Annotated in this window: 60 protein-coding genes, 2 tRNA genes and 2 pseudogenes (2 of these 64 only partly in view); 37 read left to right on the forward strand and 27 right to left on the reverse strand. The window is 30.7% G+C overall.

Annotation, left to right across the window (positions count from 1 at the left end; genetic code table 11):
- From FBF06_RS07195 to FBF06_RS07250, 12 genes are all read right to left on the reverse strand, one after another.
- Positions 1–6: the 5' end (the start) of an N-acetylmuramoyl-L-alanine amidase gene (locus FBF06_RS07195; RefSeq protein WP_168977602.1), read on the reverse strand. The gene continues 1,974 nt to the left of window position 1, outside the view; 6 of the gene's 1,980 nt are visible here — the first part of the coding sequence; the start codon lies at positions 4–6; its stop codon lies beyond the left edge, outside the window.
- On the reverse strand, positions 6–1,097 hold the full coding sequence (locus FBF06_RS07200; RefSeq protein ID WP_002857924.1) for a nitronate monooxygenase family protein: 1,092 nt from the start codon (positions 1,095–1,097) through the stop codon (positions 6–8). The genes FBF06_RS07195 and FBF06_RS07200 overlap by 1 nt, the downstream gene beginning before the upstream one ends.
- Positions 1,094–2,299, reverse strand: a complete 1,206-nt coding sequence (gene tyrS, locus FBF06_RS07205; RefSeq protein WP_052795931.1) for a tyrosine--tRNA ligase — start codon at positions 2,297–2,299, stop codon at positions 1,094–1,096. The genes FBF06_RS07200 and tyrS overlap by 4 nt, the downstream gene beginning before the upstream one ends.
- Positions 2,300–2,310: 11 nt before the next feature.
- Entirely contained in the window at positions 2,311–4,506 is a 2,196-nt protein-coding gene (locus FBF06_RS07210) for a bifunctional (p)ppGpp synthetase/guanosine-3',5'-bis(diphosphate) 3'-pyrophosphohydrolase (RefSeq protein WP_002867343.1), read from the reverse strand.
- Positions 4,490–4,714 (reverse strand): DNA-directed RNA polymerase subunit omega, encoded by a 225-nt coding sequence (locus tag FBF06_RS07215; RefSeq protein ID WP_002853464.1) that lies wholly within the window; start codon positions 4,712–4,714, stop codon positions 4,490–4,492. Before FBF06_RS07215 ends, FBF06_RS07210 begins: the two co-directional genes overlap by 17 nt.
- A gap of 10 nt (positions 4,715–4,724) precedes the next feature.
- Positions 4,725–5,444 carry a UMP kinase gene (gene pyrH / locus FBF06_RS07220; protein WP_002854049.1) on the reverse strand — a complete coding sequence of 240 codons (720 nt, stop codon included), beginning with the start codon at positions 5,442–5,444 and terminating at the stop codon, positions 4,725–4,727.
- A 51-nt stretch (positions 5,445–5,495) separates the two neighbouring features.
- A complete protein-coding gene (locus FBF06_RS07225; protein ID WP_002867342.1) occupies positions 5,496–6,689 on the reverse strand; it encodes a M23 family metallopeptidase in 1,194 nt (397 codons plus the stop codon).
- Complete coding sequence (locus tag FBF06_RS07230; protein WP_070317213.1) at positions 6,686–7,492, reverse strand: FtsX-like permease family protein; 807 nt, start codon at positions 7,490–7,492, stop codon at positions 6,686–6,688. Before FBF06_RS07230 ends, FBF06_RS07225 begins: the two co-directional genes overlap by 4 nt.
- A complete protein-coding gene (locus FBF06_RS07235) occupies positions 7,479–8,144 on the reverse strand; it encodes an ABC transporter ATP-binding protein (RefSeq protein WP_002853534.1) in 666 nt (221 codons plus the stop codon). The genes FBF06_RS07230 and FBF06_RS07235 overlap by 14 nt, the downstream gene beginning before the upstream one ends.
- Before the next feature lie 69 nt (positions 8,145–8,213).
- Positions 8,214–9,392 (reverse strand): tRNA (guanosine(46)-N7)-methyltransferase TrmB, encoded by a 1,179-nt coding sequence (trmB, locus tag FBF06_RS07240; RefSeq protein ID WP_070314112.1) that lies wholly within the window; start codon positions 9,390–9,392, stop codon positions 8,214–8,216.
- On the reverse strand, positions 9,392–10,627 hold the full coding sequence (locus FBF06_RS07245; RefSeq protein WP_079263611.1) for a fibronectin type III domain-containing protein: 1,236 nt from the start codon (positions 10,625–10,627) through the stop codon (positions 9,392–9,394). Before FBF06_RS07245 ends, trmB begins: the two co-directional genes overlap by 1 nt.
- Entirely contained in the window at positions 10,572–11,540 is a 969-nt protein-coding gene (locus FBF06_RS07250; RefSeq protein ID WP_070317214.1) for an RluA family pseudouridine synthase, read from the reverse strand. The genes FBF06_RS07245 and FBF06_RS07250 overlap by 56 nt, the downstream gene beginning before the upstream one ends.
- Positions 11,541–11,617: 77 nt before the next feature.
- On the opposite strand from FBF06_RS07250, the gene FBF06_RS07255 reads away from it, so the two are divergent.
- The gene (locus tag FBF06_RS07255; RefSeq protein ID WP_002853654.1) at positions 11,618–12,718 is read left to right on the forward strand and encodes an FtsW/RodA/SpoVE family cell cycle protein; all 1,101 of its coding nucleotides are present in this window, start codon (positions 11,618–11,620) and stop codon (positions 12,716–12,718) included.
- 53 nt (positions 12,719–12,771) lie between these two features.
- A tRNA-Ile gene (locus FBF06_RS07260) sits at positions 12,772–12,848 on the forward strand.
- 107 nt (positions 12,849–12,955) lie between these two features.
- Here FBF06_RS07260 and FBF06_RS07265 read toward each other — a convergent pair.
- Positions 12,956–13,031: transfer RNA gene (locus FBF06_RS07265), tRNA-Phe, on the reverse strand.
- Positions 13,032–13,170: 139 nt separating this feature from the next.
- Here FBF06_RS07265 and FBF06_RS07270 point away from each other — a divergent pair.
- Together FBF06_RS07270 and FBF06_RS07275 are read left to right on the forward strand one after the other, a co-directional pair.
- Positions 13,171–14,514: a TrkH family potassium uptake protein gene (locus FBF06_RS07270; RefSeq protein WP_002884343.1), complete on the forward strand. Its 1,344-nt coding sequence runs from the start codon at positions 13,171–13,173 to the stop codon at positions 14,512–14,514.
- Positions 14,515–14,524: 10 nt separating this feature from the next.
- Positions 14,525–15,175 carry a TrkA family potassium uptake protein gene (locus FBF06_RS07275; RefSeq protein ID WP_002853664.1) on the forward strand — a complete coding sequence of 217 codons (651 nt, stop codon included), beginning with the start codon at positions 14,525–14,527 and terminating at the stop codon, positions 15,173–15,175.
- On the opposite strand, the gene FBF06_RS07280 is transcribed toward FBF06_RS07275, so the two are convergent.
- From FBF06_RS07280 to gltX, 4 genes are read right to left on the reverse strand one after another with little or no spacing between them, the layout of a single operon-like run.
- Positions 15,172–15,843 carry a menaquinone biosynthetic enzyme MqnA/MqnD family protein gene (locus tag FBF06_RS07280; RefSeq protein ID WP_002857885.1) on the reverse strand — a complete coding sequence of 224 codons (672 nt, stop codon included), beginning with the start codon at positions 15,841–15,843 and terminating at the stop codon, positions 15,172–15,174. The two genes, FBF06_RS07275 and FBF06_RS07280, sit on opposite strands and share 4 nt — an antisense overlap.
- 5 nt (positions 15,844–15,848) lie before the next feature.
- Complete coding sequence (gene upp / locus FBF06_RS07285) at positions 15,849–16,475, reverse strand: uracil phosphoribosyltransferase (protein ID WP_002831283.1); 627 nt, start codon at positions 16,473–16,475, stop codon at positions 15,849–15,851.
- Positions 16,472–17,707, reverse strand: a complete 1,236-nt coding sequence (locus FBF06_RS07290) for a malic enzyme-like NAD(P)-binding protein (protein WP_002859330.1) — start codon at positions 17,705–17,707, stop codon at positions 16,472–16,474. The genes upp and FBF06_RS07290 overlap by 4 nt, the downstream gene beginning before the upstream one ends.
- A 1-nt stretch (position 17,708) precedes the next feature.
- Positions 17,709–19,100 (reverse strand): glutamate--tRNA ligase, encoded by a 1,392-nt coding sequence (gltX, locus tag FBF06_RS07295; RefSeq protein ID WP_011049940.1) that lies wholly within the window; start codon positions 19,098–19,100, stop codon positions 17,709–17,711.
- 64 nt (positions 19,101–19,164) lie between these two features.
- On the opposite strand from gltX, the gene salC reads away from it, so the two are divergent.
- Positions 19,165–19,980, forward strand: coding sequence for a peptidylprolyl isomerase SalC (gene salC, locus FBF06_RS07300; RefSeq protein ID WP_032583153.1), 816 nt, complete (start codon positions 19,165–19,167; stop codon positions 19,978–19,980).
- 36 nt (positions 19,981–20,016) lie between these two features.
- Here the strand turns inward: salC and FBF06_RS07305 are convergent, their stop codons facing one another.
- Positions 20,017–21,348, reverse strand: a complete 1,332-nt coding sequence (locus tag FBF06_RS07305) for an acetyl-CoA carboxylase biotin carboxylase subunit (protein ID WP_002867331.1) — start codon at positions 21,346–21,348, stop codon at positions 20,017–20,019.
- A 1-nt stretch (position 21,349) separates the two neighbouring features.
- A complete protein-coding gene (gene accB / locus FBF06_RS07310) occupies positions 21,350–21,805 on the reverse strand; it encodes an acetyl-CoA carboxylase biotin carboxyl carrier protein (RefSeq protein ID WP_002853623.1) in 456 nt (151 codons plus the stop codon).
- A 147-nt stretch (positions 21,806–21,952) separates the two neighbouring features.
- On the opposite strand from accB, the gene dcd reads away from it, so the two are divergent.
- The 12 genes from dcd to FBF06_RS07370 are packed head-to-tail and all read left to right on the forward strand — an operon-like array spanning position 21,953 to position 31,992.
- Positions 21,953–22,513 (forward strand): dCTP deaminase, encoded by a 561-nt coding sequence (dcd, locus tag FBF06_RS07315; protein ID WP_002869981.1) that lies wholly within the window; start codon positions 21,953–21,955, stop codon positions 22,511–22,513.
- Positions 22,514–22,561: 48 nt separating this feature from the next.
- Positions 22,562–23,566, forward strand: a complete 1,005-nt coding sequence (gene pseB / locus FBF06_RS07320) for a UDP-N-acetylglucosamine 4,6-dehydratase (inverting) (protein WP_002845077.1) — start codon at positions 22,562–22,564, stop codon at positions 23,564–23,566.
- 1 nt (position 23,567) lies between these two features.
- Positions 23,568–24,698: a UDP-4-amino-4,6-dideoxy-N-acetyl-beta-L-altrosamine transaminase gene (gene pseC / locus FBF06_RS07325; protein WP_168977603.1), complete on the forward strand. Its 1,131-nt coding sequence runs from the start codon at positions 23,568–23,570 to the stop codon at positions 24,696–24,698.
- Entirely contained in the window at positions 24,691–26,001 is a 1,311-nt protein-coding gene (locus tag FBF06_RS07330) for a DUF4910 domain-containing protein (RefSeq protein WP_168977604.1), read from the forward strand. Before pseC ends, FBF06_RS07330 begins: the two co-directional genes overlap by 8 nt.
- Positions 25,998–26,789: an AAC(3) family N-acetyltransferase gene (locus FBF06_RS07335; RefSeq protein WP_032583156.1), complete on the forward strand. Its 792-nt coding sequence runs from the start codon at positions 25,998–26,000 to the stop codon at positions 26,787–26,789. Before FBF06_RS07330 ends, FBF06_RS07335 begins: the two co-directional genes overlap by 4 nt.
- Positions 26,790–26,809: 20 nt before the next feature.
- A complete protein-coding gene (gene legH, locus FBF06_RS07340; protein WP_002856586.1) occupies positions 26,810–27,601 on the forward strand; it encodes an N-acetyltransferase LegH in 792 nt (263 codons plus the stop codon).
- 30 nt (positions 27,602–27,631) lie between these two features.
- The gene (locus tag FBF06_RS07345; protein WP_002781997.1) at positions 27,632–27,862 is read left to right on the forward strand and encodes an acyl carrier protein; all 231 of its coding nucleotides are present in this window, start codon (positions 27,632–27,634) and stop codon (positions 27,860–27,862) included.
- Positions 27,859–28,752: a class I SAM-dependent methyltransferase gene (locus FBF06_RS07350; protein ID WP_002909649.1), complete on the forward strand. Its 894-nt coding sequence runs from the start codon at positions 27,859–27,861 to the stop codon at positions 28,750–28,752. Before FBF06_RS07345 ends, FBF06_RS07350 begins: the two co-directional genes overlap by 4 nt.
- On the forward strand, positions 28,745–29,161 hold the full coding sequence (locus FBF06_RS07355) for a VOC family protein (protein WP_002791673.1): 417 nt from the start codon (positions 28,745–28,747) through the stop codon (positions 29,159–29,161). Before FBF06_RS07350 ends, FBF06_RS07355 begins: the two co-directional genes overlap by 8 nt.
- Positions 29,158–30,720 (forward strand): HAD-IIIC family phosphatase, encoded by a 1,563-nt coding sequence (locus tag FBF06_RS07360; RefSeq protein ID WP_002810163.1) that lies wholly within the window; start codon positions 29,158–29,160, stop codon positions 30,718–30,720. The genes FBF06_RS07355 and FBF06_RS07360 overlap by 4 nt, the downstream gene beginning before the upstream one ends.
- Positions 30,710–31,771 carry a beta-ketoacyl-ACP synthase III gene (locus FBF06_RS07365; protein WP_057041383.1) on the forward strand — a complete coding sequence of 354 codons (1,062 nt, stop codon included), beginning with the start codon at positions 30,710–30,712 and terminating at the stop codon, positions 31,769–31,771. Before FBF06_RS07360 ends, FBF06_RS07365 begins: the two co-directional genes overlap by 11 nt.
- Positions 31,771–31,992, forward strand: coding sequence for an acyl carrier protein (locus tag FBF06_RS07370; RefSeq protein ID WP_011989739.1), 222 nt, complete (start codon positions 31,771–31,773; stop codon positions 31,990–31,992). The genes FBF06_RS07365 and FBF06_RS07370 overlap by 1 nt, the downstream gene beginning before the upstream one ends.
- 13 nt (positions 31,993–32,005) lie before the next feature.
- Here the strand turns inward: FBF06_RS07370 and FBF06_RS09880 are convergent.
- Together FBF06_RS09880 and FBF06_RS07385 are read right to left on the reverse strand one after the other, a co-directional pair.
- Positions 32,006–33,219, reverse strand: a pseudogene (locus FBF06_RS09880) (DUF2920 family protein).
- Positions 33,220–33,231: 12 nt separating this feature from the next.
- Positions 33,232–34,458, reverse strand: a complete 1,227-nt coding sequence (locus tag FBF06_RS07385; protein WP_168977606.1) for a DUF2920 family protein — start codon at positions 34,456–34,458, stop codon at positions 33,232–33,234.
- Positions 34,459–34,518: 60 nt separating this feature from the next.
- Here FBF06_RS07385 and FBF06_RS07390 point away from each other — a divergent pair, with 60 nt between their 5' ends.
- Together FBF06_RS07390 and FBF06_RS07395 are read left to right on the forward strand one after the other, a co-directional pair.
- Positions 34,519–36,027: an AMP-binding protein gene (locus FBF06_RS07390; RefSeq protein WP_002874692.1), complete on the forward strand. Its 1,509-nt coding sequence runs from the start codon at positions 34,519–34,521 to the stop codon at positions 36,025–36,027.
- 39 nt (positions 36,028–36,066) lie between these two features.
- Complete coding sequence (locus FBF06_RS07395; protein WP_002777686.1) at positions 36,067–36,294, forward strand: acyl carrier protein; 228 nt, start codon at positions 36,067–36,069, stop codon at positions 36,292–36,294.
- On the opposite strand, the gene FBF06_RS07400 is transcribed toward FBF06_RS07395, so the two are convergent.
- The 3 genes from FBF06_RS07400 to FBF06_RS07410 are packed head-to-tail and all read right to left on the reverse strand — an operon-like array spanning position 36,291 to position 39,824.
- Positions 36,291–37,361, reverse strand: coding sequence for a hypothetical protein (locus FBF06_RS07400; protein ID WP_057041396.1), 1,071 nt, complete (start codon positions 37,359–37,361; stop codon positions 36,291–36,293). The genes FBF06_RS07395 and FBF06_RS07400 overlap by 4 nt on opposite strands.
- A 21-nt stretch (positions 37,362–37,382) precedes the next feature.
- On the reverse strand, positions 37,383–38,597 hold the full coding sequence (locus tag FBF06_RS07405; protein ID WP_052777347.1) for a DUF2920 family protein: 1,215 nt from the start codon (positions 38,595–38,597) through the stop codon (positions 37,383–37,385).
- Between the two features lie 12 nt (positions 38,598–38,609).
- A complete protein-coding gene (locus FBF06_RS07410; protein WP_052777346.1) occupies positions 38,610–39,824 on the reverse strand; it encodes a DUF2920 family protein in 1,215 nt (404 codons plus the stop codon).
- A 78-nt stretch (positions 39,825–39,902) separates the two neighbouring features.
- On the opposite strand from FBF06_RS07410, the gene pseF reads away from it, so the two are divergent.
- Genes pseF through pseH form a run of 3 tightly spaced genes read left to right on the forward strand, consistent with a single transcriptional unit; the run spans position 39,903 to position 41,879 of the window.
- Positions 39,903–40,601 carry a pseudaminic acid cytidylyltransferase gene (pseF, locus tag FBF06_RS07415; protein ID WP_002777693.1) on the forward strand — a complete coding sequence of 233 codons (699 nt, stop codon included), beginning with the start codon at positions 39,903–39,905 and terminating at the stop codon, positions 40,599–40,601.
- Positions 40,585–41,409 (forward strand): UDP-2,4-diacetamido-2,4,6-trideoxy-beta-L-altropyranose hydrolase, encoded by an 825-nt coding sequence (pseG, locus tag FBF06_RS07420; protein WP_002790573.1) that lies wholly within the window; start codon positions 40,585–40,587, stop codon positions 41,407–41,409. The genes pseF and pseG overlap by 17 nt, the downstream gene beginning before the upstream one ends.
- A complete protein-coding gene (gene pseH, locus FBF06_RS07425) occupies positions 41,406–41,879 on the forward strand; it encodes a UDP-4-amino-4,6-dideoxy-N-acetyl-beta-L-altrosamine N-acetyltransferase (RefSeq protein ID WP_002781802.1) in 474 nt (157 codons plus the stop codon). Before pseG ends, pseH begins: the two co-directional genes overlap by 4 nt.
- Here the strand turns inward: pseH and wbuZ are convergent.
- From wbuZ to pseA, 3 genes are read right to left on the reverse strand one after another with little or no spacing between them, the layout of a single operon-like run.
- The gene (gene wbuZ, locus FBF06_RS07430) at positions 41,844–42,590 is read right to left on the reverse strand and encodes a glycosyl amidation-associated protein WbuZ (protein ID WP_002786691.1); all 747 of its coding nucleotides are present in this window, start codon (positions 42,588–42,590) and stop codon (positions 41,844–41,846) included. The genes pseH and wbuZ overlap by 36 nt on opposite strands.
- A complete protein-coding gene (hisH, locus tag FBF06_RS07435) occupies positions 42,591–43,196 on the reverse strand; it encodes an imidazole glycerol phosphate synthase subunit HisH (protein ID WP_168977607.1) in 606 nt (201 codons plus the stop codon).
- A complete protein-coding gene (gene pseA, locus FBF06_RS07440; protein ID WP_002924885.1) occupies positions 43,193–44,329 on the reverse strand; it encodes a pseudaminic acid biosynthesis protein PseA in 1,137 nt (378 codons plus the stop codon). Before pseA ends, hisH begins: the two co-directional genes overlap by 4 nt.
- 257 nt (positions 44,330–44,586) lie before the next feature.
- On the opposite strand from pseA, the gene pseI reads away from it, so the two are divergent.
- The 15 genes and pseudogenes from pseI to FBF06_RS07515 form a co-directional block, all read left to right on the forward strand.
- Positions 44,587–45,618: a pseudaminic acid synthase gene (gene pseI, locus FBF06_RS07445; protein WP_002875131.1), complete on the forward strand. Its 1,032-nt coding sequence runs from the start codon at positions 44,587–44,589 to the stop codon at positions 45,616–45,618.
- Positions 45,615–46,586, forward strand: a complete 972-nt coding sequence (legB, locus tag FBF06_RS07450) for a 4,6-dehydratase LegB (protein WP_002832449.1) — start codon at positions 45,615–45,617, stop codon at positions 46,584–46,586. Before pseI ends, legB begins: the two co-directional genes overlap by 4 nt.
- A complete protein-coding gene (gene legC / locus FBF06_RS07455) occupies positions 46,579–47,733 on the forward strand; it encodes an aminotransferase LegC (RefSeq protein WP_002868249.1) in 1,155 nt (384 codons plus the stop codon). Before legB ends, legC begins: the two co-directional genes overlap by 8 nt.
- Positions 47,734–47,843: 110 nt before the next feature.
- Positions 47,844–48,386, forward strand: coding sequence for a transferase (locus FBF06_RS07460; RefSeq protein WP_002815677.1), 543 nt, complete (start codon positions 47,844–47,846; stop codon positions 48,384–48,386).
- 72 nt (positions 48,387–48,458) lie between these two features.
- A complete protein-coding gene (locus FBF06_RS09615; protein ID WP_002858316.1) occupies positions 48,459–48,779 on the forward strand; it encodes a 3-hydroxyacyl-CoA dehydrogenase NAD-binding domain-containing protein in 321 nt (106 codons plus the stop codon).
- Complete coding sequence (locus tag FBF06_RS09620; protein WP_002782233.1) at positions 48,767–49,153, forward strand: hypothetical protein; 387 nt, start codon at positions 48,767–48,769, stop codon at positions 49,151–49,153. Before FBF06_RS09615 ends, FBF06_RS09620 begins: the two co-directional genes overlap by 13 nt.
- 116 nt (positions 49,154–49,269) lie before the next feature.
- On the forward strand, positions 49,270–50,391 hold the full coding sequence (locus tag FBF06_RS07470) for an N-acetyl sugar amidotransferase (protein ID WP_002891140.1): 1,122 nt from the start codon (positions 49,270–49,272) through the stop codon (positions 50,389–50,391).
- Between the two features lie 17 nt (positions 50,392–50,408).
- Positions 50,409–51,093, forward strand: a pseudogene (locus tag FBF06_RS09885) (methyltransferase domain-containing protein).
- Between the two features lie 39 nt (positions 51,094–51,132).
- The gene (gene legI, locus FBF06_RS07485) at positions 51,133–52,137 is read left to right on the forward strand and encodes a N,N'-diacetyllegionaminate synthase (protein ID WP_002890597.1); all 1,005 of its coding nucleotides are present in this window, start codon (positions 51,133–51,135) and stop codon (positions 52,135–52,137) included.
- A complete protein-coding gene (legG, locus tag FBF06_RS07490) occupies positions 52,130–53,284 on the forward strand; it encodes a GDP-N,N'-diacetylbacillosamine 2-epimerase (hydrolyzing) (protein WP_002811473.1) in 1,155 nt (384 codons plus the stop codon). The genes legI and legG overlap by 8 nt, the downstream gene beginning before the upstream one ends.
- An 8-nt stretch (positions 53,285–53,292) precedes the next feature.
- Positions 53,293–54,318: a nucleotidyltransferase family protein gene (locus FBF06_RS07495; protein ID WP_057041353.1), complete on the forward strand. Its 1,026-nt coding sequence runs from the start codon at positions 53,293–53,295 to the stop codon at positions 54,316–54,318.
- Positions 54,315–55,220: an L-glutamine-D-fructose-6-phosphate isomerase subunit gene (gene ptmF, locus FBF06_RS07500; protein ID WP_057041352.1), complete on the forward strand. Its 906-nt coding sequence runs from the start codon at positions 54,315–54,317 to the stop codon at positions 55,218–55,220. The genes FBF06_RS07495 and ptmF overlap by 4 nt, the downstream gene beginning before the upstream one ends.
- On the forward strand, positions 55,213–55,920 hold the full coding sequence (gene legF / locus FBF06_RS07505) for a CMP-N,N'-diacetyllegionaminic acid synthase (protein ID WP_002929073.1): 708 nt from the start codon (positions 55,213–55,215) through the stop codon (positions 55,918–55,920). Before ptmF ends, legF begins: the two co-directional genes overlap by 8 nt.
- Positions 55,920–56,690, forward strand: coding sequence for a flagellin modification protein PtmA (gene ptmA, locus FBF06_RS07510; protein ID WP_002805730.1), 771 nt, complete (start codon positions 55,920–55,922; stop codon positions 56,688–56,690). The genes legF and ptmA overlap by 1 nt, the downstream gene beginning before the upstream one ends.
- On the forward strand, positions 56,690–57,671 hold the 5' portion of the coding sequence (locus FBF06_RS07515; protein WP_168977647.1) for a motility associated factor glycosyltransferase family protein. The gene runs 959 nt beyond the window's last position; only the first 982 of its 1,941 coding nucleotides appear in the window; its start codon is at positions 56,690–56,692; its stop codon lies off the right edge, out of view. The genes ptmA and FBF06_RS07515 overlap by 1 nt, the downstream gene beginning before the upstream one ends.

A 57,671-nucleotide genomic window follows, 5' to 3' on the forward strand; every position in this document is an offset into this window, starting at 1 on the left:
AGCCATTATTCACCATTAACCAATTTTTCCATAAGTTCTTTAACACTGATAAGCTTATCTAAACGATATCCATTTGCACCTGTAAAGAAAAGTCCTGTTTCTTTTTTGCCTGACCACGCATCAAAAAGCCTATCTGCTATACAATACCCTACTTTAGTCGCCTCTTTTCCACGTCCACAAGGCGCTACACAATTGCTTATACAATTAATCTTTGGACCCATTCTTTTATCTACCAAATTTAAAAGATTGGTTCTAACTCCACGAGCAGGATAGCCCACAGGAGATTTAATAAGCTCTATATCTTCTTCTTTAGAAGCTAGCAAAACGCTTTTAAACTCTTCACTCGCATCACATTCAAAAGTTCCTATGAAACGCGTTCCCATTTGAACACCACTAGCCCCTAAAGAAATAGCATTTTCTATATCTTTTTTATCCCAAATTCCACCTGCAGCAATCACGGGAAAAGACCCCCAATTTTTAGCCTCTTCTACCACAGGAGCGATTAATTTTTCTAGCTGATAATTTGGATCTAAGCACTGCTCATAAGTAAAACCTTGATGACCTCCACTTTTTGGCCCTTCTAAAACCACTGCATCAGGCAAGCGATTGTAACGGCTTTGCCATCTTTTGCAAATAATTTTTAAAGCCTTTGCAGATGAAATGATAGGCACTAAAGCCACATCAGGAAAATCTGCAGTAAATTCAGGTAAATTTGTAGGAAGTCCAGCACCTGAAACAATCACATTAAAACCAACCTCACAAGCATCGCGTGCTATTCTTGCATAATCATTACTTGCACATAAGATATTACACCCCAAAGGTGCATCGCCACAAACTTTTCTTGCATTATTAATCAAAGCTTGCAAACCCTTGCGTGAGTAAAAATTTTCACTTCCATAAGGCTTAGCGTTTAATTCTTTACTTGCATACTTTCTTTCTTCATAATATCCTGTTCCCACAGAAGAAATAATCCCAAGTCCACCATTTAAAGAAACTGCAGAAGCTAATCTATCCCAGCTTATGCCTAGTCCCATTCCCCCTTGAAAAATGGGATATTTTATAGTATGTTTTCCTATTTGTAAGGGTTGTAAATTCATTCTTTTACCTTTAATTTTGCAAATTTTCTTTTACCTATTTGTAAGATGTATTCTCCTTGTTCTAAATACATTTGCTCGTCGCTAACTTTTTGAGAATTTACACTTACTGCATTAGCACTGATGCTTCTTCTTGCCGCAGAAGTAGAACTTTCCAAACCACATTCAACCAAAGCCTTAGCAAACCAAATTTTTCCTTGTATTTCAAACTCAGCCATATCACTTGGCAAAGCATTTTGAGAATGAATTCTATCAAATTCAGACTTAGCATTATTAGCCTCTTCTTTGGAGTGAAAACGCTCTGTAATCTCTAAAGCTAAATTTTCTTTAGCTTTTTTAGGATGTAAATTGCCTTGTTCTATATCTTTTTTTATTTGCGCAATTTCTTCTAGACTTTTTTGACTTAAAAGTTCATAATATCTAAACATCAATTCATCACTAATACTTAAAATTTTAGCATACATATCATTAGCTTTTTCTGTAACACCAATGTAATTATTTAAACTCTTACTCATTTTGTTTACACCGTCTAAACCTTCGAGTAAAGGCATCATAATCACAGCTTGTTCTTTTCCTATGTTATAAACTCTTTGAAGCTGTCTTCCCATCAAAAGATTAAATTTTTGATCCGTTCCACCCATTTCAATATCGCTTTTTAAAGCCACACTATCATATCCTTGAAGTAAGGGATATAAAAACTCACAAATCGAAATAGGACTTTGCTCTTTAAATCTCTTGGTAAAATCGTCACGCTCAAGCATTCTAGCTACACTAAAAGTTGAAGTAAGCTCTACTATACCCGCGGCTCCAAGTTCATTAAGCCAAGTAGAATTAAACTTAATCTGTGTTTTTTCTTTATCCAAAACCTTAAAAACCTGCGTTTCATAAGTTTTAGCATTGATTAAAACTTGCTCTTTATCCAGCTTTTTACGCGTTGCACTTTTTCCACTTGGATCGCCAATTTGTCCTGTAAAATCTCCAATCAAAAACTGCACAATAGCTCCATGTTTTTGCAAAAAAGCCATTTTTGTTAAAACCACGCTATGACCTAAATGTAAATCAGGCGCTGTAGGATCAAACCCCGCCTTTATAAAGAAATTTTCACCCTTTTCATAATAATTTTTAATTAATTTTTCTATTCTTTCTTCATCAATAAGCTCTGCACAACCACGCTTAACTTCTGCTAATATTTTTTTTATATCCATAATAAACCTTTTTAACCTTCTTTATAAGCATCATTTAAAGATGTAAAATCTAAAATCTTGCAACGAGATTTTAACCTATCCTTGACACTATCTGGATTAATATTATCAGGAATTTCCATTGTAATCTCAAAATAATCTACCGCCGAATTTAAATCACTTGATAAATTAATTGTTAATAAATTTATCTGCATTTTAGCTAAAAATGCCAAAAATTCCGCTAAAACACCTTTTTTATTTTCCAAAGAAAAAATCAATTTATAAGATTTAGGGATGTTAGAATCCCATTTTATAAATACCATATCTTGATTATTATCTATCATTTTATCAGCTCTATCGCAAAGCTTATGATGGACAATAGCGTTACCACCTTTAACAAAAGCTAAAACAGCATCACCTCTTTTTGGATGGCAGCAAAAATCAAAATCCACATTAGCGATTTTATGGTTGCAATATAGAGTAAAATTTCCTATTTTTTGCTCTTTAATCTCATATTTATCAAACCAATATGACTTCTTGGCGTATTTTTTAAGACCATTAACTATATCTTTCAAATAAGCACTATCTGTTGCTACTTGTCTAATACGTCTGGCTAAATTTTCTTTTTCTATCCAAGTTTCAATTCTGTTTTTATCAACTCCAAAAATAAAACTTAACATATTAATAGAGCTTGCTAAATTAATCTCTCTGATTTTTTGCTTACAAAATTCCCTTATACTTGCTTTTGCTTTTCCTGTTTTAACACTATCTATCCAAGAACAGCGATAAAATTTATCATTGCTAGTAACCACTCGCACAATATCGCCATTTTTAAGCTCGGTTAACAAAGGCACTTTAATACGATTTACATAAGCACTTTTTGCATGAAGCCCTACTTTGGTATGCACTTCATAAGCAAAATCAAGAACCGTTGCACCACGAGGCAAAGTGAAAATTTCTCCCTTAGGAGAATAAACTGCGACATCTTCAACATAAAGACTATCTTTAGCATATTCATAAAGTTCAATAGCATTATAATCTTCTGCATTTTCAAGATTGTTTATACTTTGCATTGAAATATCTGTAAGCCAATCAAGACGAGGCGCAACCACACTGCCATCTTCTTTATATTTCCAATGCGCTGCTATACCAAATTCCGCAATTTTATGCATATCAAAAGTTCGAATTTGTGCTTCTATAATACTTTTAGCATCAAAAAGTGTGGTATGTATGGTTTGATAACCATTTTGTTTAGGCAAGGCTATATAATCCTTAAAACGCGAAACCAAGGGATTAAAATGTGTATGTAAAATTCCCAAAGCTAAATAACAATCACTTACTTTTTCAACCAAAATTCTTACCCCAAGCAAATCAAGAACTTCTTCAATACCAATGCCTTTTCTTTGCATTTTAAGATAAATAGAATAGCTATGTTTAATGCGTTTTTGAATTTCAAAACTACCTTGTCTAAAGCCATTGCTCAAAAATAAAAGTTCGATTTTGGAAATAAATTCATTTAAACCTAATTGCATTTCTTGATTATTGGAGTTGATATAATTGTCAATAAGCTTATACTCATCTGGCATAAGATATTTAAAACTAAGATCTTCCAAATAATTTTTTATGCTTGAAATACCAAGTCTATGGGCTATTGGGGCATATACAACTAAAGTTTCTTCGCTGATTCTTTTTTGCTTATCTTCTCTTAGAATATCAAGAGTAAGCATATTATGCAGCCTATCACATAACTTCACAATCAAAACCCCAACATCTTCAATGCTTGCTAAAAGCATATTTCTGAAAGTCAAGGCTGATTTAGTTAAACTTTTTTTAGATTTTGATGAAATGAGATTATCTTCTCTAATTTCTATAATTTTAGTAAGCCCTAAAACAAGTTTTAAAACCTCAGAACCAAACTGCTCTCTAAGTTCTTCTTTAGTACAGTTTGTATCTTCGATCACATCATGCAATAAAGCAGCTAAAATATTGCTTTTATTTTCACTTAAAAATCCAACCAGTGTTGCTACTAAAATAGGATGTACCGCATAAGGCTCTCCACTTTTTCTAAACTGCCCTTCATGGCAAAATATACAGTAATCTACTGCTTTTTCAAGAATAGCATCATGGCCACAAATTTCGAAAAGCAAAGCCTTAGCAGCTTCTAAATCTTTACAATTTTTTACATTATCGATTAATTGTTCAAGCAATAATTCTTCATCGATTGGTTTCAACTAAACCCTCTAAAGTGATTTTATTTTCTGCAATTTCATATAAAGCTATATCTGCAAGTTTATTTTTATTTTTATCAAAGTCTACCAAAGGGGTTGCTCCATTTGCCAATTGTTCCGCTCTTTTTGCCACCACTAAAGAAAGGCGATATCTATCATTACCCATTTTTTCCAAAGCTTTTGCCGCTACTTCTTCTATTCTTTTATCCATAATTTTCTCCTTAATTATTTTTAACAATTGAACAAAGGCTAGTATCACCTTGTATGATTTTAAGTAAATTACCCTCTTCAAACATATTACAAACCACAATAGGAAGTTTGTTATCTTTAGCTAAAGCTATAGCTGTATCATCCATCACTTTAATATTATCTTGCATAGCCTCATCATAACTTAAAGTATTTAAAAATACTGCATCATCAAATTGTTTTGGATCTTTATCATAAACTCCATTAACTTTTGTAGCTTTTATTACCATATCTGCATCAATTTCCACAGCTCTTAAAATAGCTGTTGTATCCGTAGTAAAATAAGGGTTTCCAGTACCTGCAGCAAAAACCACAACACGACCCTTTTCTAAGTGTCTTTGCGCTCTTCTCATAATATAAGTTTCACAAAATGCTTCCATCTGAATGGCGCTTTGAACCCTAACTTCAAGTCCAGAGCTTTCCAAAGCTTCTTGTATAGCAATAGCATTGATAACTGTAGCAAGCATTCCCATATGATCTCCACTTGTCCTTTTAATCAATCCGCCCTTAGCAGCACTTACTCCGCGAATAATATTACCACCGCCTATAACTATGCCTACTTCTATTTGATTTTTTATAAGTTCTTTAATCTCTGAAGCTATGAATTTTAAAATAGAATTTTCTATACCAAAGCCATTTTCACCTGCTAAAGCCTCTCCTGAAAATTTTACTAAAACTCTTTTTCTCTCTTGCATTATTTCTCCTTATTTAACTTGAAATTATATTTTAAATTCCATTAAATTTAGCTAATTTAAGCTAATGAGTTCCAAAGGATTGATATGAAAATTTTTTTGAGTTACTTCAAAAGTAAGATCATTTTTTATTCTACCCACTACGGCACCTTTTTTAATATTCTTACCAACTTTAATATTAGGAGCAATCTTATCTAAATGTGCGTATATTGTATGTATGCCATTATCATGTTCAACAATAACAACTCGAGCTAACATACTAGTATCTTTAGCAAAAACTATTTTTCCATCTAGCACATTTTTAACAACTGCATCGCTTTTATTGCTTCTTAAAACTACATTCTCGTTAAAAATTTTAAGATTGTAAACAGGATCAACATAATTTCCAAATTTTTGCTTCACAGTAAAAGAATCCAATGGAGCTATGGTTTTTTTTCCTGTGTAACGCTTGACTGAACTTCCTTGATAGCTTGAACCTAATTGCCTTATTTGTTGATTATTTTTTACTATTTTAGTATCATTTTTGTTTAAATTTGCACCTTCTTTATTATTAATAATTTTTAATTGATTTAATGTTTTTCTAAGCTCTTCTTGCTGAGCTTGTAAGTCATCGAGTTTTTTTGCATATATGGTTCGATCTGTTTTTTGTTTATTAATTTCGCTAATTTGTTTTTGTTTTAAACTTTGAAGCTTGGCTAATTGAGCGTTGTAATCCTTAAGACTTTCATTGATTTTCTTAATCTGAGCTTGTTTATCATCAATAAGCCTGCTTACTCCCTCATAATCTTTAGAAATTTTAAAAATTTCTTCATTTAAAACTTTGTTTAAACTTCCTAAAATTTCAAAAGCCATAAAACTTTCTTCACTTTCAATATAGCCTTGAGGGATAGGTAAATCATAAGCAAAATCTTTAGCCATTAAAGATATAAGCTTACCTTCCATATTTGATTTACTTTTAAGCAAATCTTCATTTTGGCTTGTAAGGGTGTTTAACTCTTGATTTTGAGCCTTAGCACTTGCTTCAAGCTTAGAAGTTTGTGAATTTAAGCTTTCAATTTGCAAACTTAGATCTTTCAAACTTTTTTCACCATTTAAAATATCGCTAGCCAAATCTTCAAGTTTTTTATTTAACTGTTCTTGTATGCGTTTATTTTCTTCTAAACTTTTTGTTTTTTCATTTATAGCGTTTGCTAAACTTATATCAACAAACAAAAAAAAACAAAAAAAGATAAGAATATTTTTTCTCATCTTTTAACCTTAAACATAACCGTATTTACACACAACAAGCAAATAAACAAAGTAGCTAAAAAAATTAAAGTCAAATGTAAAATAAAATTAATAGGTGGAAAAATAATATCTACAGCCTTTAAACTTTCTTGGATAATAGAAAGATCAAAAATTTGGGTAAAAAAGGCAAGTAAAATAACAAAAGCAATAAAACAATCAACCACAACCACCTTATAAAGCATAAAAGATCTAAACCAAAACGGAGCTCCAAATAAACACATAATTTCAATACGATCGGTATGTTCATAAAGCCAAATTCTCATCTGTTTTAAAAACAAAACAAAGGCAAGTAAAATAATGATAAACAAAAATAACCAAAAAACAAATTTCATCAAAATAAGCAAAGAGTATATCTTATCATGGGTTTTGGAAAAAGTTTCAACCTTACTAACACCTACAATATTTAAAAGTTGATTTTTAATCAAATTTAGTTCATTTTGATCGGGTAAAGAATTTAATTTTAAAGTATAAAATTTTGGCAGAGAATCTTTTAAAACTTTCAAATTCTTTTCAGAAACATCATTTTTCAAACGATCAATTAAATCCTTAGGATTTAAAGATTCAAGTCCAGCAAAAAATGGTACTTTTGTTTTTACTACATTCTGATCAAGTTCAGTTTTGCTGACAACTATAATATTATAATCTTTATTAACAAGTTCTTCATAATGCTTTAAAGTTGCATTTGTAACCAAAATAAATTCAAAAGCAAACATCATAAAAAGCAAAGGTAAAATTAAAGATAAATGTGTTTTAAAAAATTTCATTCATTTTTCCATTTTCTATATTAAAACGACGATAATCCACTCTTAAATTACTAGGAATTCTATGTGTTACCACTATAACACAAGTTCCTAAAAGCTCTCTAGCAGACTTTAAAAGAGTCCATATAATATCAGAAGAATACTCGTCCAAATTTCCCGTTGGCTCATCGCAAAGCAAAAGCTTTGGATTATGAGCTAAAGCCCTAGCCATAGCGACGCGTTGTTGCTCACCACCGCTAAGTTGATTAGGCAATTTATCTGCTTTAAAAGTTAAATTTACATGCTTTAAAAGCTTAGTAGCTTGATCATGGCATACTTTTTTGCTATAACCTTTAATCATTAAAGGCAACATAACATTTTTTTCAACACTATATTCTTGTACAAGTTTATAATCTTGAAAAATAATCCCTATTCTTTGACGCAATTTTAAAAGTTCTAAATTTCCAATTTTATTCATCAAAGATCCACATACTTCAAGCTTACCAGAAATAGGTTCTAAATCTCCATAAAAAGACTTTAAAAGCGTACTCTTACCACTCCCACTTTTACCCGTAATAAAAACAAAATCATCATCCTTAAAAGCAAAACTCGCTTCTTTAATAACTAATTCATCATAACCTAAAGTAAGTTTATTTGCTTGGATTAAATTAGGCATCCTTTTTCCTTAATTTCCCTTTTTAAATTTTTAAATTATGCTTTATTTTTGCTTAATTTTCAAGAAAAATTATATTTTAAACTGAACTTTTAAAATTTCTTTTAATTCATTTATCGCTTTAATATTTTCTTGAATTTTAAATGGTTCTTTAAAAGCAAAATCGATCGTTTTATCAAGATGTAAATAACAATGTTCAGGCTTATTAAAAGCTCCAAAAGCAACCTTTAAAAGCAAATTCTCATCTTGTTTGTAGATGCTTTCAAAATGCAAGAAAAAATCATCTTTTTTTATAGTAATATTTTTAAAGTTCTGCTCTATTTTTTTCAAATCTTCTTTAGAAAATTCAACCGATGAGAGATTAAATTCATTTAACTCATAGTTTCTACACTCTTGGTTAAAATTCCACACCCAAAGATCATATATATTTTTTTCTTGCTTTTTCCATCTATCTTCATATTTGCTTGAAATTTCTAAATTTTCATTTTTTCTAAGACTAAATTTTGGAACAGGAAAAGTCAAAAATTGTTCTAGAGTAAAATTAAAATACTCAAAACTATCTGTTCTAAGTTCAAAACGACCGTTTTGGGTTAAAACCCTAGCACATTCTTTGCAAAAATCTTTCCCAATAACTCGCCTATGAGGCTTTTTGTCCCAAGGAACAGGAAAATGTAGAAAAATCTTTTCAACTGATTTTGATTTTAATACACTCAATAACAATCTCGCATCACTTTGGATTAGCAAAATATTATTTACATTTTGTGCTTTAGCAAGTTTAGCCACTTGAGTTAAAGCTGGGTTGTAAATTTCCACCCCTAAAATTAAAACATTTGGATTTTCTTTTGCTTGATAAAGCAAATGTCTTCCTGATCCAAAGCCTATTTCTATATAAATTTTACCTTGAAGCTTAGACAAAAGCTCATCAAAATTATCAACGATAAATGGTGTTTTTTCAATTAAAGCATTGTTTTTAAGTCCAAAAGCTTCATTGATAATATCCTCACAAAAATCTTCTTTAAAGATTTTTAAAGCCTTTTGCAAATAACCTATTTTAGAAGGTTTTGTATGTTTATCGCCTTTAATCACAAAACCATTTTGTGCTTTTTTAATCTGCAGAAAAAAACTCTCTTCTTGAACCTTTGTATAAATAAGACTAACATTATCATTCTTAGCAAGCCAAAGAAATTCAACATCATCCTTGCTACAAGGCAGATTTATTTCTTTGATCTTTTTGCTTTTAAAATTTGGCACTACTGAGCCGCCTTAACTTTGTTTGAAGGTTCTGAACGAAGCCCGGCTAAATCAATAGCAATAACTTCATAACTATATTCCACCCCTGGCAAAGCTTTTACATCTTTTAGTCGCTTTTCTTTAATGCCTTTAAAAACTGCATTTTGCTCCCCGCCATAGCGTCTTACTTCATACTCAACAGCTCTAGTATCATTATCACTCCATTCTAAATTTATCCCTTCGCTTGTGCTTTGAGCCAAAATAATACTAGGAGCCAAAGGGTTGCCTAAAGTTTTACCTTCTACACCATCTTTTGGCATAGGACTTTCAAGACCATCTTTATCCACCATTGTTACTTTATAATACTTGCTTTTACCTGCTCCTTCTACTATATCCTCATAAGAATTTTTATCAGTCTTTGCCAAAACACTAAAAGGAAGGAAGCTTGAGCTCGTAGAATAAACTTTATAATAAGAAAAATCTTCATACGTAGGAGCATCCCAAGTTAAAATGATTTTACTAGAACCATCTGTGCTAGCACTTAAATGCTCAACTTGAGGAGGTAAAGCCTTGCTTGTAGAACTTACAACTTGACTTGACCCACTCTTTATCCCATTAAAACTCACAGCAATAATTCTATAACTTGAATTTTCATTAGGCTTTAAATCACTATCGATGTATTCAGCGTTTAAACGATTTTTTACTTCTGCAATTTTTTTAAATTCTTTATCATCACCTTTGGTTCTTTCAATAATATAAGAATCAACCCTAAAATCAGGATGCGGACGCCAAATAAGTTTAATACGATTAGGCAAATTAGTCACAGCTTGAACAAAAGGAACAGCTTCAAGTCTTGGAGCTGTGCTCACTTCTATAACCTTGCCATCTTCTGAAATTTGTCCTTGCTCATTAAAGCTTTTCATCATATAACGATACTTAGTACCAGGCTCTAATTTAGTATCTACATAATGAGTTTGAAACTTATCTTTAATAGTGCCTACAAGTTTAAAATCAGGATTTTCATCACTAGAACGATACAAATAAAATCCTTTAATATTTTCATTATATAAAGGCTCCCATTCAAAAGCAATATTACTCATATCACTAAGACTTTTTAAACTTTCAACCTTTGGCAAGCTTTCATTTACAGCAGGCTCTTTACTTGAAGCTAGCGAATTCATTTGCGAAACACTACAAGCGCTAAGCAAAAGAGTTAAAAAACTCAAGTAAAAACTCAAGCGAAATCTTTTCATCATTCTCTCCTAAATTAATTTGTTCAAACATAATATTTTTAAAATCTTCCATCAAAGGTGCTTTAACAAAAATTTGTTCTTTGGTTTTTGGATGGATAAAATACAAAAAATAAGCATGTAACATTATCCTACAATCATACTTACCCTTATAACCATACAAACTATCACCTAAAATATAGCGATTTAAACTAGCCAAATGCGCTCTAATTTGATGAGTTCTTCCTGTAAAAAGCTTAGCAGCCATCAAAGTTAAATTTTCAGTTTTTACTACATTTATAAAAGCTGATTTTGCGTTTTTGCTGAATTTATTTTCCTTATCTATGGCTATTTTTTTAATAGCATTAGAAGGCGAACGCATTAAAAATTTTTCTACTATAATTTTATCTTCTTTTAGTGGCAAATCAATTAACGCAAGGTAAATTCTTCCCATGCTTTTATCTGCAAGCTGTTCACTTAATTTTTGATGGGTGAAATTATTTTTCGCTATTAGTATAGATCCGCTTGTATTTTTATCTAATCTATGGACAAGACCAGCTCTTATCTCTCCTCCTAAATTTGATAAAGTATATTTTTTTTCTATTAACCAATCCACCAAAGTGGCATTTTTAACGCTACTTGCTCCATGAACGACTAAATTTGAAGGTTTATTTAAAACAAGCAAGTCTTCATCTTCGTATAACACATCAATATCAAAATCCACTTCAAACTGAGGTTTTATCTCATTGCAAAGCTTTAAACTTGCAATAGAAACAATATCACCATTTTTAAGCTTAAATGAATTTTTATCTTGAATTTTATCATTAACCTGTACACAATCTTTTTCTATAAGTAAAGCAACTTGATTGCGACTTTGGTTTAATTTTTTAGCCAAAAATACATCAAGCCTTGAATTTTCATCTACTAAAAAAGTTTGCATTTTTTCCTTAGAGGTTTTGATAAATTTAAAATTTTAGTTTATAATTATAGCTTTATATTACCAACTGAAGGCAAATTTTGTTTAGATTAGATAGAAGAATTTTAACTCATTTTGACTATATGCAACCCATTTTATTTTTACCCATAATTCTTATTTCATTTTTCTTAATCTTTGAAGCTAATCCTTTTTTAGCAGAAAAACAGTTTGTTTATGCCTGTGTGGGATTGTTTGCTTTTATGGTTTTTTTCTTCTTTCCCATAAGGAAATTTATTTGGATTATTCCTGTTGCTTATTGGATTAATATTTTTTTATTGCTAAGCGTAGATATTTTTGGGGTTGAAAAATTAGGTGCTAAAAGATGGCTTGAAATTCCTTTTACTCACTTTACTATACAACCTTCTGAAATTTTTAAACCTAGTTTTATTTTAATGCTTGCCTATCTTATTTATCAAAATCCTCCTCCAAAAAATGGATACAAACTTAAACAATTCATCAAACTTAGCTTTTACATCATCTTGCCTTTTTTGCTAATTGCAAAAGAACCTGATTTAGGAAGTGCTATGGTTTTACTACTTGTTGGTTTTGGAGTGCTTTTTATCATGGGAGTTCATTATAAAATTTGGTTAAGTATTGTTATAGCTATAAGTGTTAGCTCTCCTATTATTTATACACATCTTTTAAAACCCTACCAAAAGCAAAGAATTCATGATTTTATTTCAGAAAAACCAAGTTATCAAGTAGCCCAATCAATGATAGCTATTGGAAATGGTGGTTTAACCGGAAAATCTCAAGATGAAGCTACGCAAACTCATTTTAAATTTTTACCTATTTCAACTAGTGATTTTATTTTCGCTTACATGATAGAAAGATTTGGATTTATTGGGGGATTGACATTAATTATATTTTATATTTTACTTATTTTTCATCTACTTAGTTTAAATTATAAACTTAAAGATGATTATTTTGCTAGAGTTGCTATTAATTGTGTTGCATTATTTATTTTTATTTATGCGGCAGTAAATATTTCAATGACTATAGGTTTTGCACCAGTAGTTGGGATCCCTTTGCCTTTTTTTAGTTATGGTGGAAGTTCTTTTACTATTTTTATGATTTTTTTTGGAATTTTACAGCATTTAATCACTTTTAGATATTTTTGGACGGATATAAAGGCTAAATAAAATATTTTTAAGCATTAATAAGATATAATTTTATCTTTTAATTCAACTTAGGCGGATTTATAGCTCAGTTGGTTAGAGCAACCGGCTCATAACCGGTTGGTCGCAGGTTCGAGTCCTGCTAAATCCACCATTCTACATATAAGCTATAGACTCTTTCTTTAAAAAATAACTTTTAGTTCTTTAAATATTTCAATCTTATATAAAAAAGTATGTGATGTGATTTTTTGAAAGATAAAGTGGTGGTTAGAGGCAGAATCGAACTGCCGACACGCAGATTTTCAGTCTGCTGCTCTACCGACTGAGCTATCCAACCACAATGTTTGATAAAGTAAAAATGTAATTGTATCTTTTTTTCTTTAATTTAAGTTTAAATACAAAAATAAAATTTTATTTCCCTTAAAGTTTTAATAAGATAGAATACCCGCTTTAGATCATTATCAAATGGAAATTTTTTGAAACAATTTGGACTAGATAGACGAACTTTTAAAATTTTACTAGCTGGTTATATTATTATTGCATTGTTTGGGGCTTTATTGCTACATTCAAGCTGGGCACATACAACTCCTATTGATTTTTTGGATGCCTTTTTTACAAGCACATCTGCTGTTAGTATGACAGGATTAGTAGTTAAGAACACTGCGGTTGATTTTACCTTAGCAGGACAAATTATTATCTTAGCTTTGGTGCAAATTGGAGGCTTGGGATATATGGGTATAGGTTTATTTGTTTATATACTCATACGCAAAAAAGTTGGTTTTAGTGCAAGAAATTTACTAAAAGAGTCTTTATTTTATCCATCAATGGATGGTTTATTTAAATTTTTTAAAAAGGTTTTGCTGTTCATTTTTACTATAGAATTGATAGGCGCTATACTTCTCACCATGCGTTTTACCCTTGAAATGAATTTTAAGAAAGCTTTATGGTTTGGAATTTTTCATTCTATTAGCGCTTTTAATAATTCTGGATTTACTATATTTGAACATGGACTTATAGCTTATAAACATGATATAGCAATTAATCTTATTATCACTTCTTTGATTATTATTGGAGGGCTTGGATATTTTGTTTTGGTTGAATTATACTTTTTTCAAAGAAAAAAATTGCAAAATTTAAGCCTACATACAAAAATGGTTGTTGTTGCAAGTATTTTTCTTATTTTCTCTTCAACGCTTATTATTTTTGCTTTTGAATACTCAAATCCTCAAACTATAGGACATTTTTCATTTTTTGATAAAATTTTAAGCTCATATTTTATCGCTATTAATTACCGCACAGCAGGATTTAATACCTTAGATATGGGACATTTGCATGATGCAAGCTTATTTTTTGGATCATTGTTTATGGTTATTGGTGGTGCACCAGGTGGAACAGCTGGGGGTATGAAAGTAACAACTGTAATGGTTTTATTGCTCTATGCTTATTGGAGTATCCGCGATGGAAGAGTTAGAATTTTTGGACATGAAATTCCAAGAGAAACTATATCTAAAGCTTTTATTATAGCTGTAGGTTCAGCTGTTTATATAGTAATAGCTGTTATTTTGCTTTCCTTGCTAGAGTCAAAATTTGATTTTATAGCCTTGCTTTTTGAAACTTCTTCGGCTTTTGCAACCGTAGGAATTTCAGTAGGAAATGGTGGAACTTTATCTTTATGCGCTTTGTTTAGTGATCCTAGCAAGGTGATTATCATCATTATGATGCTAAGTGGTAGGATAGGTGTTTTTGCTTTTTTACTCTCGGTATTCAAACAAGACAAAGCTATTCATTTAAAATTCCCTGAAGGAAAGGTTAATTTATAAAGGTAAAATCGTGAAAAATCTTAATTATGGAATCATAGGACTTGGAAAATTTGGATCAGTTGTAGCAGATGAACTCATTGCTGGAGGTCATACTGTTATCGTTGCGGATAAAGATGAGGAAGCTTTAAAAAGTATACAAAATCCTCCAAGTTATGCTTATATTTTAGATTCTACAAATATTTCAGCCCTAAAAGAAGCAGGCTTTCATGATGTTGAAGTTGTTATTGTTAGCATAGGAGAAAATGTTGAAAAATCAATCCTTACTCTTATGGCGCTTAAAGATATAGGTGTTAAAAATATCATTGCTAAAGCAACCTCTAATATCCATGGTCAAATTCTTTCTAAGTTAGGTGCAACAAAGGTTATTTATCCTGAAAAAGAAAGTGCTAAAAGACTAGTAAAAGAATTTTTAACTAAAGATGCTGATTATGAAGTTTTTGATCTTTCAGCAAATACTATACGAGCTATTAAGATCAATATAGATGAAAAATTAGCAGGAAATTCTTTAAAACATGTAGCACAAAATATGAAAGTGATTTCTTATAAAAAATTAAATAGTGACTGGGAAATACTACCTGATTTAGAAACCACGACAGTTTATAGTGGAGATGTCGTAATACTCCTTGGAACAGTTAAAGAACTTAGAGAATTTGAACACTAAGCAAGATTTAAAGCCTTACAAGCCTTTACAAAACGCTTTAAGGCTGTTTTTTCTTTGGTAGAAATTTTATGATATATAACTTCATCTAAATAATATCTAACATCTTTTATATCTAAATCCCTTGTTTTGGCATAATTTTGCAGTATATAATAAGGAATTTTAATCTTTGTTTTTGGAAATTTTTTCAAAATTTGTTTATATAAAGCTTTTTTTTGCACACAAGAAAATCTAGCAAAAACAAAAGGCAATCCTGTTTTTTCGTGCCATTTTGCACATAAATCGATATATTTAGAAGGATCTTTTAGATAAAGCTTTAAAGCCTTATCACCTATAATTACTTTTCCATCTTGTTTTAATACTTTAGCCAGAGCGTTTGAAGTTGCTGAACTTGGATCTTTGGCATTTGATGTATTTTTTTCTACTAATACACTTAAAACTCTTTTATTAGCACAAATACCCAAATCTAAATTTTTATATTTTTTTCTAGCACTTTCTATGCTTGAAATGATAGCTGCATCAATTCTTCTATAAAATAAATCTTTATTTAGCTTACTTGGAACTCCTTTTTTATACTCCATACTTGCTTTATAACCATTAGGTAGGGGATATTTCTTAAGATATATATGTAAAGGTAAAAGATTAATATAATCAATTTTTCCAAAAATCATCTCTTTTAAAGAGTGTTAAACACTCTATCTCCTGCATCTCCAAGCCCTGGGATAATATAACCTTTTTCATTTAAACCTTCATCAATACAAGCCACAAAAACTTCTACATCATCATGCATTTGGCTAAATTTTTTCAAACCTTGTGGAGCAGCAAGTATGGATATAAATTTTATTTTTTTAACTCCTTGGCTTTTTAAAAAATTACAAGCCTCTATAGCAGTCCCACCTGTAGCAAACATAGGATCTATAACAATAGCAGTGCGTTTTTTTGCATCTTTGGGAAGTTTTTGAAAATAAAAATCTGCCTTTAAAGTTTCTTCATTTCTCACAAACCCCAAAAACCCAACACTTGCATCAGGAATCATCTTAAAAACACTTTCAAGCATTCCTAATGCAGCCCTTAAAATAGGACAAATCATAATCTTTTCATCAAGTTTTTTTACTGTAGTTTTTTGTATAGGTGTTGAAATTTCAATTTCTTTTAAAGAAAAATCTTTACTCGCTTCAAAAAGCAAAAAAGATGAAATTTCATCGATTAACATACGAAATTGAAAGGGCTTTGTCTCTTTAGCCCTTAAAATTCCTAATTTATGTTCGATCAATGGATGATTGATGCAATGAATATTTTTCATTTTAAGCTTTCAAAATAAGCTTTCTCATCAAAATTTTTCACCTTAGCCACACCATCTTTTACCGCAGCTGCTGCTACAGCTGTACTTACTGCAGCTTTTACTCTTTCATCAAAAGGTTTTGGTATAACATAATCTCTTCCAAATTCTAAAGTGCTTAAATTATAAGCTTTTTTAACCGCATCGCTTACAGGAAGTTTTGCAAGATCTGCTAATGCTTTAGCAGCCGCTACTTTCATATTTTCAGTGATTTTACTTGCACGCACATCTAAAGCCCCACGGAAAATAAAAGGAAAACCTAAAACATTATTGATTTGATTTGGATAATCACTTCTTCCTGTTCCTACAATCGCATCTTTTCTAAGTCTAGCTACATCTTCAGGCATCACTTCAGGAATAGGATTTGCCAAAGCAAAAATCACAGGATCTTTTGCCATGCTTAAAACCATTTCATCATCAAGAATTTTTGGTGCACTAAGTCCTAGGAAAACATCAGCTCCTTTTAAAACTTCTTTTAAAGTCTTTTCCTTAGAATCAACAGCAAATTCAAGCTTTTGAGGAGTTAAATCATTTCTATCTTTAGAAATCACTCCTTTGCTATCTACTAAAATAATATTTTCGACCCCTAAATTTCTATACATTTTAGCACTTGCTATACCTGCAGCACCTGCGCCACTTACAACCACCTTAATGTCTTTAAATTTTTTACCACTTATTTCCATAGCATTCATAAGTCCCGCAGTTGAAATAATAGCCGTTCCATGTTGATCATCATGCATTACAGGAATTCCTAAATCTTGCAAAGCCGCTTCAATTTCAAAACATTTTGGCGCAGCAATATCTTCTAAATTGATCCCGCCCACAGTTGGAGCCAAAGACTTGCAAAAATTTACAATCTCTTCTATACTATGAACATCAATTTCTATATCATAAGCATTGACATTTGCAAATTTTTTAAACAAACAAGCCTTACCTTCCATAACAGGTTTTGAAGCCTGTGCTCCTATGTTTCCAAGTCCTAAAACAGCAGAACCATCACTAACTATAGCTACTAAATTAGCCTTATTTGTATAAGTATAAGCAAGCTCATTATCTTTAGCGATTTCAAGGCAAGGTTCTGCAACTCCTGGGCTATACGCCAAAGATAGATCATGGCTTGTAGCCATTGGCTTACTTGGTACAATATCAATTTTCCCACCTAAATGGTATTTTAAAGCTTCTTCTTTTAAATTCATTTTATTTTCCTCTAACTTTTAAAAAATTTTCTATTCTTTTTTTGCACTCATCAACCTCTAAAAATTCTAATACTTCAAAAATACTAGGACTTACCGCACTCCCTGTTAAAGCTATGCGTATAGGCTGAGCCAAATCTTTTAACTTTGCTTCTTTTTTTTCTAAAAAATCATTTGTAAAATCTTCAAAATCTTTACCTGTTTTTTGATCTTTAAGTGTATTAGCAAATGCTTGGAGCAATTCTAAATTATTTTTGTTAATAAATTTTTGTACTGCATTTTCATCATAATTTTGCGGCGCATTAACTATACTTTTTGCACCATTGATAATATCATGCAAGGTTTTTGCACGCTCTCTTAATAAATCAAGTAAAAATCCTGCCTTTTCATAAACAGATAAATCAAAGCCAAGATCCTTAAGCTGACGGTTAATCTCTTCAAAAGGCAAAGTTTTAATATAATGAGCGTTAAGCCATTCAAGCTTTTTAGCATTATAACAAGATGCGCTTTTATTAATATGATAAGGGTCAAAAAGTTTTTTCAAATCTTCTAATGAAAAAACCTCATCATCACCATGGCTCCAACCTAAACGCACAAGAAAATTAAGCAAAGCTTGAGGTAAAATTCCCATTTCTTTGTATTCCATAACATCAGTTGCCCCATGTCTTTTTGAAAGCTTTTTACCATCTTCTCCATGTATCATAGCCACATGAAAAAATTTAGGAATTTTAAAACCCAATGCCTCATAAAGCACAATTTGTTTAGGAGTATTTGAAAGATGATCATCTCCGCGAATCACATCACTTACCCCCATTAAAGCATCATCAATAACAACAGTAAAATTATAAGTTGGAGTTCCATCACTTCTTGCAATGATAAAATCATCCATTATATCCTCTGCTTTAAATCTCACCTCGCCTTTAACCCCATCTTTAAAAACAATCTCACCGCTTTGAGGTGCTTTAATACGCACAACAGGCTCTATACCCTGAGGTGGCGTGCCTGTAAATTCTCTATATCTTCCATCATATCTTGGGCGCTCTTTGGCAGCTTCTTGCTTGGCGCGCAATTCTTCTAATTCTTCTTTACTCATATAACAATAATACGCCTTGCCTTCATCTAAAAGCTTTTTAACATATTCTTTATAAAGATCAAAACGCTCTGATTGGTAAGTTACTTCTCCATCATGTTCTAAACCGCACCATTTAAAAGCTTCGATAATTGCTTTAGTAGCTTCTTTGGAATTTCTTTTTAAATCCGTATCTTCGATACGAAGTAAAAAATTTCCACCATTTTTTCTAGCGTATAAATAATTATAAAGAGCTGTTCTAAGTCCACCTATGTGCAAATACCCTGTTGGGCTTGGAGCAAAACGCGTTGTAAGTTTTTCGTGCATTTTTTGCCTTTTCTTAAATTTTTATTGATATAATGCGATATTTATACTTAAATAAAGGTTTGAAATGAAAAAAATTTTATTAAGTTTTGCATTTTTTGCAAGTTTAGCTAGTGCAAATACCATTAATGCTATAGCTATAGTTGTAGACAAAGAGCCTATCACAACTTATGATATAGATCAAACTATGAAAGCACTTAAAATTGATAGAAATAAAGCTTTAGGCGTACTCATCAATGAAAAAATGGAAATTTCACAAATGAAACAACTAGGTATTGTAGTCAATGATCTAGAGCTTGATGATGCTATAAATAAAATGCTTGCTCAAAACAAAACGACTTTAAATGCTTTCAAAGCAAATTTAAAATCCAAAAATCAAAGCTATGAACAATTTCGTGCAAATTTTAAAAAAGACTTAGAAAAAAGAAAGCTTTATGAAAAAATCGCAAGTATGGCAAAAACTGATTTTAGTGATGATGGAGCAAAAAAATTTTTCGAACAAAATAAAGATAAATTCACTTTTTATACACAAATTAATGCAAATATTTATCTATCAAACAATCCTCAAACTTTAGAAAATATCAAAAATACAAAAAAAACAATCCTTAAACCACAAAATGCATCTTTAAACACAAGCAATGCCGATCCAAGACTTTTAGGGCTTTTATCACAAATTCCTGTTGGAGGCTTTTCCCCTGTTTTAAATGGAAAAAATGGCTATGAACTCTATGAAGTTAAAAGCAGAGATGGGGCACAAACTCCTGAATATGAACAAGTTAAAAATGAAGTTTTAAACGCTTATGTAAGTGAACAAAGACAAAATTTTATACAGGATTATTTTGATAAACTCCGCTCTAAAATCAATATAGAATATTTAAGATAAAAATTACAATTAAAATTTCCCTTTAATAGGGAAATTTTAATGTCTTGCAAGATAATTTGTATCGTAATTATTATTAATAAAATCAGGATTTTCCATCATAGAAAGATGAAAATCTTTGGTTGTTTTTATCCCACTTATAAGCAACTCATCTAAAGCTACTTTCATTTTTGCAATAGCTTTATTGCGATCTTCTGCCCAAACTACAAGTTTGCCTATCATAGAATCATAATAAGGAGGCACGCTATAGTCTTGATAACAATGACTTTCCATTCTGACATTGCGTCCTGCTGGTGGAATGTATTTAGTAATCTTACCTGGACTTGGCAAGAAAGTTTTGGAATCTTCGGCTGTGATTCTACATTCTATAGAGTGCCCATTTAATTTAATACTTTCTTGAGATGGTAAAGCATAACCTTCTGCTACTTTAATCATTTGTTCTATGATATCAATCCCACTTACCATTTCACTTACACAGTGTTCAACTTGCAAACGCGTATTCATTTCTATAAAATAAAAATCCAAATTTTTATCTACTAAAAACTCAAAAGTTCCCGCACCTTCATATCCTATGGCTTTAGCTGCCTTAATAGCAGTTTCATGAAGCCTAGTGCGTGTTTTTTCATCAAGCAAAATCGCAGGGGATTCTTCTATAAGTTTTTGATGGCGTCTTTGCATAGAACAATCTCTTTCGCCCACATGAATCACATTCCCAAAACTATCTCCTATAATCTGTACTTCTATATGGCGTGGATTTTGTATGTATTTTTCCATATACATAGTTCCATCGCCAAATGCTGTCATAGCCTCGCTTTCAGCTGACCAATACGCTTTTTCAAGATCTTTTTCATTTTCAACCACACGCATACCACGACCACCACCACCTGCAGCTGCTTTTAAAATCACAGGATAACCTATTTCTTTGGCAAGTTTTTTAGCTGCTTCAGCTCCTGCCAAAGCCCCATCGCTTCCTGGGATCACAGGTACGCCTGCTCTTTGCATGACTTGTTTTGCTTTTGATTTATCACTCATTAAATTCATAGCTTCCACAGAAGGACCTATAAATTTGATGTTATGTTTAGCACAAATTTCAACAAAATTTTGATTTTCACTTAAAAATCCGTATCCTGGAAAAATCGCATCTGCTTCAGCAATTTCAGCTGCTGTAATAATAGCTGGGATATTTAAATAGCTTTCAGAACTTCTTGCTTTGCCTATACAAATGCTTGCATCAGCGTATTTTAAATACAAAGCATCTTTATCTGCTTCAGAATACACACAAATTGCTTTTTTACCCATTTCTTTAATCGTTCTTAAAGCACGCAGTGCTATTTCTCCACGATTAGCAATTAATATGCTTTTAATTTCCATTTTATAATTTCTCCACCGCAAATAAAGGCATTCCAAATTCTACAGGCTGACCATCAGCAACTAAAATTTCAGCGATCCTACAATCAAATTCCGCTTCAATTTCATTCATAATTTTCATCGCTTCGATAATAGCTATAGTATCGCCTTTTTTAACCGTACTGCCTACTTTTACAAAAGGTGCTGCACCTGGACTTGGAGCTTGATAGAAAGTTCCTACCATAGGGCTATTTATACTTGGTTTGTTTGATTTTACACTTTGACTAGGTTGAGCTTCGTTTACAACGCTTACATTGATAGGTTGTGGAGCTGGAACTGGAGGACAAACAGGAGCTGGAACATCGCAGCACATATCTCTTTCAAGTTCTATTTCAAAACCATCTTGTTCTTTGATTTTAATTTTACTAATATTTGCTTCAGCAAAAAGGTTTACTAACTCTTTAATTTCTTCTTTTGTCATAAAATTCTCCTACAAAATTTAAGAACTTAATCTTGTATTATATAAAAAAACTTGAAATTTAACTTTAAAAAAGAAAAAAATCATAAAAAATATAGATTTTTTAGGTTATAATCCTTACAAACAATTACAAATATTAAAAGGTTAAAAATGGGCTTAAAAGCGGATAATTGGATAAGAAAAATGGCATTAGAACACAAGATGATCGAACCATTTTGCGAAGCAAATATAGGAAAAGGTGTGGTAAGCTATGGACTTTCAAGCTATGGTTATGATATACGCGTAGGGCGTGAGTTTAAAATTTTTACCAATGTTAATTCAACTGTAGTGGATCCAAAAAATTTCGTAGAAGAAAATGTAGTAGATTTTGAAGGTGATGTATGTATAGTTCCTGCAAATTCTTTTGCCCTAGCTAGAACTATAGAGTATTTTAAAATGCCTGATGATGTCTTAGCTATTTGTCTTGGCAAAAGCACTTATGCAAGATGTGGTATCATCGTCAATGTTACCCCTTTTGAACCAGGTTTTGAAGGACATATTACTATAGAAATTTCAAATACTACGCCTTTACCTGCAAAAATTTATGCTAATGAAGGCATAGCACAAGTGTTGTTTTTACAAGGTGATGAAAAATGTGACACCACTTATAAAGATAAAAAAGGCAAGTATCAAGCTCAAACGGGCATAACCTTGCCAAGAATTTTAAAATAGGAACACTTGTTGCTTTAATTTTAAAAAACTTAAGCAAAGGAAGGCAAAATGTTTAACGGAAAAAATATCTTAATCACAGGCGGAACAGGCTCTTTTGGAAAAACCTATACTAAGGTTTTGCTAGAAAATTATAAACCTAATAAAATCATCATTTATTCTCGTGATGAGCTTAAACAATTTGAAATGGCAAGCGTTTTTAACGCTCCTTGCATGCGTTATTTCATAGGAGATGTAAGAGACAAAGAGCGTTTAAGCACTGCTATGCGTGATGTAGATTTTGTTATACATGCTGCTGCGATGAAGCATGTGCCTATTGCTGAATATAACCCTATGGAATGTATAAAAACAAACATCCACGGCGCGCAAAATGTCATAGATGCTTGTTTTGAAAATGGGGTTAAAAAATGTATCGCTCTTAGTACGGATAAGGCTTGTAATCCTGTAAATTTATACGGTGCAACCAAACTTGCAAGCGATAAGCTTTTTGTCGCTGCAAACAACATAGCAGGTAACAAGCAAACACGCTTTGGTGTTACAAGATATGGCAATGTTGTAGGTTCAAGAGGTTCAGTGGTGCCTTTCTTTAAAAAACTCATCAGCGAAGGAGCTAAAGAACTTCCTATCACCGATACGAGAATGACTCGTTTTTGGATCAGCCTTGAAGATGGAGTAAAATTTGTACTGAGTAATTTTGAAAGAATGCATGGAGGAGAAATCTTTATCCCTAAAATTCCTTCGATGAAAATCACCGATCTAGCCCATGCTCTAGCTCCTAATTTAAGCCATAAAATCATAGGCATAAGAGCAGGAGAAAAACTACATGAAATCATGATTTCAAGCGATGATAGCCATTTAACCTATGAATTTGAAAACTACTATGCTATAAGCCCGAGTATTAAATTTGTAGATAAAGATAATGACTTTAGTATCAATGCCCTAGGCGAAAAAGGGCAAAAGGTAAAAGATGGTTTTTCTTATAGCTCGGATAATAATCCTTTATGGGCAAGCGAAAAAGAACTTTTAGAAATCATCAATCACACCGAGGGTTTTTAAAATGCTTACTTATTCTCATCAAAACATCGATCAAAGCGATATAGATACGCTTACAAAAGCTTTAAAAGATGAAATTTTAACTGGAGGTAAAAAGGTAGATGAATTTGAAGAAGCCCTTTGCGAATATGTGGGCGTAAAACACGCTTGTGTATTAAACTCAGCCACTTCAGCCCTTCATCTTGCCTATACAGCACTAGGCATCAAAGAAAAAATCGTTTTAACCACTCCTTTAACCTTCGCTGCTACGGCTAATGCGGCCTTAATAGCTGGAGCTAAGGTAGAGTTTATCGACATTAAAAACGATGGTAATATTGATGAAAAAAAACTAGAAGCAAGACTTTTAAAAGATAGTAAAAATATAGGAGCTATTAGCGTGGTGGATTTTGGGGGAAATAGCGTTGAAATAGATGAAATTTCAAGCCTTGCTAAAAAATACAATATCCCTTTAATCGATGATGCAAGCCATGCTTTAGGTGCCTTATATAAAAGTGAAAAAGTAGGAAAAAAAGCCGATCTTTCTATATTTTCTTTTCATCCTGTTAAACCCATCACTACTTTTGAAGGCGGGGCTGTGGTGAGTGATAATGAAGAGCTTATCACCAAAATCAAGCTTTTAAAAAGCCATGGTATAATTAAAAAAAGGCTTTGGGATAGCGATATGGTAGAACTTGGCTATAATTACCGCTTAAGCGATGTTGCTTGTGCTTTAGGGATAAACCAGCTTAAAAAACTCGATCATAATCTTGAAAAAAGAGAAGAAATCGCAAGTTTTTACGATAAAGAATTTGAAAAAAATCCTTATTTTTCCACGATAAAAATCAAAAATTATAAAAAAAGCTCAAGACATTTATACCCTATCTTGCTTTTTCCTGAATTTTATTGTCAAAAAGAAGAACTTTTTGAAAGCTTACTTCATGCAGGAATTGGCGTACAGGTGCATTACAAACCTACTTATGAGTTTAGTTTTTATAAAAAACTCTTAGGAGAAATCAGACTCCAAAATGCGGATAATTTTTACAAAGCCGAGCTTAGCATACCTTGTCATCAAGAAATGAATCTAAAAGATGCAAAATTTGTAAAAGATACTTTATTTAGCATTCTTGAAAAAGTTAAAAAGGGATATTGTGAATAAGCTAGACTTTAGAAGCCAAGATTTTAGCCAAACTGGAAAGGCTATGTATGAACTAGCTTGTGAACTTTTTCCCATCCCTAGAAGTATCACAGGACAAGGTTTTAGAGCTAGTTTAGAAATTTTAAATAAAACTCTGGGGGGGGGGAGGATACTCAAATTTCACTCTATAAAAAGTGGTACAAAGGTTTTTGACTGGATAGTCCCTGATGAATGGAACGCCAAAGAAGCCTATATTATCACTCCAGAAGGAGAAAAAATTTGTGATTTTAAAAAGCATAACTTACACCTTCTAAATTATAGCGAAGCTATCGATCAAGAAATCGAACTAGAAGAACTTCAAGATCATCTTTACTCCATAGAAGAAATGCCCGATGCTATTCCTTATGTAACGAGTTATTACAAAAGGCGTTGGGGATTTTGTCTCACGCATAATGAAAGAAAAAAACTCAAAAAAGGCAAATACAAAGTCTATATCGATGCAAAACATGATGAAAATGGGGTTTTGGATTATGCTGATTTTATCCTACCTAGTACGCAAAACTCAAAAGATGAAATTTTAATTTCAACCTATCTTTGCCACCCTTCCATGGCAAATAACGAGCTTAGTGGCCCTGTGGTGGCTATTTTCCTAGCAAAATGGCTTTTGAGTTTAAAAGAAAGAAAATATAATTACCGCTTTGTCATCATCCCTGAAACCATAGGGTCTATAGTCTATCTTAGCAAACATTTAGAGCATTTAAAAAAATATGTTAAAGCAGGCTTTGTGCTTTCTTGCTTAGGCGATGATCATGCTTACTCACTCATACATACACCTAAAGAAAACACTCTAAGCGATAAAGTTGCCTTGCATACGCTTAAAAATAAAGAAAATTTCAAAGCTTTTAGTTTTTTGGATCGTGGAAGCGATGAAAGACAATACAATGCTCCGCTTGTAAATCTTGGCATTGTAGGAGTATGTCGCACAAGATACGGTGACTATGATGGATATCATAACTCAAAAGATGATCTCAATTTTATCTCTGAAAAAGGCTTAATGGGTGGACTTTCAAGCATACAAGAAATGATTTTAAATCTAGAAATCAACGCTGTATATGAAAACACCATAGTATGCGAACCCAATCTTGGTAAAAGAGGACTATATCACACTCTTAGCACTGCTAATGACATTCCTTTGGCTTGTAATTTTTTGGCTTACTGTGATGGGGAAAATGATATCATCGATATAGCCAATATCTTAAATATGCAAGCTTATGAATTTAAAGAACTTTTGGAAAAAATAAAATTTTATGGACTGGTAAAATGAAATATTTTTTAGAACACAATGGCAAAAAATACTCCGATAAGGATTTAATAGATGCTTTTTATCAACTAGGTATAAAAAGGGGTGATATTTTATGCGTACATACAGAACTTATGAAATTTGGCAAAGCTTTGCTTACTAAAAATGATTTTTTAAAAACCTTACTTGAATGCTTTTTTAAAGTGCTAGGCAAGGAAGGCACTCTTCTAATGCCAACCTTTACTTATAGTTTTTGCAAAAATGAAACTTATGATAAAGTGCATTCTAAAGGCAAAGTGGGAGTGCTGAATGAATTTTTTAGAACTAGCGGGGGGGGGGTTAGGCGAACTAGCGACCCTATTTTTTCCTTTGCTGTGAAGGGTGCTAAAGCGGATATTTTTTTAAAAGAAAACTCAAGCTGTTTTGGAAAGGATAGTGTATATGAAATTTTAACTAGGGAAGGTGGGAAATTTATGCTTTTAGGCTTGAATTATGGACACGCCCTAACGCATTATGCTGAAGAGAGAAATACCAGCTTTTGCAGGTATTTTAAGGAATTTAAGGGCTTGGTGATTGACGAGCTAGGACAAAAAAGAGAAAAAAGGATAAATTATTATGTAAGAGACTTGGAAAAAGCCTATGTATGCAGCCTTGATAAGATAAATGAAATCGTGCGGCAAACAAGGTATTACAAAAGCATAAAATTTGCAGGAGATTTTCTAGAAAGCTATGATGCTAAAGAATATGTCAAAGCCATAGGCAACGCCCTTAAGCAGGATAAATTTGCCATATATGAAAAGCTTCTTTTATGAAAAATATTTAAAGGTAGTTTATGAAATATTTACTTGAATTTGAAAATAAAAAATACTCCACTTACGACTTCATAGAAACTTTTTACAAACTAGGACTACAAAAAGGCGATACCTTGTGTGTGCATACTGAACTTTTTAATTTCGGTTTTCCCTTGCTTTCTAGAAATGAATTTTTACAGACTATATTAGATTGTTTTTTTGAAGTTATAGGCAAAGAAGGCACTTTGATCATGCCAACCTTTACTTATAGTTTTTGCAAAAATGAAGTTTATGACAAAATAAATTCCAAAACAAAAATGGGAGCATTAAATGAATATTTTCGCAAACAAACAGGAGTAAAACGCACAAACGATCCTATATTTTCTTTTGCTATAAAAGGAGCAAAAGAAGAATTATTTTTAAAAGATACAACAAGTTGTTTTGGGGAAAATTGTGTTTATGAGGTTTTAACCAAAGAGAATGGAAAATATATGACATTTGGAGGCCAAGGACACACACTAACACATTATGCAGAAGAACAATTTAATGTATTTTACAGATATCATAAAATTTTCTCTGGAATTTTAATTGATGAAAACAATATATCATACAATAAAACCATTAGTTATTATGTTAGAAAACTTGACATATCTTCTGAACCCAATTTAATTAACATTATCAATATTGTTAATAATACTAAAAATTTTAAAAAAAACAATTTTGCAGGAGATCATATAAATATTTACAACGCTAAAGAATATATAGAAATTTTATGGAAAAAATTAGATATAAACCAAACAATTCTAATAGAAAATTATGATACAATATATTAATTTTCAACATTCTCAAGAAAGTGGTACACAATGGAAAAACAATTTTATGAAATTTTAGAAAATATACTTGAAACCAAAGTAGATGAAAATACAAATTTAAGCATGGAAAACTGCAAGAACTGGACTTCTTTAGCTCATATTGATATCATCATGAGTTTAGAAGAAGAATTTGAAATCAAATTTAACAAAGAAGATTTAAGTCTCTTAAAATCTCAAAGCGCTTTACTAGAAAAAATTCAAACCCTAAAGGCAGAAAAATGAAAGAAAATATTGAAAAATTATTTCAAGCCATCGCTCAAAAAAATCCTATCCATTCTAAATATCTTAAAAAAATTGAATTTTCACAAGAAGACGAAGAAGAATTTGATAAATTAATTTCTTATTATATTCAAGATGGTATCAGTATAAAAGAACAATGCGATTGTTATTTATTGATCCTTAACGATACTTTAGAAGAAACAAAATTTTTCATAGAAAATGGGGCTTATCGTTATTCTAGCTTTGATGAAGTTAAGGATAAAGTTTATTTTAATGAAAGCTATATGAAACAATACATGATAGGCTTAGCTCTTTCTTCTTTTGTTTGGATAGCTCATATTAAAGTGAGAAAGTATTTTTCACAATATTTAAAAAATTTTACTCCAAAAACAACTTATTTTGAAATAGGCCCTGGCCATGGAGAATATTTTGCAAGAGCAGTTAAAAGTGGTAAATTTTCCGCCTTTTATGGACTTGATATCTCTCCAACAAGTTGCGAACTTACTCAAAAAATGGTAAAACAACAAGTAGGGGGGTTGATTACAAAATGTGATTTTTTATGTCAAGATTTTTTTACTTATGATTTTGATAAAAAAGCTGATTTGATAGTGATTGGAGAAGTGCTAGAACACGTAGAAAAACCTCTTGAATTCCTTAAAAGATCTAAAGAGCTTCTTAGCGATGGAGGGGAAATTTTTGCAACTATTCCTATCAATGCTCCTGCTATTGATCATATTTATTTATTTTCCCATCCTGATGAAGTTAAAGATTTGATAGAAAAATCAGGCTTAAAATTTAAAGCTTATGAATGTTTTATGGCAAATGATTATAGTTTGGAAAAAGCATTGAAATTTAAAAATGCTATCACTATGGCAGTAGTTTTAAATGCTTAATACAACACTCAATTTACCCCTTCATCATATAGGCGTGGCTTGTAAAAATTTAGAAAAAGAAAGGGAATGTTTTTTTAAACTAGGTTTTTATAAAGAATCAGAATTTATAGATGAAAAACAAGGAGTAAGAGGCGAATTTATCATTCCTTGTAATGAAGCATTTCCACAGTATAGATTTGAACTTTTGCAAAATTTAAACGATAAAGGACCACTAGATAGCTATTTGAAAAATAATACCAAAATGTATCATTTAGCCTATGAAAGTAAAAATATCGCCCAAGATTTAATTCTTTTGGAACAACAAGGAGGCATTTGTATTGTTCCTATTATGCAAGCAAGCTATTTTGCTAAACTTTGTTTTATCATGATGCCAAATAGGCTTTTAATCGAACTTGTGGAGCTAAAATGAATCTTTTTTCACCCCATTTAAAACGCAATGAGCTTATAAAATTCGCCAAAGAATTAGACTTTAGCAAAAGTCAAGATCTTCTTATTAATGTCCATAGAAATCATGCTTTTGAAGGAGTGCAAAGTATCATTGCTCCTTTTTTACATTTTGCTAATTTAAGAGCTGAGTTTAATTTCAGCTCTTATGATGATAGCTTGAGTTTTGATAACTTTAAAGAAGCTAGTTTAGAACTTTTATGGCTAGATTTAACCCGCTATAAAAATAATGTGCAAAATTTTATAGAAGAAAGACTTTTAGAACTAAGAAAAATTTCACAAAACCCTATTTTAGTTCTTAGTTTAGGAGAATTTAAAACAGATAAAAAAATTTTAAATTGTGAAATTTTTAACATAGAAAAACTCATAAAAGAGTATTTTGATGAAGAAGATATTTTAGACTTAGCTAAAGAAGAACTTACAGGCTCTAAGCTTAATAATAAAGCCTTGATTTTCTTGGCACAAATTTTAGGACTTAGTCTCATCCCTGCACTTGTAAAACCCGCTCTTAAAGCTCTTGTACTTGATCTTGATAATACCTTGTATCAAGGAATTTTAGGTGAAGAGGGTATAGATAATCTTAATTTAAGTCCTTTGCACAAAACCTTACAAGAAAAAATTAAAACTTTTAAAAAACAAGGGTTTTTACTTGCCCTAGCTTCAAAAAATGAAGAAAAAGACGCAAAAAAACTTTTTGAAACAAGGAAAGATTTTATCTTACAATGGGATGATTTTGATGCTAGAATGATCAATTGGGAACCAAAGGGTGAAAATATCTTAAAAATTGCTAAAAAATTTAATATAAATACTAACGCTATGCTTTTTATAGATGATAATATCGCCGAGCTTGAAAATACCAAATTTACAGGCGTTAAAACACTTTTATGCGATGAAAATATACTTTATAAAATCAAACTTTTTCCTAATCTTTTAAAACTTTCAAATACCAAAGAAGATCAAATTCGTGCCAAAGATATAGCAGCCAATGCTTTAAGAGAAGAGCTTAAAAGCTTAAGCGATGAAGAATATTTTCAAAATCTTGAAATCAGCTTAAATTTTAGCAAAAATGATCTGCAAAATATCCCTCGCATTAGCGAACTTTTAGGCAAAACCAATCAATTTATCGCTAATTACACACGCTTAAATCAAGAAAAAGTCGCACAACACATGCAAAAAGAACTCATTGTAAGTGTGAGTATGAGTGATAAATTAAGCGATAGTGGGATTATCGCTATTTTTGTTTTTTCTTGTAAAGAAGGAAATTTATTTATCGATGATCTTTGCATTTCTTGTAGGGCTTTAGGTAGAAAACTTGAAACTAGAATGTTTTTTAAAGCCTTTGAACTAGCTTTACATTTCTTTGATCTTAAAAACAATAATGCAAGGCTTTACTATCAAAAAGGCGAAAGAAATATGCCATTTTTGAGCTTTTTAGAACAAATTTCCAAAGAATTTGAAAAAAACTCAGCCCTTATTCCATTTCAAAATTTAAACTTCAAAGGACTTATAATCCATGAAAACTAGATTTGATAAAGCTAAAATTTCAGGCATTTGCGTAAGCGTACCTGAACATAAAATTTGCATTGATGATGAGTTAGAAAGCGTTTTTTCAAATGATATTAAAACCCTTAAAAGAATGAAAAAAGTCATAGGTTTAAACACGCGTTATATTTGCGATGAAAACACTTGCGTAAGCGATCTTGGAAAACACGCAGCCAATACACTTTTACAAGGTTTAAATATAGATAAAAATAGCCTTGATGCACTCATCGTAGTAACTCAAAGTCCTGATTTTTTCATGCCTTCTACGGCTTGTTATTTACACCAACTTTTAAATTTAAGCTCCAAAACTGTAGCTTTTGATTTAGGGCAAGCTTGTGCAGGGTATTTATACGGCTTATTTGTCGCTCATTCTTTAATACAAAGTGGCTTAGGTAAAATTTTACTCATTTGTGGAGATACTTTAAGCAAATTCATCCACCCTAAAAATATGAATTTAGCTCCTATTTTTGGTGATGGAGTAAGTGCAACTTTAATTGAAAAAACGGATTTTAACGAAGCTTTTTTTGAGCTTGGAAGCGATGGAAAACATTTTGATAAACTCATCATTCCAAAAGGTGCGATGAGAATACCTAAAGCAGATATTTTCAACGATGATTCACTCATGCAAACTGAGGAGTTTAGACAATTAGAAAATCTTTATATGGACGGAGCAAATATTTTCAATATGGCTTTGGAATGCGAACCTAAAAGCTTTAAAGAAATTTTAGAATTTTCTAAAGTAGATGAAAAAGACATTGCTTTTCATCTTTTTCATCAATCTAATGCGTATTTGGTTGATTGCATCAAAGAAGAATTAAAACTTAATGATGATAAAGTTCCTAATTTCATCATGGAAAAATACGCTAATTTAAGCGCTTGTTCACTACCTGCCCTACTTTGCGAACTAGATACTCCAAAAGAATTTAAAGCGAGTTTAAGTGCTTTTGGTGCAGGGCTTAGCTGGGGAAGTGCGGTGCTAAATTTCAAAGATTTATACACAAAAGATATTTTAATTTACACAAAGGAGAAATAATGACAAAAACTGAATTTTTAGAAGAGCTTAAAGAAGCTATGCATAGAGATGAGAACTTAAGCGAGGATATGCTACTTGATGATATAGATGAGTGGGATAGCTTGGCTTTTGTATCTGTGATGGTGCTTTATAAAAATCTTTTTGCTTTAAAAATCACAGCCGAGGACTTGAAAAATTGTCAAAAAGTAAGTGATTTAATCAATTTAGCAAAGCTTGATTAAAACCTTTAAGGTTTTAATCTTTTATCTCTAATTCAAATTTATCTCCCACATCTTTAAACATAAACACTTTATTCCCACAAGGATAAGAGATGGAATTTTCTTGCATGAAAGATTTTCTTTTTTGTAGTTTTTCAAGCATTAAAGGAAGTTCTTTTCTAAATAAGGCTTTATCAGGTATACCACAACCATGATCTAAATTTTTAATAAATTTTCCATCAATTTTATTTTCATCTATCAAATTTAAGCTTACATCGTAACCTAAAATTTTTAATATTTGCATGGTTTGTTGTTTAAAATTGGCAGGCGTTAGAGGATCTTTATCGCTATGATAACTTACATAAATGATATTTTTATTTTTTTGACTTTGCAAAATCAAATGATCCTTATTTAACAATGTTCTAATAAAATAATTTTCATTATTAAAAAAATAAGGTGAATTTTCTTTACGCGTCCAGTGGGTTTTTAGAAAACATTGTATTAAAATATGCGAACTATTTAAAACATAATCACAACCACTCTCCATTTCTCTTCCTAAAATATAATTTAAAGGTGGCAAAGCCGAACCCGAATTATCAATCACACCATCCACATACCAAGGAGCTATCTTTGCTATAAGCAAGGCTAAGTATCCTCCATAAGACCCCCCCCATAAATTTTTGGTAAATCTGCAAGTTTTGGAAAGCGTTTAACTAGATCTTTTAAAGCATTGATATGATCAATAGCTGCCATAATGCCAAAATTTTGATATTCTCCATTAGGTGGGATAAAAGTTGAAGTAAATTTCGCTTGATAATTTTGCGCTAGTTTTCTTTGTGATTTTAAAGTAGTAATATAATGATCTAAATGATGATAATATTCTAAAGCATTATTAGAATTTAAATTTCTACTATCAATGTTAAAATCATTCAATACTTTAGAAAAATTTTCCAGATCTTCTTCTAAAAATTTTGCACTTGCATCGTATTTTAAAACATCTGAACGCCTTTGGCAAAAACAATGATAAAAAACATTTATTGTCACTACATCAAAATTTTTAGCAATATAATTTCTATAAGAATCTAAAAAATATATATTTGCATTAGCTCCATAACCTCCTATGACAAAAACTATAGCTTTGAGATCTTTTTCATCATCATAACTTATGCGATATTCAAGCTTACTGGTTCTTTTAATACCTAGTTCTACATCATCACAAGAATCAATTTCAAAGGTTTGGTTTATAAGCATATATTTTCCTTTTTAATTAATAATCAATTTTAACTGATTTTCTACATCTTTAAAAGTAAACACTTTATTTCCACAAGGATAAGAGATGGAATTTTCTTGCATGAAAGATTTTCTTTTTTGTAGTTTTTCAAGCATTAAAGGAAGTTCTTTTCTAAATAAGGCTTTATCAGGTATACCACAACCATGATCTAAATTTTTAATAAATTTTCCATCAATTTTATTTTCATCTATCAAATTTAAGCTTACATCGTAACCTAAAATTTTTAATATTTGCATGGTTAGTTCTTTAAAATTTGCTGGAGTTAAAGGATCTTCTTTACTATGATAACTCACATAAATAATATTTTTATTTTTTTGACTTTGCAAAATCAAATGATCCTTATTTAACAATGTTCTAATAAAATAATTTTCATTATTAAAAAAATAAGGTGAATTTTCTTTACGCGTCCAGTGGGTTTTTAGAAAACAACTCACAAAAAAATGATCGCCCTGCATATACATATCCCCATTAGTATCTTTGCTTTTAAATTCCAACTCTCTACCAATAATATAATTAAGCGGTGGAACAGCCGAACCCGAATTATCAATCACGCCATCCACATACCAAGGAGCTATTTTTGCTATAAGCAAGGCTAAGTATCCTCCATAAGACCCCCCCCCATAAATTTTTGGTAAATCTGCAAGTTTTGGAAAGCGTTTAACTAGATCTTTTAAAGCATTGATATGATCAATAGCTGCCATAATGCCAAAATTTTGATATTCTCCACGCGAAGGAATAAAAGTTGCACTTAGTCTTTCTTCAAAATCATAAGGCAATCGATTTAACATTTTTAATTCTGTCATAATCTCGCTCAAATATTCACAATGACTAACTACAGTATTATTGGCTAATTGATCACATGGAATATTGTATTTACGAAGCACTTTTTCTATTAATTTTAAATCATCTTTTGTAAAATCTGCTAATGTTGAATACTTTTCAACATCCGAACGCCTTTGACAAAAACAATGATAAAAAACATGCACTGCTACAACATCAAAATTTTTAGCAATATAATTTCTATAAGAGTCTAAAAAATATATATTTGCATTGGCTCCATAACCTCCTATTATAAAAACTATAGCTTTAATCTCTTTTTCATCATCATAACTTATACGGTATTCAAGTTTGCTAGTTCTTTTTATATTTAATTCTACATCATCACAAGAATCGATTTCAAAGCTTTGGTTTATGAGCATATAAAGGCCTTTTTTATTAATTTATCGATATTATATTACAAAAAATTAAAAAGGTAAATCATGACAACTCATATCTATGATTTTTTAGAAAAAAGTTTAATCAAATTTAGCGAAAAAACTGCTTTTGTAGAACCCTTTGTCAAAGAAAAAAAGGAAATCACTTACAAAGACTTTGATCTCTTTTCTAAAAAACTAGCCAGTAAAATTTTAAAAACTTTAGGAAATGATAATCCTGCTCAAGCTCCTGTTTTAATCATCTTGCCTAAAGGGATTGATTGTTTGATTTCATTTTTTGGAGTGGCACTCAGTGGAAATTTTTATACCCTTTTAGATGAGAAAAGTCCTAAAGAAAGAGTAGAAAAAGTTATAGAAGTTTTAAAACCTAAACTTTTTATCACTTCAAAGGATTTAAATTTTAATTTAGATTTGCCTACGCTTTATACACAAGACTTTGAAAGTTTTAATATAGATGAGAGTTTGCTAAAAAATGCTAAAGAAAAACACATAGATACTAATTTACTCTATGTTTTCTTTACTAGCGGAAGCACAGGTATTCCTAAAGGAGTAAGCATAGCACATAAGAGTGTGATTGATTATACTTTTTGGGTGTGTGAGACTTTTAAATTTGATGAGAATGAAATTTTAGCCAATCAAGCACCATTTTATTTTGACAATAGCATTTTAGATATTTTTTCAAATGTAAAATCAGGAGCAACTTTACACCTTTTACCTAATCATCTTTTTGCCTTTCCAAATAAAATTTTAGAATGTCTTGAAAAAGAAAAAGTAAGCACTATATTTTGGGTACCTTCGGTGCTGATTTATTTTGCAAATACTGAAGCTTTGAATAATTTTAGTTTAAACGCCTTAAAAAAGATACTTTTTTGTGGTGAAATCATGCCCAATAAACAGCTAAATATTTGGCGTAAACACTTACCCAATGCTTTATTTGCCAACCTTTATGGTCCAACAGAAATCACTGATGTATGTTCTTTTTATATCATCAATCGTACTTTTAAAGATGAAGAACTTTTACCTATAGGCAAAGCATGTAAAAACACAGAACTTTTAGTTTTTGATGAAAATATGAATTTCATAAGTCCTAAACAAATAAGTGTTAAAGGGGAGCTTTTTGTGCGTGGAACTTCTTTGTCTTTAGGGTATTATAATGACAAAGAAAAAACCAAACAAGCTTTTATTCAAAATCCTTTACATGATAATTATTTAGATTTACTCTATAAAACAGGAGATATCGTTTCTTATAATGAATTTGGAGAGCTTTTATGCTACGGAAGAGCAGATAATCAGATAAAATATATGGGACATAGAATAGAACTTGGAGAAATAGAAAGCGTGATAAATTCTCATGTGAATATTAAAAACAGTGCTTGTATTTTTAAAGAAGATATTATTTGTTTTTATGAAAGTGAAGAAGAAATTAATTTTAAAGCTTTTTTGAAAGATAAATTACCTTCTTATATGATCCCAAAAAATTTTATTAAACTCGACAAATTTAAGCTTAATCAAAATGGTAAAATTGATAGAAAGGTTTTAAAAGAACTTGTTTAAATAAATATTTTATAATTTCAAAAAACTAAAGGAGAAAAAATGCAAGAAATCAAACAATTTTTTATCAATATAGAAAGAACAGATATCAATGAGAGTATGGAAAATCTAGTAAGTGAAGATTTTATCGATAGTATCGATATCATGGCTTTGGTTGCCGAAATAGAAAAATTTTATAAAAAACCCTTAAAAGCAGAATTTATCACACCTGAAAATTTTGAAAGCTTTGAAAATATCAAAAAAATGCTTGAAACTGCAATGAAAGACTAATCTTTCCTTGCAAGTTCAAGCTGTTCTTTTAAAGAACTGATGATTTCATTTTTAGAAACAATAATTTGTGCTATAAAATCCGCCACATCATCCCAATCTTTACTTAGCATATGGGTTAAAGTATAATTTTGTTCATATTCTTCCCAATTCACAGGAGTAAAAAGAGAATTTTTATGCGGGAAATATTTGTTTTTTACCCATTCAAGTGAAGAAGCAAAATAATCCACATAAGCTTTACCAATATCTTTTTGCACTGCAAATTTTAATCTTTTTTCTTTGCTGCCTTCAAATTTTCTTCTTGCCATAAAAAGCAAAGAATTAAGATTATCCTGCTTTAAATCTTTTTGATTTAATCTTGACATAAGCTCCATTCCTAAAAGATTAAAACTTTCATTTTTGGTTTGTTTTAAAACAAAACTCTCATCCCATTCAAGTCCTAAATGATAAACAAAATCCTTAAGTAAAGTCCCTCCTACATAATCCTCCCTTAGAAGTCTTACTATCAAATTTTCTTCTCCAAATACCTCAGCATGAGTTTTGCAAATCCATTCATAGTCAAAAATATATTTTCTAGGATGATCTTGCGGAGCAAAATCAGCAGAATAATACCCCATATTATTTTTATGATCTTGGGAACAATGTGAGTTTAAATAACCCAAAGTATCTCTAAAATACACAATAATATAAATTTGAGTAAAACCTAACTCTCTCATAATCTTTTCTAAAATTTCTACATGTTTTTTGGTAGAAAAATCCCAAACTATACCCTCAGCTGAAAAAATAAATTTTTTATCTTTATGTAAAGCACTTTCACTTTTAAAATTTTCTATAGCTCTAAGAAGTCTTTCATTTGTGATATGACTTAAAACACTCTCTTTTTTTAAAATATCTTCTTTTTGAACCAATTCTAAAACCATATCCACCAAAGCCCAATGCCTATTTGCCACTCTAAGACTTTTTGGGTAAATATAAGCTTTTTGCAAAAGCTTTTCTTCGTTTTGCATCAAGAAGCCTTGTTTTTCTTGATTTCCTGTATTAGTAGTTCCTATATGTAAATATGCTGTCATTTTATATCCTTTATCTTTATTTTAATTTATCATCTCTAACTCAAATTTATCTTCTAAATCCTTAAACACAAATACTTTATTCCCACAAGGATAAGAGATAGAATTTTCTTGCATAAAAGATTTTCTTCCTTGTAGTTTTTCAAGCATTAAAGGAAGTTCTTTTCTAAATAAAGCCCTATCAGTCATTCTAAGTCCATGCTCTAAACTTTTTACAAATCTACCATCTATATCATTTTCATCCTTTATTAAATGTAAAGTTGCATCATATCCTAATTCCTGATAACACTTATAAAGTTCTATTTTATTTTGCACTGGCGCACCCATATCTTGTATACTATGATAGCTTACAAAAATGGTATTTTTATTTAAATTTGATTGAATTTGAAGATGGTTTGAATTTAAAACTGCTCTGATTAAATAATTTTCATCACCAAAATAATAAGAAGAATTCATATTTCTATTCCAGTATTTATATACAAAACAATAAAGTCTATAACCACTTCCTTCGAAATAAAATTCCCCTTGATTCATTTCTCTTCCTAAAATGCACGCCAAAAATGGCAAGCAAACACCTGAATTATCAATCACACCATCCACATACCAAGGAGCTATCTTTGCTATGAGCAAGGCTAAGTATCCTCCATAAGACCCCCCCCCATAAATTTTTGGTAAATCTGCAAATTTTGGAAAGCGTTTAACTAAATCTTTTAAAGCATTGATATGATCAATAGCTGCCATAATGCCATAGTTTTGATAATCTCCATTAGGTGGGATAAAATCACAAGAAAGTTCTATTTTTTGGCTTTCATCAACCAAACCTGCTTGTTTCATTTTATTAACTTTTTGCTCTATAAGAGGAATAATTTGTTCAAAATTATCTTTATTAACCGATAAATGTCCTAAATTAATATTTTTTAAAATGCCATTTACACGCTCTAAATCATCTTGATTGGGAATAAGCTTTGGATTATACTTTTGATCAATACTTTGTCTTGCACAAAAACAATGATAAAAAACATGTACCACTACAACATCAAAATTTTTAGCAATATATTCCCTATCAAAATCTAAAAAAGAAATATTTGCATTAGCTCCAAAACCACCCACTATAAAAACTATGGCTTTGATATCTTTTTCATCATCATAACTTATGCGATATTCAAGCTTACTGGTTCTTTTAATACCTAGTTCTACATCATCACAAGAATCAATTTCAAAGGTTTGGTTTATAAGCATATATTTTCCTTTTTAATTAATAATCAATTTTAACTGATTTTCTACATCTTTAAAAGTAAACACTTTATTTCCACAAGGATAAGAGATGGAATTTTCTTGCATGAAAGATTTTCTTTTTTGTAGTTTTTCAAGCATTAAAGGAAGTTCTTTTCTAAATAAGGCTTTATCAGTAATCCTCATACCATGATTTAAATCTTTTATAAATCTTCCATCAATCTCACTTTCGTCTTTTATTAAATGTAAAGTGGCGTCATATCCTAGCTCTTTATACGCTAAAAAAAGAGTTTGTTTATCTTTTGCTGTATTAAATGGATCTTTTAAACTATGATAAGATACTAAAATAATATTTTTATTGACACTAGCTTGTATAGTTAAATGGGAAGAATTTAACAAAGAACGAATCATATAATTTTCATTAGTAAAAAAATAAGATAATCTTTCATCTTCTCTAGTCCAGTACGTTTTAATAAACATGCCTACCAATTTATTTAAATCACTAAAAAAAAATTCGGGTCTACTTAAATCTTTTCCTATTATACATTCCAATAATGGCAAAACAGTTCCTGAATTATCAATCACGCCATCCACATACCAAGGAGCTATCTTTGCTATGAGCAAGGCTAAGTATCCTCCATAAGACCCCCCCCCATAAATTTTTGGTAAATCTGCAAATTTTGGAAAGCGTTTAACTAAATCTTTTAAAGCATTGATATGATCAATAGCTGCCATAATGCCATAGTTTTGATAATCTCCATTAGGTGGGATAAAAGTTGAAGTAAATTTCGCTTGATAATTTTGCGCTAATTTTCCTTGTGATTTTAAAGTAATAATATGCTGAATAAGCAATTCATAATACTTGGTAGAATTTTTACAATCAAGATTCTGTGGATTAATGCCAAAATCTAACAAAATCTTAGATAGACTTAACAAATCCTCCTCCATGAAGCTAATAGAAGCACTATACTTTTTATTATTTGATATTCTTGCACAAAAACAATGATAAAAAACATGTACCACTACAACATCAAAATTTTTAGCAATATATTCCCTATCAAAATCTAAAAAAGAAATATTTGCATTAGCTCCATAACCTCCTATGACAAAAACTATGGCTTTGATATCTTTTTCATCATCATAGCTAATGCGGTATTCAAGTTTGCTAGTTCTTTTTATATTTAATTCTACATCATCACAAGAATCAATTTCAAAGGTTTGGTTTATAAGCAATTTTAAGCCTTTTATTGTATTTTAAAGACAATTATACTTAAATTTTAGTAAAATAAAACACAAAAACAAGGCTTAACTATGAAAAATCTTTGCATAATCCCTGCTCGTGGTGGATCAAAAAGAATTCCTAGAAAAAATATCATTGATTTTCTAGGTAAACCTTTAATCTCTTATAGCATAGAAAATGCTTTAAATTCAGGTATTTTTGATGAAGTGGTGCTTTCAAGCGATGATGAAGAAATCATAGAAGTAGCCTTAAAATACGGTGCAAAAGCTCCTTTTGTGCGTGATAAAAATTTAAGCGATGATTATGCTTCAAGCACTGCTGTAGTGCAAAATGCCATAGAAATTTTACAAAGCCAAAATCAAATTTATGATCATGTCTGCTGCCTTTATGCTACTGCTCCTTTGTTAAATAAAGACATTTTAAAACAAGCCTATGAAAAATTTATACAAAATCAAAGCAAGTTTTTATTTGCTGCTACTGAGTTTGAGTATCCTATACAAAGGGCATTTTATCTAAATGAAAACAATCAAGTTTATATGTTTGATGAAAAACATTATAAAAGTCGTTCACAAGATCTAACAAAAGCTTATCATGATGCAGGAGCTTTTTATTTTGGTACAAGCAAAGCTTGGCTTGAGGAAGATTTTATATTTAAACCTCATTCTAGCGTGTTTGTATTGCCAAGAAATTTAGTTTGCGATATAGACACCATACAAGATTTGGAATTTGCAAAAATACTTTATAAGGTAAATCATGAAAGTGCTTTTTAGAAGCGATAGCTCCAGTCAAATAGGCTTTGGACACATTAAACGTGATCTAGTCTTAGCTAAACAATATAGCGATGTAAGTTTTGCTTGTTTGCCTTTAGAAGGCTCTTTGATCGATGAAATTCCTTATCCTGTTTATGAGCTTGATAGTGAAAGCATTTACGAACTTATCAATCTCATCAAAGAAGAAAAATTTGAACTTCTTATCATTGATCACTATGGCATCAGCGTAGATGATGAAAAACTGATCAAGCTTGAAACAGGGGTGAAAATTCTAAGCTTTGATGATGAAATAAAGCCTCATCATTGTGATATTTTACTCAATGTCAATGCCTATGCAAAAGCAAGTGATTATGAAGGTTTAGTGCCTTTTAAATGCGAAGTAAGATGTGGTTTTTCTTATGCTTTAATCAGGGAAGAATTTTATCAAGAGGCCAAAGAAAATAGAGAAAAAAAATATGATTTTTTCATTTGCATGGGTGGAACTGATATAAAAAACCTTTCTTTACAAATTGCTAGCGAATTACCTAAAACAAAAATCATCAGCATTGCAACCAGCTCTTCTAATCCTAATCTTAAAAAATTGCAAAAATTTGCAAAATTACATAACAATATTAGATTATTTATCGATCATGAAAATATTGCAAAATTGATGAATGAAAGCAATAAACTCATCATTAGTGCAAGTTCTTTAGTCAATGAAGCCTTGCTTTTAAAGGCAAATTTCAAAGCTATTTGTTATGTTAAAAATCAAGAATCTACAGCAACTTGGCTTGCTAAAAAAGGGTATGAAGTGGAGTATAAGTATTGATAAAACTTAAAAATTTCACAGAACTTAATTCTCAAGAAATAGAGCTGATTTTTAAATGGCGCAATCACCCCGATATCAATCAATTTATGAAAACAAAATATATTGATTTTGAAGAACATTTAAGATTTTTAAAAAAATTACATCAAGATTCTAGCAAAAAATATTTTTTAGTTTTTCAAGATGAACAGATTATCGGCGTAATTGATTTTGTCAATATCACAACTAAATCTTGCGAATTTGGACTTTACGCAAAACCTAATTTAAAAGGCGTAGGACAAATTTTAATGAATGAAATTATAAAATACGCTTTTGAAAACTTAAAAGTAAATACTCTTAAAGCTTATGTTTTCAAAGACAATCGCAAAGCTTTAAAATTATATCAACAAAATCATTTTACTATTTATGATGAAGATAAAGATTTTTACCATATTTGCCTAAAGCAATCTGACTGCAAAGCCTTGCCTAGCTAATTCTTCTTTTACATCTTTAGGGGTATACTTAGAAAAATGAAAAATATAAGCACCCGCTAAAGCATCAGCGCCTAAATTTAAAGCCTCAACTCCATCACTTGGATTGCTAAGTCCTCCATTGATAATAAGAGGAATTTTAAGTTTATTTTGAAAGATCTTTAAAAGTTCTAAATCATAACCCTTTGCCCTTCCTTCAAAATCCACAGAAGTTAAAAGAAGCTCTCCAGCTCCTTTTTTTTCATATTCTAAAGCAAGTTCTAAAGGACTTTTTTCAAGTAAATTTCCCCTGTCATAAACACAAAATTGCCCTCCTTTTCTTTTAACATCTATAGAACAAACTATACATTGAGAACCAAAACGATTAGCCGCTTTACTTATAAAATCCATATCTTCTAAGGCCTTAGAATTGATAGAAATTTTATCCGCACCTAAATTTAAAATCTTTTGTATATCTTCAAGGGTTTTTATCCCGCCACCTATAGTTAAAGGCATAAAACATTCTTTAGCAAGATCTTCTATACTTTCAAAATCTATTTCTCCACTTTTTGAAGCATCTATATCTAAGATAATAAGCTCATCAACATTGCGTGCATTATAAATTCTCATTGTTGAAGTTAAATGCCCTATAGTGCGAAAATCTTTAAATTCTATACTTTTAACAAGTTGTCCGTTTTTTAACAAAACACAAGGGATAATTCTAGTTTTTAACATTTAAAGCCTTGCAAAATTTTCTAAAAGTTTTAAACCTAAATTTTGACTTTTTTCGGGGTGAAATTGTGTAGCAAAAATATGATCTTTTTGTAAAGATGCAACAAATTTATGTCCGTATTGTGCTTTAGCACTTACAAACTCATCTTTGCATTTCACATAAAAAGAATGCACAAAATAAAAATCACTCTTATTATCTATGCCTTGATACAAAGGAACTTGTTTTAAAATTTCAAGCTCATTCCAACCCATATGTGGGATTTTTAAATTTAAATCCTCTTCAAATTTGACTACTTCACCTTCTATAAAACCAAGTCCTTCGCAAACTCCACCTTCATAGCCCCTTTCTAAAAAAAGCTGCATTCCTAAACAAATGCCTAAAATAGGTTTTTTTTGTACTAAAACTTGCTCTTTTAAAGCTTCTATAAAACCAAGTTCTTTTAAATTTTTCATCGCTTCTTTAAAAGATCCCACTCCAGGTAAAAGCAATTTATCTGCTTTTTGCAAATCTTTTGGATTTTTAGCTATGAAATTTGTAGCTCCTATTTTTTCAAAAGCCTTAGTAACGGAGTTTAAATTTCCCGCCTTGTAATCAATGAGCGCTATCATTTTAAAACACACTCGTCTTTTCTTACCAAAGAACCATCATAATCTCTTAAAAATTTGCCATTTTCATCACGTTTAAAGATTTTTTTATTAGTAAAAGAATCTACAATTTTTTGAAATTCTTCCTCGCTAAAACCACTGAATTCAAGGTATTTTTTAATAGCCTTTTTAGGGGGCTTGCCATCGTATTTTTGTGCCAAACGCACCCCTTCTTCACGACTGATATAACCTAAACGAATATCCAAACAAGCATTATCTGTTGCTCTACCAAAGCCGTATTTGCAGTATTTTAAATAATCATGCACATGATTAGAATAACAATCTAAATTTTCAAAATTTTCATAAGTAGTCTCAACAGGATGATCTAGAATTAAAAAACCATATTTTTTAGAAATTTCAAGAATTTTTTTATAATCCCATTTAAAATAATACCCTAAAAATAGCCCCGTAACCCCTACTCTTTGAAGTTCTTCATCGCTTGGATAAGTATATAAAAACAAATCTTTTTCAGTGATACCATTTACCCCAAGCATATCAGAAGCGCGATTTCCTAAAAGCCCGCCAAATTCTTCAAGCCACTCTCTGCCTAAAATATTTTTATTTTTACTACTCGCAGGACCGCCATACTCTATCTGCGGACTTTCTCCCCAGATGATCAAAGGCACTCCAAAATTTACCGCTATGCGTGGAACAGAAGTAAAAATTCCCAAATGGTTTTGCCACTCATTATCCCCTGTTCTTACAAAAGCTTCACGGGCAAGTTTTTGATAAACTTTTGGATCACGCTTGATATGGATCAAATCCACGCCAAGATGATTTAAATTGTCTAAATTTTTGCGCCCTATTTTCGTAGGTACGCTAGGCTCAAAACACACACACAAAGGATTAAGTCCAAGTTCGAGCATTTTAACCACTTGAAAAGTAGAATCTTTTCCGCCGCTTACTCCGATAACACAATCATAAACAGGATGTTTTTTGTATTTTTTTATAAGCTCAAAAAATTCTTTTTCTCTTTCTTGCCAATTAATATTTTGATTTTTAGCTTCTTGAGAACGACAAGCATCACAAACACCTTCTTCATCAAAATGTAAATCAGGCTTAGTATCTGGCATCACACATTTTTTACAAAATTTCATAAATTTCCTTTAATTAGTCTTAAATATATATATCGTTATAATTAAATTTTATTTTATGATTTTATATATTTATATTATATAAAAATTAAAAAATGAATGAATTCTATAATTTAAATCCATATGGCATTTTTTGAATGAAACCAAGCAAAATCATAACAAAGTTGTAATATTTATATAATATAAATATATAAATTGAAGAAATATATAATATAATTATATATCATTTTAGTCAGGAAATTTACCAAAGAAAGAAAAGTATGCAAATAGGAAATTTTAACACCGATAAAAAGGTTTTTATCATAGCAGAACTTAGTGCAAATCACGCAGGAAGTCTTGAAATGGCACTTAAAAGCATAAAAGCAGCCAAAAAAGCAGGTGCTGATGCGATAAAAATCCAAACTTACACTCCAGATAGCCTCACACTAAATAGCGATAAAGAAGATTTTATCATCAAAGGAGGACTTTGGGACAAAAGAAAACTTTATGAGCTTTATGAAAGTGCAAAAACCCCTTATGAATGGCATTCTCAAATCTTTGAAACCGCACAAAATGAAGGCATACTTTGTTTTTCAAGTCCCTTTGCTAAAGAAGATGTAGAATTTCTTAAACGCTTTGATCCTATAGCCTATAAAATCGCTTCTTTTGAAGCCAATGATGAAAATTTCGTGCGTTTAATCGCCAAAGAAAAAAAACCTACTATCGTTTCAACGGGCATTGCTACAGAAGAAGAACTTTTTAAAATCTGTGAAATTTTTAAAGAAGAAAAAAATCCTGATTTAATCTTTTTAAAATGCACTTCGGCTTATCCTACTGCCATAGAAGATATGAATTTAAAAGGCATAGTAAGTTTAAAAGAAAAATTTAATGTTGAAGTGGGACTAAGTGATCATAGCTTTGGTTTTTTAGCCCCTGTTATGGCAGTAGCACTTGGAGCTAGAGTGATAGAAAAGCATTTTATGTTAGACAAAAACATAGAAAGCGAAGACAGTAAATTTAGTCTTGATTTTGATGAATTTAAAGCTATGGTAGATGCAGTAAGACAGGCTGAAAGTGCTTTAGGTGATGGTAAGTTAGACTTAGATGAAAAAGCTCTTAAAAACCGTGTTTTTGCAAGAAGCTTATATGCAAGCAAGGATATCAAAAAAGGTGAAATGTTCAGTGAAGAAAATGTAAAATCAGTACGTCCTTCTTTTGGACTACATCCTAAATTTTATCAAGAACTTTTGGGAAAAAAAGCCACTAAAGATATAGAATTTGGCGATGCTTTAAAACAAGGAGATTTTACATGAAAAATATTTTAGTTACAGGTGCTGATGGTTTTATAGGCTCTCATCTTTGTGAAAGTTTGATCAAAAAAGGTTTTAAAGTCAGAGCTTTAAGCCAGTATAATTCTTTTAATTTTTGGGGACATTTAGAAAAAAGTCCTTTTTTAAAAGACATGGAAGTTGTAAGTGGGGATTTAAGAGACAGTTTTTTTTGCGAAAAAATCACCAAAAATATAGATGCGATCTTTCATCTTGGCGCCTTAATCGCCATCCCCTACTCCTACACAGCCCCACAAAGCTATGTGGATACCAATGTCAATGGCACTTTAAATATGCTCGAAGCAGCTAAAAAAAACGAAATTTCGCATTTTATCCACACCTCAACAAGCGAAGTTTATGGCACGGCCTTTTATGTGCCCATCGATGAAAAACACCCTTTACAACCTCAAAGCCCTTATTCTGCAAGCAAAATCGCTGCAGATATGATGGCGCTGAGTTATTATAATTCTTTTAATTTAAATGTCAATATTGCACGCCCTTTTAACACCTATGGACCAAGACAAAGCGCAAGGGCTATCATACCTACCATCATCACACAAATTTTAAGCGGAGCAAAGGAAATCAAACTAGGAGATTTAAGCCCTAAAAGGGATTTAAATTTTGTGCTAGATACTTGCGAGGGTTTTATCTCTCTTTTAAATTTAAAACATTTTGGAGAAGTTTATAATATAGGCTCAGGAGTGGAATACTCCATGCAAGAAGTACTTAATCTCATACAAAAAATTTTAGATTCTAAGGTAAAAATCATCCAAGATGAGCAAAGATTGCGTCCTAAAAATAGCGAAGTTTTTAGACTTTGTTGCGATGCAAACAAGCTTAAAAAAGCTACAAATTGGCAAAGCAAAATAAGTCTAGAAGAAGGTTTAAGACAAAGCATAGAGTATTTTAAAGAAAATTTAGAAAATTATAAAAGTGAGCTTTATAATGTTTAAAAAAGAAATTTCTTTTATAAAAAGTCTTTTTAATAAAGAAAATATCGCCCTACATGAGCCTTGCTTTATAGGCAATGAGAAAAAATATCTCTTAGAATGTATCGATAGCGGTTTTGTTTCAAGCGTAGGAGAATTTGTAACGCGTTTTGAAGAAGCTTTAAAAGAAAAAACCAAAGCACGCTTTGTCATCGCTACAAATACAGGTACAGCAGCCCTTCATATCGCTTTATTAGCTAATGGTATCGATGAAAACTGCGAAGTCATCACTCAAAGCATAAGCTTTGTCGCTACGGCCAATGCTATCGCTTATACAGGTGCAAAACCCGTTTTTTTAGATATAGATGAAAACACTCTAAGTTTAAGTCCTAAGGCTTTAGAGCATTTTTTAGAAAATCAAACTTATCAAAAAGATAATCTTAGCTATAACAAAACCACACACAAACCCATCAAAGCTTGTGTTATTATGCACACCTTTGGTTTAAGCGCTCATATAAAAGCCATCAAAGAGCTTTGTGAAAAATACCACATCCTTTTAATTGAAGATGCTGCAGAAGCCTTAGGAAGCACCTATGAAAACAAGGCCTTAGGCACTTTTGGAAAGTGTGGAATTTTAAGCTTTAATGGTAATAAAATCATCACAGGTGGATGCGGTGGGGCGATATTAAGCGATGATGAAAATTTAGCCAAACTTGCAAGACACCTTAGCACCACAGCTAAAATCCCCCATCCTTACGAATACGATCATGATAGGATAGCTTATAATTACCGTCTTTGCAATATAAACGCAGCAATCTTGCTTGCAGGACTTGAAAATTTAGAACTTTTTTTAGAAAACAAAAGAGAACTTGCTAAAATTTACAAGGATTTTTTTAAAAATCACGATAAATGTAAATTTATCGATGAAAAAAGCAATGAAAAAAGCAATTTTTGGCTCAATACCTTGCTTTTTAAAGATGAAAATTTAAGAAATATCTTTTTAGAAGAATGCTTGAAAAATAATATTTTCGTCCGTCCTGTATGGAAAAGCTTACCGAGTTTAAAAGCTTTTCAAAACTGTCAAAGCAATGAGCTTATAAACACTAAAAAATTAGAAAAACGCTTGATTAATTTACCTAGTAGCGTTAGAATAGCAAATAAAAAGGAATGATGCGTTGCAAAATTTAATTCAAAGCATTAAAAAAATTTAATAAGAAAAAATATGAGAATAGCGGGGGGGGGGGGATTTGATTTTTTTACTTCTTCTTTTAGGAGAAGTGCGTGAAAAATGTCATCATCATAGGAGCGGGTGGCTTTACTAGAGAGCTTTATTCTTATTTAAAAGATGCAAATTACGAAATTATAGGCTATATTGATATACAAGAAAATAATTTTTTTGACTTAAAATATCTAGGCAATGAAGATAATTTCGATAAAAAGTTGATTCAAAAAGCATCTTTTGCTTTAGGTGTAGGACAAATCAATTTAAGAAAAAAAATCCTTGTAAAACTTTCAAAAAAATCATGTAATTTTATCACTTTTATACATCCTCAATCTTTTGTTTCAAAAGAAGCTAAAATAGGACAAGGGGTTATAGTGTGTCCTTTTGTAACCATTAATGCTAATTCAAATATAGGAGATTTTGTGCTTTGTAATATTTATTCAAGCATAGCTCATGATTGTAAAGTAGGAGAAGGAAGTATTTTAAGCCCTTATGCTACACTTAATGGAAATTCAAGCATAGGAAAAAATTGTTTTTTAGCTACTAGAGTTAGCCTGTTGCCTTGCGTAAACTTAGAAGATAACTGCATAGTAAGCAGGTAGTATTATTAGCAAAAACTACACATCCAATCAACTTATTTTTCATAAAAATATAATTAAAACAAGGAAAAAACAATGAAAGAAATTAATATCATAGACTTTGGTTTAATGGGTAAGCAAATAAGTGCTTTATTTTATTTATTAGGCTATGAAATAGGTGTTTATAATAAAAGCAAGCTCAATATATACGAATTTGAAAAACAAATAAAACTTCTACAAAGAAAAATAGATTTTTCTAATTTTAACGCCGGAAAAATAAACATTTACCAACATATAGAAGATCTTAAAAATAGCTTGACTATAGAAAGCTTAAATGAAGATTTAAATTTAAAAAAAGAAATCATGCAAATTCTTAGAGATAATAATATAGTTTTTTCGAGAGTATGGATGATTTAAACTGCGATTTTATACATTTTTTCAATACTATTTATATCAAATTAATAGAACTTTGTGGTTCTAATTTAGAACGATTTACCCCATTGAAAGATCTTAAAAAATTAGGATTTCATATCATTTGCAGTAAAGGCAATCGAGGAGCTTTAGCAAATTTACTTTTGTTCAATGAAATTTCATCATTTTTTAAAATTATAGAAAAATACGATTATAATTTCAAAGAATGTCAAACAGTTTATGATTTGCTTTATGAAAAAAGAAATTTGTTAAATATTATCGACACTATAGGCATAGAACTTTGTAATAAAATTTGTAAGAATTTAAAAGAAGATGATGAAAATTTTTACCATCCAAAAATCTTTAAAAAGGCCTTATAAAAAGGAATTTTAGGTAGAAAAATAAAACAAACATAAGTGATATTTTATAAAATAAGCAAATATTAATTTAATATTTTATATAATCTAATATTTTTATTAAATTGAAGGGGTGGGGAATGATTTATTGTGATCACTGCGTGATGCCAAATACTAGACCTGGTATTAATTTTACAAAAGATAAAGAAGGTAAAAATATCTGTTCAGCTTGCATCAATCATAAAAATAAAGAAAATATTGATTATAAAGCAAGATTTAAAGAGCTTGAAGCCTTATGCGATAAATACCGCAGAATGAATGGAAAATTTGAATATGATTGCGCTATTGCCGTAAGTGGAGGTAAAGATTCGCATTTTCAAGTGCATATCATGAAAGAAAAACTTGGAATGAATCCTATTCTTTTTAGCGTTGAAGATAATTTCACCATGACTGAAGCAGGTAAGAAAAATCTTAGAAACTTAAGTGAAACTTTTGGTTGTCATATTATTAGCTTAAAGCCTGATATCAAAACTCAAAAAAAAGTTATGCTAAAAACCTTTGAAAAATATGGAAAACCCACTTGGTTTATTGATAGACTGATTTACAGCTATCCTTTTGCTATGGCTTTAAAATTTAATACACCTTTATTGGTTTATGGAGAAAATGTTAGTTATGAATATGGAGGTAGTGATGACAAAGAAACTCCTAGCGCCAAAGAAATATTTTTAAATGGTACAGCTAGTGATTTAGATATAAATGAATTTATAGATAATGAAATCAAAGAAGAAAATCTACAACTCTTTTTTAATCCCAATGCAAATGATATCAACAAACTTAATCCTATTTATCTAAGTTATTTTGTAAAATGGAATTCTTATAGCAATTATATTTTTGCTAAAAGTCGTGGTTTTACTGATCTAGAAGGCGAATGGGATAGAACAATGTGTGCAGAAAATTTTGATCAAGTTGATAGTATAGGCTATATCCTACACGCTTGGATGAAATACCCTAAATTTGGTCATGCTTGTGCGAGTGATTACGCAGCTCGTTTCGTGCGTTATGGACTTTTAAGCAGAAAAGAAGCTATTGAACTTGTGCAAAAAAGAGATCGTAAGCTTGACAATAGATGCGTTGAAGATTTTTGCAATTTCATAGGTATTAGTAAAACTACATTTTGGAAAATAGTAGAAAAACATTACAATATGGATTTATTTTATAAAAATGATTTTGGAGAATTTAAATTAAAAAATAAATTACAATAAAAATATAAAGGAAAGAAATGCAAAACTCATTAGAAACTTATACAATGAAATATAATGAAAATGGATACGGATTACTTTTTCCAGATGGTCATGTAGTACGTTTTTATGAAAGAATTTTAAAATACAAACTAAATAAAATAAATGGAAATTTACTTGATTTTGGTTGTGGCAATGGTGTACATTCAGCGTATTTTCAAAGCAAAGGGTTTAAAACCTTCGGAATAGATATAGTTCCAAGTTTAAAAGAAATTTGGGAGCAAAATATTAAAAAAAAAAAGGGGGGGGGGATATTGTAAAATTATAGAACCAAATTCTAGTATCAAAGGACTTTTTGATGAAAATATGGATATCATCTTTGCAAATCAAAGTCTTTACTATATACCCTTAAAAGAACTCAAACAAAATATTTTAGAATTTTACGAACTTTTAAACACGGGTGGAATACTTTTTGCTACAATGATGAGCAAGAAAAATTATTATTTTTCCCACAGTCAAAAAGAAGAAAAAAATGGCTTGAGTAAAGTTGAAATTAATGGAAGATTAAATGAAACAAGCTTTATACATTTTATTGATAAAGCCCAAGATCTAGAAAATCTTTTTCAACCTTTTGAAACTTTATTTTTAGGAGATTATGATCCTATTAATTTTTATAATTTTGAAGGATCAGCACACCATTACATTTATGTAGGTATTAAAAAATAAAATTTTGCCTTTATTTTAAGGCAAAATAAAGGCAAAACTATGAAAAAAACTCTTATCATCGCAGAAGCAGGAGTCAATCACAATGGTGATTTAAATTTAGCTAAAAAGTTAATAGAAATCGCAGCAGATTCAGGCGCTGATTTTGTTAAATTTCAAAGTTTTAAAGCCAAAAACTGTATCAGCACAAAGGCTAAAAAAGCACCCTATCAGCTTAAAACCACAGCTAGTGATGAGAGTCAGCTTCAAATGGTACAAAAACTCGAACTCGATATTAAAGCTCATAAAGAGCTTATCTTACACGCAAAAAAATGCAATATTGCCTTTCTTTCTACTCCTTTTGATCTTGAAAGTGTAGATCTTTTAAATGAGTTAGGCTTAAAAATCTTTAAAATTCCAAGCGGAGAAATCACCAATCTACCCTATCTTAAAAAAATTGCAAAGCTTAATAAAAAAATCATACTTTCAACAGGCATGGCAAATTTAGGCGAGATAGAAGAAGCTTTAAATGTGCTTTGCAAAAATGGCGCTAAACGCCAAAATATCACTCTTTTACACTGCACTACAGAATACCCTGCCCCTTTTGATGAAGTCAATCTTAAAGCCATGCAAAGCTTAAAAGATGCTTTTAAACTTGATGTGGGTTATTCTGATCACACTCAAGGTATACACATTTCCCTAGCTGCGGTTGCCTTAGGAGCTTGTGTGATAGAAAAGCATTTTACCCTAGATAAAAATATGTCAGGACCTGATCATAAAGCAAGTCTAGAACCTCATGAACTAAAAACGCTTTGCACTCAAATTAGACAAATACAAAAGGCTATGGGTGATGGCATAAAAAAAGCAAGCAAAAGCGAACAAAAAAATATCAACATAGTAAGAAAAAGTTTAGTGGCTAAAAAAGACATCCAAAAAGGAGAAATTTTTAGCGAAGAAAATCTTACTACCAAACGCCCCGCAAATGGTATAAGTGCTATGAGATATGAAGAGTTTTTAGGTAAAATTGCTACTAAAAACTACAAAGAAGATGAGCTTATCCGTGAGTAAAAGAAAAATTTGTATAGTCAGTGCAACAAGGGCTGAATGGTATCTTTTAAGAAATTTATGTCATGAAATTCAAAACGATAAAGATCTAAGCCTTCAAATCATCGCTACAGGAGCACATTTAAGCCCTGAGTTTGGACTCACTTATAAAGAAATAGAAAAAGAATTTAAAATCACTAAGAAAATTCCTATCCTACTTGCAAATGATGATAAAATAAGCCTTTGCAAAAGCATGAGTTTAGCTTTTAGTGCTTTTAGCGATGCTTTTGAAGACTTAAAACCTGATATGGTGGTAATTTTAGGCGATCGTTATGAAATGCTTAGCGTAGCAAGTGTATGTCTTTTGATGCACATACCTTTAGTGCATTTATGTGGCGGGGAGCTTACTTTAGGGGCTATTGATGATAGTATAAGACACAGCATTTCAAAAATGTCACATTTACATTTTGTAAGTCATGAAATTTATAAAAAAAGGCTTTTGCAACTTGGAGAAGAAGAAAAAAGGGTTTTTAATATAGGTTCTTTAGCTTCTACTATCATAAAAAATATGAATTTTTTAAACAAAAAAGATTTAGAAAAAGCCTTAGAAATGAAACTAGATAAAGAACTTTACTTAATCACTTATCATCCTTTAACCTTAAATGTAAAAAATACTCAAAAAGAGATTAAAACCTTACTTAAAAAACTTGACACCCTTAAAAACGCAAGTTTGATTTTTACCAAAGCAAATGCCGATGAAAATGGACTTTTAATCAATGAAATTTTGCAAAATTACTGCCAAAAAAACTCACACAAGGCTAAACTTTTTGATAATCTTGGCTCACAAAAATACCTAAGTCTTATGAAAATAGCCAAAGCCATGATAGGCAATTCTTCAAGCGGTATTAGTGAAAGTCCTTTTTTTAAAACTCCTTGCATTAATATAGGCGATAGACAAAAAGGGCGTTTAAGAACTCAAAATATCATTGATTGCGAAATCAACGATCTTGATCAAGCTTTTGAAAAATTAGAAAGCAAAGAATTTAAACAAAATTTAAAAAATTTTAAAAACCCTTATGATAATGATAAAAATCCCAATAAATTCATAAAAACTTGCCTAAAAAATGCAAATTTAGATACAATTTTACATAAAAATTTCATCGATTTATAAGGCTTAGCGTGGATATAAACAAACTCAAACTCACCCCTGATTCAAGCATAGAAGAAGCTTTAAAAATAGTCGGGCAAGAACGCGTTAGACTAGGCATTATAGTTGATAAAAAGGATAAATTTTTAGGAGTCATTAGTGATTCAAACATCAGAAAAGCTTTAATTAGTGGCAAAACTTTAAAAGATAGTATCAAGGATATTTACACTAAAAATCCCATCACCATAAAAGAAAACACAAGCAAAGAACAGCTTTTAAAAATTTCTGCTAAAACCGATATTTATGATTTTCCTGTTTTAGATGAAAAAGGGCAAATTCTTTCCATAAAATCTGTCTCATCGCTTTTAAAAACCAATCCAAACTCCATTGTCATCATGGCTGGAGGCTTAGGATCTCGCTTAAAAGAGCTGACTAAAGATACTCCAAAACCTATGTTAAAAGTAGGCAAAAAACCCATTTTAGAAAGCATAATCCAAAGACTTAAAAATCAAAATTTTGAAAATTTTATCTTTTGTGTGAATTATAAAAAACAAATCATAGAAGATTATTTTCAAAAAGGGCAAAAATTTGGGGTTAAAATTTCTTATATTAAAGAGCGTAAAAAACTAGGTACAGCAGGGGCTTTAAGCCTTATAAAACAAGAATTTAAAGAAAGTTTTATCGTTATGAATGCAGACATTTTAACCGAGCTTAATTTTAATGATCTTTTAAAAGCGCATAAAAAATCAAAAGCTTTAATGAGCGTTTGCGTGCGTGAGTTTGAGCAACAAATTCCTTATGGAGTGATCACTCAAAAACAAGGTTTTATAGAAAATATAGAAGAAAAACCTACCCAAAAATTCCTAGTAAGTGCGGGGATTTATGTACTTGAAAATGAAATTTTAAATTTAATTGCTAAAAATGAATACCTAGATATGCCAGAACTCATCAAACTCGCTCTACAAAAAGGTAAGGTAAATACCTATACCATCAATGATTATTGGATCGACATTGGAAGGCCAGATGAGTTTTTAAAAGCCAATGAGGATTTTAAATGAAAGTCTTAATCATAGGCTTTGGAAGCATAGGAAAAAAGCATTTTTTAGCCTTAAAAAATTTAAAGTATGAAGTAAGTTTGCTTTCTTTAAGTGCTAAAAAAGAAGAGTTTGAAAAAACTCAAATCTATCGTTCCTTAAAAGAATGTCATTTAAATGAATTTGATCTTTTTATCATCGCAAATATCACCACAGAGCATTTTAACACCTTAAAAGCTTTAAATGAGCTTGTAAAAGATAAAATCATACTCGTAGAAAAACCTTTATTTGAAAAAAGCCAAAATTTCACAAGCTCAAAAAATCACATTTATGTAGCATATTTACTGCGTTTTCATCCTGTGATTGTAGCTTTAAAAAAACTTTTAAAAGGTGAAAAAATTTATTTTGCTAGTTTGGTTTGTAATTCTTATTTGCCCCATTGGAGGGCTTTAGACTACAGGCAAAATTACAGCGCTAAAAAAGAGCTAGGTGGTGGGGTTTTACTCGATCTCTCTCATGAAATCGATCTAGCCTTTTTTCTTTTTGGAAACTTAGAGCTTATATACTCCCAAAATGCTAAAATTTCAGAGCTTGACATAACAAGCGATGATTTTGCCTTTTTGGTTTTAAAAAATTCACAAAAAGCTAAAATTCATATAGAATTAGACTATTTTTCTAAATTCAACAAAAGAGAAATGACCATCCATACTTTAGAAAAAAGCTTTAAAGCCGATTTAATAAACAATAAAATCGAAATTTATCACAAAAATCAAAGTCAAAAAATCTTAAATTTTGAAAATGATACGATAAAAACCCTTCAAAATTTACATCAAGCAGTCTTTGAAAAAGACAAAGAACTTTGCGATCTTAAGCAAGCTTTAAAAGTACTTGAACTTTGTGATGAAGTAAGGAAAAAAAATGGCTGAAATTTTATGTACCATTTGTGCTAGAGGTAGAAGCAAAGGCGTTAAAAACAAAAATATTAAAAAGATTAACGAACTTGAAATGATAGCTTATAGCATCATACAAGCTCAAAATTCAAAGCTTTTTAAACACATAGTCATAAGTACTGATAGTGATGAAATCGCAAGTGTAGCCCAAAAATATGGTGCTGAAGTTTTTTTCAAAAGAGAAGCTCATCTTGCCAATGATCGGGCTGCAAAACTTCCTGTCATGCGTGATGCCTTGCTAAGAAGTGAAGAGCATTTTAAAACGTGTTTTGAAACTCTCATAGACTTAGATGCTTCAGCCCCGCTTCGCTCAAGCCTTGATATAAAAAAAGCTTATGAAAGTTTTGTTGAAAATGATAATTCCAATCTCATCACCGCAGTTCCTGCTAGACGCAATCCTTATTTTAACCTCGTAGAAATACAAAATAACAAGGTAGTAAAATCCAAAGAAGGAAATTTTACCACTCGCCAAAGTGCCCCAAAATGCTATGATATGAACGCTAGTATTTATATCTTTAAAAGGGATTATCTTTTAGAAAATGATAGTGTTTTTGGCAAAAACACAGGGCTTTTTGTAATGGATGAAAGCACAGCTTTTGATGTAGATAGTGAACTTGATTTTAAAATCGTAGAGTTTTTAATCTCTTTAAAAAATTTATCGCCAAAGGATTTTTAATGCTTGAAAATAAAATCATCTTTGTAGCAGGAGCTTGTGGGCGTATAGGTAAAGCGCTTTGTCAAAAAATACTTCTTAGCAAAGGTATCCCTATACTCGCAGATATCAACAAAGAACGCTTAAATAAATTGCAAGAAAATTTAGAAACAAATTTTAAAACAAAACTTTTAAGCTTAGAACTTGATATCACTAAACAAGAAAGCTTACAAACCGCCCTTCAAAAAAGTCAAGAAAGATACGGCAAAATCGATGCTTTTGTTAACTCAAGCTATCCTTTTGGCAAAGATTGGGGTAAAACGCCTTATTATGAACTCAAATACGAACAAATTTGCGAAAGTTTAAATTTACATTTAGCAGGCTTTATGCTAGCCGCTCAAGAATTTGTGAAATTTTTTAAACAACAAGGCTATGGTAATATCATCAATCTTAGCTCCATCATGGGAGTTTATGCGCCAAAATTTGAAAACTATGAAGGCACTTCCATGCAAAGCTCTTTAGAATACAGTGTGATAAAAGCAGGGATTAATCACATGAGCTCTTGGCTAGCTAAAGAGCTTTTTAATCAAAACATACGCGTTAATACCCTAGCAAGTGGAGGAATTTTGGATAATCAAAATGAACTTTTTTTAAAAGCTTATAGAAAATGTTGTGCAAGCAAGGGTATGTTAGATGCTGATGATGTGTGCGGAACCTTGGTATTTTTGCTTAGTGATGAGAGTAGATTTATCACAGGGCAAACCTTAGTAGTAGATGATGGATGGGGCTTATGATGACCTTCACCCCTACCCAAAAAGAACTCTTTAACAAAAACATTGAGGCTTTAAGCAATATTCTTTTAAAAGAAAGTTTAAAAGAAATTAAATCAAGTAAATTTGAACTTGTTTTAGGTAAAGATAATCTAGATATCAATTTAAAAGATACAAGTGATAATACTTTTCTTTATGAAAATGTTATTGATGAATTAAACTCTATGCTAAACACTTATAATGATAAATATCTACTTTATCCTGTATTGTATTTTTATGGTTTTGGAAATGGAATTTTATTTAAAGCTTTATTGCAAAATAAAAATCATCAACATATTATTGTTTTTGAAAAAGATATAGAAATCATTTGGGTCATGTTTCATGTTTTAGATTTTTCAAATGAATTACAAAATTCAAGATTGATGATTTTGCAAACAAGTTCTTTGGATATAGAATTTTTTTCTAATTTTTGCTCTAGCAAACCTTTCTTTCAATTTTCTAGAATTTATTTTTTAGAACTGATGAGTCATTATTATGAAAGATTTCATGAAGATATTTTAGGATTGAATAAAAAATTAGCAGAAAATTTTAAAAATATCATTTTAAGAAATGGTAATGATCCTCTTGATGCTCTTCAAGGCATAGAACAATTTGTCTATAATCTTCCTTCAATGATCACTCATCCTAGTTATAAAGAATTACTTTCCAAAAGAAAAAATTTAAGTGATACAGCTATCATTGTTTCTACAGGACCATCTCTTACTAAACAACTTCCTTTATTAAAAAAGTATGCTAGCAAAGCTACGATTTTTTGTGCGGATTCTTCTTATCCTATTTTAGCTAAGCATGGTATAAAACCTGATTATGTTTGTATGCTAGAAAGAAAAGCTATTACAGCAGAATTTTTTAATCATGATTTTGGGGAATTTGATAATGGAATTTGTTTTATTATCAAATCCATAGTACATCCTAATGCCATAAATTACCTAACCAAAAAAACCGATA

The sequence above is a fragment of the Campylobacter sp. CFSAN093227 genome, assembly GCF_012897855.1.
Classification (GTDB): Bacteria; Campylobacterota; Campylobacteria; order Campylobacterales; family Campylobacteraceae; genus Campylobacter_D; species Campylobacter_D jejuni.

Coding starts and splice junctions, on each gene's coding strand:
- FBF06_RS07200 (WP_002857924.1), bottom strand. CDS start 1,097: ATGAATTTACAACCCTTACAAATAGGAAAACATACTATAAAATATCCC.
- tyrS (WP_052795931.1), bottom strand. CDS start 2,299: ATGGATATAAAAAAAATATTAGCAGAAGTTAAGCGTGGTTGTGCAGAG.
- FBF06_RS07215 (WP_002853464.1), bottom strand. CDS start 4,714: ATGGATAAAAGAATAGAAGAAGTAGCGGCAAAAGCTTTGGAAAAAATG.
- pyrH (WP_002854049.1), bottom strand. CDS start 5,444: ATGCAAGAGAGAAAAAGAGTTTTAGTAAAATTTTCAGGAGAGGCTTTA.
- FBF06_RS07225 (WP_002867342.1), bottom strand. CDS start 6,689: ATGAGAAAAAATATTCTTATCTTTTTTTGTTTTTTTTTGTTTGTTGAT.
- FBF06_RS07230 (WP_070317213.1), bottom strand. CDS start 7,492: ATGAAATTTTTTAAAACACATTTATCTTTAATTTTACCTTTGCTTTTT.
- FBF06_RS07235 (WP_002853534.1), bottom strand. CDS start 8,144: ATGCCTAATTTAATCCAAGCAAATAAACTTACTTTAGGTTATGATGAA.
- FBF06_RS07245 (WP_079263611.1), bottom strand. CDS start 10,627: ATGATGAAAAGATTTCGCTTGAGTTTTTACTTGAGTTTTTTAACTCTT.
- FBF06_RS07250 (WP_070317214.1), bottom strand. CDS start 11,540: ATGCAAACTTTTTTAGTAGATGAAAATTCAAGGCTTGATGTATTTTTG.
- FBF06_RS07280 (WP_002857885.1), bottom strand. CDS start 15,843: ATGATTTTTGGAAAAATTGATTATATTAATCTTTTACCTTTACATATA.
- upp (WP_002831283.1), bottom strand. CDS start 16,475: ATGAAAAATATTCATTGCATCAATCATCCATTGATCGAACATAAATTA.
- FBF06_RS07290 (WP_002859330.1), bottom strand. CDS start 17,707: ATGAATTTAAAAGAAGAAGCTTTAAAATACCATTTAGGTGGGAAAATT.
- gltX (WP_011049940.1), bottom strand. CDS start 19,100: ATGCACGAAAAACTTACAACGCGTTTTGCTCCAAGCCCAACAGGGTAT.
- salC (WP_032583153.1), top strand. CDS start 19,165: ATGAAAAAAATTTTATTAAGTTTTGCATTTTTTGCAAGTTTAGCTAGT.
- FBF06_RS07305 (WP_002867331.1), bottom strand. CDS start 21,348: ATGGAAATTAAAAGCATATTAATTGCTAATCGTGGAGAAATAGCACTG.
- accB (WP_002853623.1), bottom strand. CDS start 21,805: ATGACAAAAGAAGAAATTAAAGAGTTAGTAAACCTTTTTGCTGAAGCA.
- dcd (WP_002869981.1), top strand. CDS start 21,953: ATGGGCTTAAAAGCGGATAATTGGATAAGAAAAATGGCATTAGAACAC.
- pseB (WP_002845077.1), top strand. CDS start 22,562: ATGTTTAACGGAAAAAATATCTTAATCACAGGCGGAACAGGCTCTTTT.
- pseC (WP_168977603.1), top strand. CDS start 23,568: ATGCTTACTTATTCTCATCAAAACATCGATCAAAGCGATATAGATACG.
- FBF06_RS07335 (WP_032583156.1), top strand. CDS start 25,998: ATGAAATATTTTTTAGAACACAATGGCAAAAAATACTCCGATAAGGAT.
- legH (WP_002856586.1), top strand. CDS start 26,810: ATGAAATATTTACTTGAATTTGAAAATAAAAAATACTCCACTTACGAC.
- FBF06_RS07345 (WP_002781997.1), top strand. CDS start 27,632: ATGGAAAAACAATTTTATGAAATTTTAGAAAATATACTTGAAACCAAA.
- FBF06_RS07350 (WP_002909649.1), top strand. CDS start 27,859: ATGAAAGAAAATATTGAAAAATTATTTCAAGCCATCGCTCAAAAAAAT.
- FBF06_RS07355 (WP_002791673.1), top strand. CDS start 28,745: ATGCTTAATACAACACTCAATTTACCCCTTCATCATATAGGCGTGGCT.
- FBF06_RS07360 (WP_002810163.1), top strand. CDS start 29,158: ATGAATCTTTTTTCACCCCATTTAAAACGCAATGAGCTTATAAAATTC.
- FBF06_RS07365 (WP_057041383.1), top strand. CDS start 30,710: ATGAAAACTAGATTTGATAAAGCTAAAATTTCAGGCATTTGCGTAAGC.
- FBF06_RS07370 (WP_011989739.1), top strand. CDS start 31,771: ATGACAAAAACTGAATTTTTAGAAGAGCTTAAAGAAGCTATGCATAGA.
- FBF06_RS07385 (WP_168977606.1), bottom strand. CDS start 34,458: ATGCTCATAAACCAAAGCTTTGAAATCGATTCTTGTGATGATGTAGAA.
- FBF06_RS07390 (WP_002874692.1), top strand. CDS start 34,519: ATGACAACTCATATCTATGATTTTTTAGAAAAAAGTTTAATCAAATTT.
- FBF06_RS07395 (WP_002777686.1), top strand. CDS start 36,067: ATGCAAGAAATCAAACAATTTTTTATCAATATAGAAAGAACAGATATC.
- FBF06_RS07400 (WP_057041396.1), bottom strand. CDS start 37,361: ATGACAGCATATTTACATATAGGAACTACTAATACAGGAAATCAAGAA.
- FBF06_RS07405 (WP_052777347.1), bottom strand. CDS start 38,597: ATGCTTATAAACCAAACCTTTGAAATTGATTCTTGTGATGATGTAGAA.
- pseF (WP_002777693.1), top strand. CDS start 39,903: ATGAAAAATCTTTGCATAATCCCTGCTCGTGGTGGATCAAAAAGAATT.
- pseG (WP_002790573.1), top strand. CDS start 40,585: ATGAAAGTGCTTTTTAGAAGCGATAGCTCCAGTCAAATAGGCTTTGGA.
- wbuZ (WP_002786691.1), bottom strand. CDS start 42,590: ATGTTAAAAACTAGAATTATCCCTTGTGTTTTGTTAAAAAACGGACAA.
- hisH (WP_168977607.1), bottom strand. CDS start 43,196: ATGATAGCGCTCATTGATTACAAGGCGGGAAATTTAAACTCCGTTACT.
- pseA (WP_002924885.1), bottom strand. CDS start 44,329: ATGAAATTTTGTAAAAAATGTGTGATGCCAGATACTAAGCCTGATTTA.
- pseI (WP_002875131.1), top strand. CDS start 44,587: ATGCAAATAGGAAATTTTAACACCGATAAAAAGGTTTTTATCATAGCA.
- legB (WP_002832449.1), top strand. CDS start 45,615: ATGAAAAATATTTTAGTTACAGGTGCTGATGGTTTTATAGGCTCTCAT.
- legC (WP_002868249.1), top strand. CDS start 46,579: ATGTTTAAAAAAGAAATTTCTTTTATAAAAAGTCTTTTTAATAAAGAA.
- FBF06_RS09615 (WP_002858316.1), top strand. CDS start 48,459: ATGAAAGAAATTAATATCATAGACTTTGGTTTAATGGGTAAGCAAATA.
- FBF06_RS09620 (WP_002782233.1), top strand. CDS start 48,767: ATGGATGATTTAAACTGCGATTTTATACATTTTTTCAATACTATTTAT.
- FBF06_RS07470 (WP_002891140.1), top strand. CDS start 49,270: ATGATTTATTGTGATCACTGCGTGATGCCAAATACTAGACCTGGTATT.
- legI (WP_002890597.1), top strand. CDS start 51,133: ATGAAAAAAACTCTTATCATCGCAGAAGCAGGAGTCAATCACAATGGT.
- ptmF (WP_057041352.1), top strand. CDS start 54,315: ATGAAAGTCTTAATCATAGGCTTTGGAAGCATAGGAAAAAAGCATTTT.
- legF (WP_002929073.1), top strand. CDS start 55,213: ATGGCTGAAATTTTATGTACCATTTGTGCTAGAGGTAGAAGCAAAGGC.
- ptmA (WP_002805730.1), top strand. CDS start 55,920: ATGCTTGAAAATAAAATCATCTTTGTAGCAGGAGCTTGTGGGCGTATA.